The sequence below is a fragment of the Streptomyces sp. NPDC001594 genome, assembly GCF_042893675.1.
GTDB lineage: Bacteria > Actinomycetota > Actinomycetes > Streptomycetales > Streptomycetaceae > Streptomyces.
In genome coordinates, this window is sequence record NZ_JBIAVB010000003.1 from 508089 (window position 1) to 556325 (window position 48237).

At 74.5% G+C, this 48237-nt stretch carries 48 protein-coding genes, 1 other RNA gene and 1 riboswitch (1 of these 50 cut by a window edge); of the genes, 24 read left to right on the forward strand and 25 right to left on the reverse strand.

Translation table 11 applies throughout. From position 1 onward, the window contains the following. On the forward strand, nt 1–868 hold the 3' portion of the coding sequence (locus ACFY0O_RS08615; protein WP_388944379.1) for an RNB domain-containing ribonuclease. 587 nt of this gene lie to the left of the window's left edge; only the last 868 of its 1455 coding nucleotides appear in the window; the start codon falls outside the window, past its left edge; the stop codon is at nt 866–868. On the opposite strand, the gene ACFY0O_RS08620 is transcribed toward ACFY0O_RS08615, so the two are convergent. Together ACFY0O_RS08620 and ACFY0O_RS08625 are read right to left on the reverse strand one after the other, a co-directional pair. Beyond that, on the reverse strand, nt 865–1683 hold the full coding sequence (locus ACFY0O_RS08620) for a hypothetical protein (protein ID WP_388944382.1): 819 nt from the start codon (nt 1681–1683) through the stop codon (nt 865–867). The genes ACFY0O_RS08615 and ACFY0O_RS08620 overlap by 4 nt on opposite strands. Then, nucleotides 1680–2414, reverse strand: coding sequence for a MerR family transcriptional regulator (locus ACFY0O_RS08625; RefSeq protein WP_388944385.1), 735 nt, complete (start codon nt 2412–2414; stop codon nt 1680–1682). The genes ACFY0O_RS08620 and ACFY0O_RS08625 overlap by 4 nt, the downstream gene beginning before the upstream one ends. Nucleotides 2415–2491: 77 nt before the next feature. Between ACFY0O_RS08625 and rnpB the strand changes: the two genes are divergently transcribed. The 3 genes from rnpB to ACFY0O_RS08640 all read left to right on the forward strand — a co-directional run bounded on the left by rnpB (nt 2492) and on the right by ACFY0O_RS08640 (nt 5474). Then, nucleotides 2492–2893, forward strand: an RNA gene (rnpB, locus tag ACFY0O_RS08630) — RNase P RNA component class A. A gap of 81 nt (nt 2894–2974) precedes the next feature. Next, the gene (locus tag ACFY0O_RS08635; protein WP_388944388.1) at nt 2975–3175 is read left to right on the forward strand and encodes a hypothetical protein; all 201 of its coding nucleotides are present in this window, start codon (nt 2975–2977) and stop codon (nt 3173–3175) included. Nucleotides 3176–3530: 355 nt separating this feature from the next. Beyond that, complete coding sequence (locus tag ACFY0O_RS08640; protein ID WP_388944391.1) at nt 3531–5474, forward strand: protein kinase; 1944 nt, start codon at nt 3531–3533, stop codon at nt 5472–5474. Between the two features lie 51 nt (nt 5475–5525). Here the strand turns inward: ACFY0O_RS08640 and ACFY0O_RS08645 are convergent, their stop codons facing one another. Genes ACFY0O_RS08645 through ACFY0O_RS08655 form a run of 3 tightly spaced genes read right to left on the reverse strand, consistent with a single transcriptional unit; the run spans nt 5526 to nt 8817 of the window. Next, nucleotides 5526–7217, reverse strand: coding sequence for a bifunctional RNase H/acid phosphatase (locus tag ACFY0O_RS08645; RefSeq protein WP_388944393.1), 1692 nt, complete (start codon nt 7215–7217; stop codon nt 5526–5528). After that, nucleotides 7217–7960 (reverse strand): zinc ribbon domain-containing protein, encoded by a 744-nt coding sequence (locus ACFY0O_RS08650; RefSeq protein WP_388944559.1) that lies wholly within the window; start codon nt 7958–7960, stop codon nt 7217–7219. The genes ACFY0O_RS08645 and ACFY0O_RS08650 overlap by 1 nt, the downstream gene beginning before the upstream one ends. Then, complete coding sequence (locus ACFY0O_RS08655) at nt 7957–8817, reverse strand: Nif3-like dinuclear metal center hexameric protein (protein ID WP_388944396.1); 861 nt, start codon at nt 8815–8817, stop codon at nt 7957–7959. Before ACFY0O_RS08655 ends, ACFY0O_RS08650 begins: the two co-directional genes overlap by 4 nt. 172 nt (nt 8818–8989) lie before the next feature. Between ACFY0O_RS08655 and ACFY0O_RS08660 the strand changes: the two genes are divergently transcribed. Together ACFY0O_RS08660 and ACFY0O_RS08665 are read left to right on the forward strand one after the other, a co-directional pair. Beyond that, a complete protein-coding gene (locus ACFY0O_RS08660; protein WP_388944399.1) occupies nt 8990–10087 on the forward strand; it encodes a hypothetical protein in 1098 nt (365 codons plus the stop codon). Nucleotides 10088–10128: 41 nt separating this feature from the next. Beyond that, nucleotides 10129–10785 (forward strand): HAD-IA family hydrolase, encoded by a 657-nt coding sequence (locus tag ACFY0O_RS08665; RefSeq protein ID WP_388944401.1) that lies wholly within the window; start codon nt 10129–10131, stop codon nt 10783–10785. 6 nt (nt 10786–10791) lie between these two features. Here the strand turns inward: ACFY0O_RS08665 and ACFY0O_RS08670 are convergent, their stop codons facing one another. Next, nucleotides 10792–11667 (reverse strand): LysR family transcriptional regulator, encoded by an 876-nt coding sequence (locus ACFY0O_RS08670; RefSeq protein WP_388944404.1) that lies wholly within the window; start codon nt 11665–11667, stop codon nt 10792–10794. 70 nt (nt 11668–11737) lie between these two features. Between ACFY0O_RS08670 and ACFY0O_RS08675 the strand changes: the two genes are divergently transcribed. Next, nucleotides 11738–12109 carry a nuclear transport factor 2 family protein gene (locus tag ACFY0O_RS08675; RefSeq protein WP_388944405.1) on the forward strand — a complete coding sequence of 124 codons (372 nt, stop codon included), beginning with the start codon at nt 11738–11740 and terminating at the stop codon, nt 12107–12109. Nucleotides 12110–12160: 51 nt separating this feature from the next. Here the strand turns inward: ACFY0O_RS08675 and ACFY0O_RS08680 are convergent, their stop codons facing one another. The 3 genes from ACFY0O_RS08680 to ACFY0O_RS08690 form a co-directional block, all read right to left on the reverse strand. Continuing rightward, entirely contained in the window at nt 12161–13102 is a 942-nt protein-coding gene (locus ACFY0O_RS08680) for a 3-oxoacyl-ACP reductase (protein WP_388944407.1), read from the reverse strand. 39 nt (nt 13103–13141) lie between these two features. Next, entirely contained in the window at nt 13142–14218 is a 1077-nt protein-coding gene (locus ACFY0O_RS08685; protein ID WP_388944410.1) for a Zn-dependent alcohol dehydrogenase, read from the reverse strand. An 84-nt stretch (nt 14219–14302) separates the two neighbouring features. Beyond that, nucleotides 14303–15157: a MaoC/PaaZ C-terminal domain-containing protein gene (locus ACFY0O_RS08690; RefSeq protein WP_388944413.1), complete on the reverse strand. Its 855-nt coding sequence runs from the start codon at nt 15155–15157 to the stop codon at nt 14303–14305. 254 nt (nt 15158–15411) lie between these two features. On the opposite strand from ACFY0O_RS08690, the gene ACFY0O_RS08695 reads away from it, so the two are divergent. Continuing rightward, nucleotides 15412–15771 (forward strand): DNA-binding response regulator, encoded by a 360-nt coding sequence (locus tag ACFY0O_RS08695; protein ID WP_388944561.1) that lies wholly within the window; start codon nt 15412–15414, stop codon nt 15769–15771. Between the two features lie 84 nt (nt 15772–15855). Here the strand turns inward: ACFY0O_RS08695 and ACFY0O_RS08700 are convergent, their stop codons facing one another. After that, on the reverse strand, nt 15856–17157 hold the full coding sequence (locus tag ACFY0O_RS08700; protein WP_388944416.1) for a cytochrome P450: 1302 nt from the start codon (nt 17155–17157) through the stop codon (nt 15856–15858). Between the two features lie 193 nt (nt 17158–17350). Here ACFY0O_RS08700 and ACFY0O_RS08705 point away from each other — a divergent pair, with 193 nt between their 5' ends. Continuing rightward, nucleotides 17351–18694, forward strand: a complete 1344-nt coding sequence (locus ACFY0O_RS08705; protein ID WP_388944419.1) for an amidohydrolase family protein — start codon at nt 17351–17353, stop codon at nt 18692–18694. Between the two features lie 60 nt (nt 18695–18754). Here the strand turns inward: ACFY0O_RS08705 and ACFY0O_RS08710 are convergent, their stop codons facing one another. The 3 genes from ACFY0O_RS08710 to ACFY0O_RS08720 all read right to left on the reverse strand — a co-directional run bounded on the left by ACFY0O_RS08710 (nt 18755) and on the right by ACFY0O_RS08720 (nt 23443). Next, the gene (locus ACFY0O_RS08710) at nt 18755–19939 is read right to left on the reverse strand and encodes a lipid-transfer protein (protein ID WP_388944422.1); all 1185 of its coding nucleotides are present in this window, start codon (nt 19937–19939) and stop codon (nt 18755–18757) included. 16 nt (nt 19940–19955) lie between these two features. After that, nucleotides 19956–22334, reverse strand: a complete 2379-nt coding sequence (locus tag ACFY0O_RS08715) for an acyl-CoA dehydrogenase family protein (RefSeq protein WP_388944425.1) — start codon at nt 22332–22334, stop codon at nt 19956–19958. 128 nt (nt 22335–22462) lie between these two features. Next, nucleotides 22463–23443 (reverse strand): helix-turn-helix transcriptional regulator, encoded by a 981-nt coding sequence (locus ACFY0O_RS08720; protein WP_388944428.1) that lies wholly within the window; start codon nt 23441–23443, stop codon nt 22463–22465. A 95-nt stretch (nt 23444–23538) separates the two neighbouring features. On the opposite strand from ACFY0O_RS08720, the gene ACFY0O_RS08725 reads away from it, so the two are divergent. The 5 genes from ACFY0O_RS08725 to ACFY0O_RS08745 all read left to right on the forward strand — a co-directional run bounded on the left by ACFY0O_RS08725 (nt 23539) and on the right by ACFY0O_RS08745 (nt 28149). After that, nucleotides 23539–23949, forward strand: a complete 411-nt coding sequence (locus ACFY0O_RS08725; RefSeq protein WP_388944431.1) for a DUF3224 domain-containing protein — start codon at nt 23539–23541, stop codon at nt 23947–23949. Between the two features lie 180 nt (nt 23950–24129). After that, on the forward strand, nt 24130–24774 hold the full coding sequence (locus tag ACFY0O_RS08730; RefSeq protein WP_388944433.1) for a class I SAM-dependent methyltransferase: 645 nt from the start codon (nt 24130–24132) through the stop codon (nt 24772–24774). A 108-nt stretch (nt 24775–24882) separates the two neighbouring features. Continuing rightward, nucleotides 24883–25851, forward strand: a complete 969-nt coding sequence (locus tag ACFY0O_RS08735) for an N-acetylmuramoyl-L-alanine amidase (protein WP_388944435.1) — start codon at nt 24883–24885, stop codon at nt 25849–25851. 145 nt (nt 25852–25996) lie between these two features. Next, complete coding sequence (locus ACFY0O_RS08740) at nt 25997–26788, forward strand: hypothetical protein (protein ID WP_388944438.1); 792 nt, start codon at nt 25997–25999, stop codon at nt 26786–26788. Nucleotides 26789–27138: 350 nt separating this feature from the next. Beyond that, nucleotides 27139–28149 (forward strand): LLM class F420-dependent oxidoreductase, encoded by a 1011-nt coding sequence (locus ACFY0O_RS08745; protein WP_388944441.1) that lies wholly within the window; start codon nt 27139–27141, stop codon nt 28147–28149. Nucleotides 28150–28310: 161 nt separating this feature from the next. Here the strand turns inward: ACFY0O_RS08745 and ACFY0O_RS08750 are convergent, their stop codons facing one another. Both ACFY0O_RS08750 and ACFY0O_RS08755 read right to left on the reverse strand, forming a co-directional pair. Then, nucleotides 28311–28718: a hypothetical protein gene (locus ACFY0O_RS08750; protein WP_388944444.1), complete on the reverse strand. Its 408-nt coding sequence runs from the start codon at nt 28716–28718 to the stop codon at nt 28311–28313. 99 nt (nt 28719–28817) lie between these two features. Then, on the reverse strand, nt 28818–29462 hold the full coding sequence (locus tag ACFY0O_RS08755) for a hypothetical protein (protein ID WP_388944447.1): 645 nt from the start codon (nt 29460–29462) through the stop codon (nt 28818–28820). A 127-nt stretch (nt 29463–29589) separates the two neighbouring features. Between ACFY0O_RS08755 and ACFY0O_RS08760 the strand changes: the two genes are divergently transcribed. Next, nucleotides 29590–29895 (forward strand): hypothetical protein, encoded by a 306-nt coding sequence (locus ACFY0O_RS08760; protein ID WP_388944449.1) that lies wholly within the window; start codon nt 29590–29592, stop codon nt 29893–29895. 26 nt (nt 29896–29921) lie between these two features. Here ACFY0O_RS08760 and ACFY0O_RS08765 read toward each other — a convergent pair whose 3' ends face one another. The 3 genes from ACFY0O_RS08765 to ACFY0O_RS08775 form a co-directional block, all read right to left on the reverse strand. After that, complete coding sequence (locus ACFY0O_RS08765; RefSeq protein WP_388944451.1) at nt 29922–31010, reverse strand: prenyltransferase; 1089 nt, start codon at nt 31008–31010, stop codon at nt 29922–29924. Further along, nucleotides 31007–31741, reverse strand: coding sequence for a class I SAM-dependent methyltransferase (locus tag ACFY0O_RS08770; protein ID WP_388944454.1), 735 nt, complete (start codon nt 31739–31741; stop codon nt 31007–31009). Before ACFY0O_RS08770 ends, ACFY0O_RS08765 begins: the two co-directional genes overlap by 4 nt. A gap of 121 nt (nt 31742–31862) precedes the next feature. Further along, nucleotides 31863–33182, reverse strand: coding sequence for a glycosyltransferase family 4 protein (locus tag ACFY0O_RS08775; protein ID WP_358898356.1), 1320 nt, complete (start codon nt 33180–33182; stop codon nt 31863–31865). A 227-nt stretch (nt 33183–33409) separates the two neighbouring features. On the opposite strand from ACFY0O_RS08775, the gene ACFY0O_RS08780 reads away from it, so the two are divergent. Beyond that, entirely contained in the window at nt 33410–34051 is a 642-nt protein-coding gene (locus ACFY0O_RS08780; RefSeq protein WP_358898355.1) for a TetR family transcriptional regulator, read from the forward strand. A gap of 608 nt (nt 34052–34659) precedes the next feature. On the opposite strand, the gene ACFY0O_RS08785 is transcribed toward ACFY0O_RS08780, so the two are convergent. Further along, nucleotides 34660–35418, reverse strand: coding sequence for a GntR family transcriptional regulator (locus ACFY0O_RS08785; RefSeq protein ID WP_388944457.1), 759 nt, complete (start codon nt 35416–35418; stop codon nt 34660–34662). Nucleotides 35419–35760: 342 nt separating this feature from the next. Between ACFY0O_RS08785 and ACFY0O_RS08790 the strand changes: the two genes are divergently transcribed. Beyond that, a complete protein-coding gene (locus tag ACFY0O_RS08790; protein ID WP_388944459.1) occupies nt 35761–36078 on the forward strand; it encodes a hypothetical protein in 318 nt (105 codons plus the stop codon). Here the strand turns inward: ACFY0O_RS08790 and ACFY0O_RS08795 are convergent. Further along, nucleotides 35984–36721: an SAM-dependent methyltransferase gene (locus ACFY0O_RS08795; protein WP_388944462.1), complete on the reverse strand. Its 738-nt coding sequence runs from the start codon at nt 36719–36721 to the stop codon at nt 35984–35986. The genes ACFY0O_RS08790 and ACFY0O_RS08795 overlap by 95 nt on opposite strands. A gap of 67 nt (nt 36722–36788) precedes the next feature. Between ACFY0O_RS08795 and ACFY0O_RS08800 the strand changes: the two genes are divergently transcribed. Next, on the forward strand, nt 36789–37304 hold the full coding sequence (locus tag ACFY0O_RS08800; RefSeq protein WP_388944465.1) for a hypothetical protein: 516 nt from the start codon (nt 36789–36791) through the stop codon (nt 37302–37304). Here ACFY0O_RS08800 and ACFY0O_RS08805 read toward each other — a convergent pair. From ACFY0O_RS08805 to ACFY0O_RS08825, 5 genes are all read right to left on the reverse strand, one after another. After that, a complete protein-coding gene (locus tag ACFY0O_RS08805) occupies nt 37293–37484 on the reverse strand; it encodes a DUF1059 domain-containing protein (protein ID WP_358898349.1) in 192 nt (63 codons plus the stop codon). The two genes, ACFY0O_RS08800 and ACFY0O_RS08805, sit on opposite strands and share 12 nt — an antisense overlap. A 70-nt stretch (nt 37485–37554) precedes the next feature. Next, nucleotides 37555–38307 (reverse strand): hypothetical protein, encoded by a 753-nt coding sequence (locus ACFY0O_RS08810; RefSeq protein WP_388944468.1) that lies wholly within the window; start codon nt 38305–38307, stop codon nt 37555–37557. 44 nt (nt 38308–38351) lie between these two features. Further along, the gene (locus ACFY0O_RS08815) at nt 38352–38705 is read right to left on the reverse strand and encodes a hypothetical protein (protein WP_388944471.1); all 354 of its coding nucleotides are present in this window, start codon (nt 38703–38705) and stop codon (nt 38352–38354) included. A 128-nt stretch (nt 38706–38833) separates the two neighbouring features. After that, nucleotides 38834–39067 (reverse strand): ferredoxin, encoded by a 234-nt coding sequence (locus ACFY0O_RS08820; protein WP_388944474.1) that lies wholly within the window; start codon nt 39065–39067, stop codon nt 38834–38836. After that, nucleotides 39067–40518, reverse strand: a complete 1452-nt coding sequence (locus ACFY0O_RS08825) for an aldehyde dehydrogenase (RefSeq protein WP_388944476.1) — start codon at nt 40516–40518, stop codon at nt 39067–39069. Before ACFY0O_RS08825 ends, ACFY0O_RS08820 begins: the two co-directional genes overlap by 1 nt. 209 nt (nt 40519–40727) lie before the next feature. Here ACFY0O_RS08825 and ACFY0O_RS08830 point away from each other — a divergent pair, with 209 nt between their 5' ends. The 6 genes from ACFY0O_RS08830 to ACFY0O_RS08855 all read left to right on the forward strand — a co-directional run bounded on the left by ACFY0O_RS08830 (nt 40728) and on the right by ACFY0O_RS08855 (nt 47960). Next, complete coding sequence (locus tag ACFY0O_RS08830; RefSeq protein WP_388944565.1) at nt 40728–41765, forward strand: MBL fold metallo-hydrolase; 1038 nt, start codon at nt 40728–40730, stop codon at nt 41763–41765. A gap of 91 nt (nt 41766–41856) precedes the next feature. After that, a riboswitch (cobalamin riboswitch) is annotated at nt 41857–41936 on the forward strand. Nucleotides 41937–42066: 130 nt separating this feature from the next. Next, complete coding sequence (locus ACFY0O_RS08835) at nt 42067–43311, forward strand: prenyltransferase/squalene oxidase repeat-containing protein (RefSeq protein WP_388944479.1); 1245 nt, start codon at nt 42067–42069, stop codon at nt 43309–43311. Next, on the forward strand, nt 43308–43982 hold the full coding sequence (locus tag ACFY0O_RS08840; RefSeq protein ID WP_388944480.1) for an SCO2322 family protein: 675 nt from the start codon (nt 43308–43310) through the stop codon (nt 43980–43982). The genes ACFY0O_RS08835 and ACFY0O_RS08840 overlap by 4 nt, the downstream gene beginning before the upstream one ends. Beyond that, complete coding sequence (locus ACFY0O_RS08845; RefSeq protein ID WP_388944483.1) at nt 43979–45187, forward strand: energy-coupling factor transporter transmembrane protein EcfT; 1209 nt, start codon at nt 43979–43981, stop codon at nt 45185–45187. The genes ACFY0O_RS08840 and ACFY0O_RS08845 overlap by 4 nt, the downstream gene beginning before the upstream one ends. After that, a complete protein-coding gene (locus ACFY0O_RS08850; protein ID WP_388944486.1) occupies nt 45184–47076 on the forward strand; it encodes an ABC transporter ATP-binding protein in 1893 nt (630 codons plus the stop codon). The genes ACFY0O_RS08845 and ACFY0O_RS08850 overlap by 4 nt, the downstream gene beginning before the upstream one ends. A 26-nt stretch (nt 47077–47102) precedes the next feature. Continuing rightward, on the forward strand, nt 47103–47960 hold the full coding sequence (locus ACFY0O_RS08855; protein ID WP_388944568.1) for an ECF transporter S component: 858 nt from the start codon (nt 47103–47105) through the stop codon (nt 47958–47960). The last annotated feature ends 277 nt before the right edge of the window (nt 47961–48237 follow it).

Below are 48237 nucleotides of genomic sequence, written 5' to 3' on the forward strand. Positions count from 1 at the left end.
CGTCGGGACCCTGCGCGAGGCACTGGAGACCGCCCGCGGCGGGATCTCCCTGAACGTCCCCGAGCAGGAGGTCGTCCCCGCGGCCGACGGCTCGTACGGGCTGGCCTACCGGGCGCCGCTGCCCGCGGACGGCTGGAACGCGCAGATCTCCCTGATGACCGGCATGGCCGCCGCCGACCTGATGCTGGCCGCCGGGACCGGGATCCTGCGCACCCTGCCGGCCGCCCCCGACGGCGCGGTGGGCCGGCTGCGGCGGGCCGCGCAGGCCCTGCGGATCGACTGGCCGCACCACGTCCCGTACGCCGCGCTGGTGCGCTCCCTGGACCCGCGGATCCCCGCGCACGCCGCGTTCCTCCAGGAGTGCACGGCCCTGCTGCGCGGCGCCGGGTACACGGTGTTCACCGGCGGCGAGCGGCCCGAGCACGCGGTGCACGCGGCGGTGGCGGCGCCGTACACGCACTGCACCGCGCCGCTGCGCCGGCTCGTCGACCGCTACGCCGGGGAGCTGTGCGTGGCGGCGGTGGCGGGGACGGCGCCGCCCGGCTGGGCGGTGGAGGCCCTGGCCGGGCTCCCGCACGAGATGCAGGAGGGGACGCGGCTGGCCAACTCCGTGGAGCGGGAGTGCGTGGACCTGGTCGAGGCGGCCCTGCTCAAGGACCGCGTCGGGGAGACCTTCGAGGCCACGGTCATCGACGTCGAGGAGCGCGACCCGCAGGCCGGGACGGTCCACCTGGAGGACCCGGCGGTGGTCGGCCGGGTCAGGTCCCAGGCCGCCCCACTGCCGCTGGGCGACCGCATCCGGGTCCGCCTGACCCAGGCCGACCCGGGCACCGCCAAGATCCTCTTCGCGGCGGTCCAGCCCGCCTAGGCGGCCGGCTGTCGCAGGGCGGTGACCAGGGCGCGGGGGTCGTCGGCGTGGAAGCGGAGCGTCCGGGCCCGGGCGCGGGCGCCGAGGGGGCGGCGGAACTCCAGGGGGCGGTTCAGCTCCAGGGTGACCGTCGTCTGGCTGCCCACGATCAGGTCCAGCACCCCCTCCCCGGCCCCGTCCTCGGAGAGGGTGACCAGCCGGCCCTCCGGATAGCGGCGGTCCACCCGGGCCGAGGCCACCGCGTCCGGCGGGACGGTGAGGTCGAACAGGGCCCCGTAGCGGATCCGCAGCGTCCCGTCGGGCCGTACGACGTGCGGGCGGGTCACGCAGGCGGCGTGCAGGGCGAGCACCAGCAGCACCCCGTACCCGTCGAGCGCGAGCACCACCCGGTGCACGGCCGGCCAGGGGATGAGCAGGGCGAGCCCGACGGTCTCGATCAGCGACACGAACAGCAGCCCGTACATCAGCGCCGTCTGCGGCCCCGTGTAGGCGGCGGCGAGGTCCCCCGGCCGCACCCCGTGCGGGCGCCGGGCCGCCCACCGGCCGAGGGAGGCGAAGGCCCGCAGCTCGTGCAGCAGCAGCCGGCGCACGGGTTCCGGCACCACGGTCCGCACCGCCTCCCGCCAGGAGCCGGTGCGCCGCCGCAGCGAGCCCAGCACCCAGCCCTCCAGCAGCAGCGTCCCGAGCACCGCCGACCCGCCGCCGGCGGTCACCCAGCCGGGCGGCCGCGCCCCGGCCGCCACGCACAGGACGAGGACCAGTTCGCCCGGTATCACGGCGGCGGCCGCGATCCGGGCCGCGCGGACGGCGCTCACGCGGGCCCCCTCCCCGTGAAGGCGGCCATCACCCGGCGGACGACCTCCGCCTGGGCGGGCGCGTACTCGGCGAGCAGGGCCTCCCCGAAGCCGGGGACGACGGGCCCGTCGGCCGGGATCGCGGCGAGGGCGACGGCCGGCACGGCGGCGACCATCGCCTCGGCGAGCGGGCCGATCCGGGGGTCGTCGGCGGGGGCGTCGGCCAGCTCGTCGAGCCGCTCGTACAGCGCGAGCACGGCCGGGTCGGCGGCGAGCTGCCCCAGGACGGCGTACAGCTCCTCCCCGGCGGCGCCGGTGGCGTCGAGCAGGGTCAGGTGCTCGCGGTCCTTCGCGGCGGCCGGGGAGTGCGTCGGCGGCGCCTTCGCCAGCAGCGCGGCGAGCGCGGGCGAGACCGGCTCCCCGTCGCCCGGCCCGGCGGCCAGCAGCACGGCGAGCCGCCTGCGCCGCTCGGCCAGCTCGGCCTCCTGCCGCGCGAGGTCGGCGTCCAGCTCCTCCAGCACCTCGGCGAGCTCGCGCCCGGCGTCGTCCGCGAGGACGTCGCGCACCTCGTCCAGGCCCAGCCCGAGCTCGGTGAGCCGGCGCACCCGGGCCAGGAGCACGGCGTCGCGCACGGTGTAGGCCCGGTAGCCGTTGGGCCGCCGCTCCGGCTCCGGGAGCAGCCCGACATGGTGGTAGTGCCGGACCGCCCGGGTGGTGACCCCGACCAGCGCGGCGATCTCTCCGATTCGCATGCCCCTCAGTAGAAACCCTGCCGCTGCGTCAAGGTCAAGGCGCCGTCGGCAGCCGGTAGCATGGTCAGCACGACAGACGAGTCGGCCGGGCGGCCGCGTCGGGATCCCCGGATCCCGCCGAGGAACGTCCGGGCTCCACAGGGCAGGGTGGTGGCTAACGGCCACCCGGGGTGACCCGCGGGACAGTGCCACAGAAAACAGACCGCCGGGGGCTTCGGCCTCCGGTAAGGGTGAAACGGTGGTGTAAGAGACCACCAGCGCCTGAGGTGACTCAGGCGGCTAGGTAAACCCCACCCGGAGCAAGGTCAAGAGGATCCGTCCCCGGACGGGTCTGCGCGAACGCTCGAGGGCTGCCCGCCCGAGTTCGCGGGTAGACCGCACGAGGCCGGCGGCAACGCCGGTCCTAGATGGATGGCCGTCTCCCCGGCGACCGCGAGGTCTCCGGGCGACAGAACCCGGCGTACAGGCCGGCTCGTCCTGCCGCACGCCCCGGACCGGGGATTCTCCGGTCCGGGGCGTTGTGCGTCCCGGACGGTCCTGGACAGGTGGAGGTGGGGGACATGACCGTCGTCCTGTGCGTACTGCTGGCCCTCGCGGCCGGCGGGGCCGCGTGCGTGGTGTGGGCGGACCGCGGCGGACCGCCCTGGGCCCGCGTGGTCGCCCGGATCACGCTCGCGCTGGGCTCACTGGCCGGAAAGGCCGCCCGCAACCGGCGCCGGGGCCTGAACCGTGGCGGAGGCGGCGCCGACGGCGACGACTGACCACCACCGCCCGCCGCCTGATCACCCGCGCCGTGTACCCGCAGCCGCTGTCACGGGCTGAAGTGCGTCAAGGGTTCGGGGAACCTCGACCTGCCGGGCACCGAGAACTGGTACCTCCCCGACATCGCGATCATCCCGCAGGTGCGTCCGACGACCGGGTCAAGAAGCGCCGGCGGTACGGCCGCTCCCCGACCCGTTCGGCAGCGAGATCGACACCACGACCTCTGACACCACTCGAGAAACGTCTCGAACCAGGGACATGAGCCGCACCGACCTTGACGAACTGTCAGAATGCGCCATCGAAGGCCGCCGGGATGAGATCCCGAGCCGGTCCCGCTGACAGAGAGAGGTCCCCTTGAGAACCACTGTCCCCGGTGGGCGGGTCCAGCCCGCCCACCCCGGTGACCCGAAGAGGATCGGCCCCTATCGGATCATCGGGCGCCTCGGCAGCGGTGGCATGGGCACCGTCCACGCGGCCCTCGACCCCCAGGGCACGAGGGTCGCGGTCAAGGCCGTCCACCAGGCACTGGCGCAGAACCCCGAGTTCCGGGCCAGGTTCCGCCGCGAGGTCGCCCTGTCCTCCCGTGTTCAGGGGCCGTGTCTGGTCCCCCTGCTGACCGCCGACCCCGAGGCCGCCGCCCCTTGGCTGGCGACGCAGTACATACCCGGGCCGACCCTGGACCAGCACCTCGCGGCTCACGGCCCCCTCGTCAGCGGCAGTCTGTACGCCTTCGCCGCCGGGACTGCTCAGGCGCTCGCGGCGATCCACCGTGCAGGCGTCGTCCACCGCGACGTGAAGCCGCAGAACGTCATCCTGAGCCCCGCCGGACCGAGGATGCTGGACTTCGGCATCGCCCGTGCCTCCGACGGGACGTCCGTGACCCGTACCGGGGTCATGACCGGCACTCCCGGCTGGATCAGCCCCGAGCACTACCGCTCCGGCGCGTCCGGCCCGGCCGGCGACGTCTTCGCATGGGGCACCCTCGTGGCCTACGCCGCCACGGGGCGTCTGCCCTTCGGGGCCGGAGCGCCCGACGTGGTCGCCTTCCGCGTCCTGTCGGGCGAGGCAGACCTGGACGGTGTGCCCGAGGCGCTCCGCGAGACCGTGGAGAAAGCCCTCGCCAAGGCCCCTGGCGACCGCCCGACGGCCGAGGACGCCGCCGCCCGGTGTGCGGCCCTGCTCGCCGCCGGAGTCACGCAGGTCGGCCTGCCCGACAGCCCACCGACCCTCACCGACCCGGTCCAGACCCAGTGGACCGTTCCCGCCCTCGAGGACCCTGCCTGGGCCGCCCCGCCGTCCCGCGGCCGGAAGCGGCTGTTGTCCTCCGTCGCCCTGGGCGCGGCCGTCGCCGGCGGGCTCATCGGCGGACTCCTGGCTCTTCCCGCCACTCACGGCCGGCAGCCGGGCGCGGCCCCGTCCGAGACGGGCCCCGGTCATACGGCCGCCGCTGCCGTCGGCGCATCGACGGCCCCCCTCCCGGCCGGCACCGCCAAGCCGTCGGCGCCGACCCCGGGCCCGGCCGACAACGCGCCGACCCTCGCGACATGGCGCCAGGCCAGAGCCGCGCAGACGCCGGCCGAGAACGACGCCCGCCCGGCCATGGGAACCGGTGCATGGCTCGACCCCATCGCCCACCCCGACCAGCAGTTCGCCGTCACCTTCCACCAGCCCCGCGGCGAGGTGTACATCGCCTCCGGCGGCGAGGAACTCGACGGCGGGACGATGCGCGAGGTGGCCAGGATCGCCTGCCTCGGCCTGCGCAGCCTCCGTACCTCGTACCCGGATCTCCCGTACAGCACCTATGTGATCGTCGACAGCGCGCGTCGGGCAGGCCCCGCCGTCGTCTGGTCGGACAACTTCCGCACCAACAGCTCCTGCTCGGCGTCGGTGACGGACCGCTCCACGAGCCCCGGGGCAGGGCAGGCCGGCGACTGGTATCCCGACTCGGCAGGGTTCGACGCCGCGCAGATCCCCTCTCACGACCCCGACGAGATCCGCATCGCCGACCGGATCGCCACCGCGATCATCAGGGACTGGAACGGCATCAGCGACGACCGGCTGAACCACGACACCCTGATGGTCGGGTTCGACCCCACCAGGCGGGTGATGTACGTGTGGGCGGACAAGACAGGGTGGAACGATGCCACCCGGGAGGACTGGGCGCGCAGAGCGGCCCTGCGGTCGTGCCGGGAACTGACCGGCGAAACCACCGCGCACTGGCCCTACTTCAAATACGCGGTCCTCATGAACAGTGGGGAATTCCTGCGTTGGGGTTCCACCGGAAGCTGCGAGGCCTGATCGGCGGGGGTTGGGCCCCACCCTGGAGCGGAGCCCGACCGCCGTCGCGTCCTAGCGCAGGTGGGAGGTGTCGTTGAGGAGCCGGAGCGAGGCGTTGCCGTCGCCGTAGTAGGCCACCGCCGAGAGGGAGGCCGCGGAGAGCTCCATCTTGAACAGGGACTCCGGCGGGGCGCCCAGCGCGAGGCGGACCAGGGTCTTGACCGGGGTCACGTGCGTGACCAGCAGGACCGTGCGGCCCGCGTACACCGACAGCAGCCGGTCCCGGGTGGCCGAGACCCGGCGGGTGACGGCGGCGAAGCTTTCGCCGCCGCCCGTGGGGGCGGCCTTCGGGGAGTCCAGCCAGGCCTGGAGGTCGTCGGGGAAGCGCTCGCGCACCTCGGCGAACGTCAGGCCCTCCCAGGCGCCGAAGTCCGTCTCGCGCAGGCCCTCCTCGACGGCGACCGGCAACCCGAGGCGGTCGGCGACGGCCTGGGCGGTCTCGCGGCAGCGGCGCAGGGGCGAGCTGACGACGTCCTGCACGGTGCCCCGCGCGGCCAGCGCCTCGGCCACGGCGGCGGCCTGCCGGCGCCCGGCCGGGGACAGCTCCGGGTCGGTCCCCCCGCTTCCGGAGAACCGCTTCTGCGGGGTCAGCGCCGTCTCACCGTGGCGCAGCAGCACGAAGGTGGCGGGCGGCCCCATGTCGGGCCCGCCCCAGCCGGTGCCTCCGGCGGTGTTCGCGGGCCGACCCGCCACGGCGGGGGCTCCCCCGTCGGCCGGGCCGGTTCCGGAAGCGGGCCCGCCCGTCGGGGCGGCGGGGTGGGCGCCGACTTCGCCGAAGAGCGTGTCCGCTCCGGCGGCCGCGCTTCGGGCCGCGCGCACGTCGGCGGCGGCGCCCGCCGGGGCGGCCGTACCGGAGGCGGTCTCGGCTTCGCCCGACGGCGGTTCCGTCCTGGGCGCGGCCGCACTTCGGGCGGCGCGCAGGTCGGCGGCGGCACCGGCCGCGGGAGTGCCGGCTTCCGCCGCGCCGTGCGCCGTGCGGTCGGCGGCGCCAGCGGACGCGGCCGCGCCGGGGGCAGGCGCCCTCCCGAACCGGGACGCGGACCCGGACACGGGCGTGGACGGGGCCCCGGAGGCGGTTCCGGACGCGGTGTGCGCCGCGTGGGGGCCCGCCGGCGCGGCGGCTGCGGACGTGGCCGGGCGGGGTTCCGCCGGGCGGGCGGCGGCCGGCGCGGCCGCCCTCGACGCTCCGCCGGAGGCCAGGGCGGCGCGGACTGCCGCCGCGCCCTTCGCCGCGTCGCCGGGGGGGCCGGAGGGGGCGAGGGCGGCCGTGGAGGCGGAGGGTTCCCACTGCCGGCCCTGGCGGCCCGCGTCCATCGCCTCGTTGGCCAGGCGGTCCGCGTGCTTGTTGCGCTCGCGCGGGATCCACTCGTACGTGACCTGCGCGGGCGACAGGACCGTCGCCGCCTCCGCCGCCAGCGGCTTCATGTCGGGGTGCTTGATCTTCCAGCGGCCCGACATCTGTTCCACGACGAGCTTCGAGTCCATCCGGACCCGGACCTCCGCGTCGGGGGCCAGTTCACGCGCGGCCCGCAGGCCCGCGATCAGGCCCCGGTACTCGGCGACGTTGTTCGTCGCGATGCCGATGAACTCGGCGCGTTCGGCCAGGGTCTCCCCCGTGACCGGGTCCAGGACGACCGCGCCGTAGCCGGCGGGCCCCGGGTTGCCCCGGGAGCCGCCGTCGGCCTCCACGACGAAACGCGGCATCAGATGCCCGAGTCCGCCGTACGGACCAGGATGCGGCCGCAGTTCTCGTGGCGTACGACCTGGTCGCGGGCGGCGGCCTTGATCTCGTTGACCTCGGCCATGTCGAGCTCCAGGCGGCAGCCCTCGCAGCGGCGCTGGTACAGGCGCGCCGCGCCCACGCCGCCCTGCTTGACGCGGATCTTCTCGTACAGGGCCATCAGGTCGGCCGGCATGGAGCCGACGACGACCTCGCGGTCCTTGGTGATCTTCGCGGCCTCGGCGTCCAGCTCACCCGTGGCGGCGTCGCGGCGCGCGATGGCGTCGGCGAGCTTGGCCTCCAGCGCGGAGACCCGTCCGGTGATCCCGGTGACGCGCTCCTGCGCGCCCTCCAGGCGCTCCATGACCTCCAGGACCACGTCCTCCAGGTCGGCCTGCCGCTTGGCGAGCGAGGCGACCTCGCTCTGCAGGTTCGCCAGGTCCCTCGCCGAGACGCCGGCGCCCGACTCCAGGCGCTGCTGGTCACGGGCCGCGCGCTGGCGCACCTGGTCGACGTCCTGCTCGGCCTTGGTCTGCTCGCGGGCGGCGTCGCTCGCCTGCGTCTGGGCGGCGACGAGGAGGTCGCGCTGCTGGCTGAGGTCCTTGGTCAGGGAGTCGACCTCGGCGTGCTCGGGCAGCGAGTTGCGCTTGTGGGCGAGCTGCGACAGCCGGATGTCCAGGGCCTGGATGTCGAGGAGTCGGATCTGGTCGGCGGGCTCGGCGTTCAGTTGGGGGCTCCAGAGGAACTAGAAGGGGTGGTTCCGGACGGCGCGTGCGCCGTCCACGGGTCGGTTGCCGTGCGCGAGACGTGGGTCCGCAGACCCCAGCCGTGGCGCTCGGAGATCGCGTCGAGCTGGGCCGCGGCCTGCTCGCACCAGGGCCACTCGGTGGCCCAGTGGGCGGCGTCGACGAGGGCGAGCGGGCTCTGCTCGCGGGCCTCGGACACCGGGTGGTGACGCAGGTCGGCGGTGAGGAACGCGTCCACGCCCGCGGCGCGGACCTGCGCGAAGAGGCTGTCGCCGGAGCCGCCGCTGACGGCGACGGTGCGGATCAGGGCCTCGGGGTCGCCGGCGACGCGGATGCCCTGGGCGGTGCGCGGGAGCCGGGCGGCGGCGCGGGCGGTGAACTCGCGCAGGGTCTCGGGGTGGTCCAGTTCGCAGATCCGGCCGAGGCCCCGGCGGCCCGACGGGTCGGTCGGGTCGGGCACGAGCGGGCCGGTGACGCGCAGGTCGAGGGCGCCGGCGAGGGCGTCGGAGACCCCGGGGTCGGCGGTGTCGGCGTTGGTGTGGGCGACGTGCAGCGCGATGTCGTTCTTGATCAACGTGTGCACGACGCGGCCCTTGAAGGTGCCCGCCTCGACGGTGGTGGTGCCGCGCAGGTAGAGGGGGTGGTGGGTGACGACCAGGTCGGCGCCGAGCTTCACGGCCTCGTCGACGATCTCCTGGACGGGGTCCACCGCGAACAGCACCCGGGTGACCTCGGCGTCGGGGTCGCCGCAGACGGTGCCGACGGCGTCCCACTGCTCGGCCCGCGAGGGGGGCCACAGAGCGTCCAGCGCGGCGATGACTTCAGAGAGAGAGGGCACGGGCCAAGGCTACCGTCCGTGGCGACCGCTCAGCCTGTCACCCGGACGGCACAGCCGGTCCCCCCGTCACCGGAGAACCGCGGTGGCGCCACCCGTACGTGTGAAGCGTGCGCGGTCGTGTTGTCCGGCCGGAAGCCCGAATCCTAGGTTCCTCCCCGGAGGTGACGGCCGGATGACTGTCTGTGCCACCGAGATGACCACGACCGCCCCCCTCACGATCACCACCGACGGGGCGTACGCCGCGCGGCTGGCCGGGGAGGGGGAGGCCCGCTATCCCGAGCGGTGGACGCTGGACGGGCCGGAGCCGTACGCGGTGCCGCTGCCGCTCGCGCAGCCGGAGGAGGCCGACAGCGAGGTGCTGCCGCTGGCCGACGGGCGGGTGCTGATCCACCGCCGGGTCGCCGACCGGCACGCGTTCGCCCTGCTCTACCCCTCGGGCACGTACACCGGCCCGCGCGCCGCGGGCTCCGGCGCCGGGCCGCGGACCGGGGAGCTCGGGCTCGGCGGGATCGGCGCCGAGGAGGGGCTGCGGGTCCGCCTGCTGCCGCCCTGCCCCGACGGGAGCGCGGCCTACGCCCTGGCGGTGGGGGACGGGGAGACCACCGTCTGGCAGGTGGCCGGGCACTCCGGCGACGGGCCGCGGCGGGCCGCCGTGCTGCCGGGCCGCTGCTCCGGCGGGGTCTGGCTGGACCGCGCGGGCCGGCTGCTGTCGCTGGACCGGGAGCAGGACGGGCGGGTCAAGGCGGTGGCCGTGGACCTGACCCGGGGCGGGGTGGTCACCCCGCTGCTGCAGATCGCCGAGGACAGTGACGACCGGCTGCTGATGGCGGCCCCGGACAGCGGGCTGCTGCTGATCCGCTCGGACGCCCCGGGCGAGCCGCGGCTGGGCTGGGGGGTGCTGGGCAGCGCCCGCCCGGTGCGCTTCCCGGAGTGCCTGCGGCTGGAGGACGCCCACCCCTTCGCGGTGCAGCCGGGCCAGGTCCTGATGCCGGAGACCTGCGGGGTGGCCCTGCGCGTCGGCGGGGCCGGCCTGGCCCTGTGGCGTCCGGCGGACCGGTCCGTGTTCCGGCTCGGCGCCCCGGCGGGCTGGCTCGGCACCGGCCTGTGGACCCCGGAGGGCCGGCTGCGCCTGCCGTACTCCACCCCCGAGGTCCCCTGCGGAACCGTCGGCCTGAGCCAGCCGGCCGCCCCGCCGCCGCCCGTGCGCGTGGACCCGCCGCCCAAGCCGGCCGCCCGCCCGGTGCCGCTGCGGGAGGCCCCGCTGGGCTGAGGCGCGGGGGTCCGTACGAAGTGGCGTGATAGGGAGGGGACATGACGACCTCCACCACTTCCTCCGGTACGGCCGGTACGGGCCGCCCCTTCGACGCGGTCCTGTGCGACCTCGACAACGTCATCCGCTACTACGACTCCTCCCTGGTGGCCGAGCTGGAACGCGCGGCCGGCCTCCCGGAGGGGACGACGGCCTCGGTGGCGTTCCACCCGGAGCAGGGCGGGCCGCTGATCCGCGGGGAGGTCACCAAGGACCAGTGGGCGGAGTCCGTCGCCGAACGGCTCGGCAGTGAGGTCCCGCTGCCGGCGCCGCAGGCGCGGGAGCTGGCCGGGGCCCTGGCCCGGTCTCCGTTCTGGGCCGACGAGGACGTGGTCTCCGAGCTGCGCGGGGTCCGCGCGGCCGGGCTGTCGCTGGTCCTGGTGACCAACGCGGCCCTGGACCTGGGCGAGGACCTGGCGGCGATGGGGCTGGAGGACCTCGCGGACCACGTGGTCAACAGCGCCCTGGAGGGGGTGGCCAAGCCAGACCCGGAGATCTACTCGATAGCCGCCGGCCTGGCGGGCGCCGCCCCGGAGCGCTGCCTGTTCGTGGACGACGGGCGGGAGAACGTGGAGGCGGCCGTGGCGCTCGGGATGACGGGCGTCCTCTTCCGGGGGCCCGAGGACCTGCGCGGGGCGCTCGCCTTCCTGGAGGCGTAGGGGGCGTCAGGCGGGGCGCAGGGCGGCCAGGAGCCTGGTGCGCAGCAGGCGGACGGCCGGGGAGTGCTGGTCGGGGCGGGTGACGAGGCCGAGGCGGGCGCGGGTGGCGGCGTCGGCGAACGGGACGGCGCGCAGGCCGGGGGCCTGGGCCGAGGAGGCACTGAGGACGGCGACACCCGCCCCGCGCTCGGCGAGGCGGAGCAGTGCGGCCGGTGAGCTGGCTTCGAGGTCCACGCGCGGGTCGAGGCCGGCGCGGCGGCAGGAGTCCTCGTAGGCGGCGCGGATGCCCGTGCCCGGCGGGAGGCAGAGGACCTTCTCGCCGCGCAGGGCGGTGAGGGGCGGTTGGGGGCGGTCGAGGCGGTGCCCGGCCGGGACGACGGCGGCGATCGGCTCGTCGATCACGACGTCCGCCTCCAGGCCGGTGGCGGCCTCGCCCGCGTAGCCGATGAGGGCGAGGTCGAGGGTGCCGGAGAGGACCTGGGCCTGGAGGTCGTCGGAAGGGCCCTCGTGCAGGCCCAGTTCGATCCCGGGGTGGCTGCGGCCGAGGTCGGCGAGGGTGTCCAGGAAGGGCGGGATGGAGCAGCCCATGACCATGCCGAGCCTGACCCGGCCGCGTACGGCGTCGGCGAACTCGGCCGCGGTGTGGCGGATGGCGTCGAGGGTGGCGAGGGCGCTCTTGGCGAGGGGGAGGACGGCCTCACCCGCCGGGGTGAGGCGGACCTGGCGGCCGGAGCGGTCGAAGAGGGCGTGGCCCAGCTCCCGCTCCAGTTTGGCCACCTGGGTGCTGATGCCGGACTGGCTGACGTGCAGCCGGTGGGCGGCTCCGGTGAAGGTGCCCTCGTCCACGACGGCGGCGAAGTAGCGCAGCTGGTGCATCTCCATATCCGACGATGATAGCTGGCATCGGATCCATCTGTTGGACGGATGGTTGAGGGGGCGTCAGGATGGAGGCATGACGACGACGAAGAGCGCACGAGAGCTTGCCGAGACCTACTTCACCGCCTGGGGGGCGGGCGACTTCGACACCATGCGCGGGCTGCTGGCCGAGGACGTCGACTTCGTCGGGGCCCTGGGGACGGCGCAGGGCACGGACGAGGCGCTGGCCGGGCTCAAGGGGCTCGGGCAGGTGCTGGAGCGGATCGACGTGAAGGTGCGGGTGGCGGAGGGCGACGAGGTGATCACCTGGTTCGACCTGTGCACCACCATCGCCCCGCCCGCCCCGACGGCGAACTGGATGCACGTGGCGGACGGGAAGATCACCCGGATCCGGGTCACCTTCGACCCGCGCGGGCTGCTGGCGGGGTTCGCCGAGCGGCAGGGGTGAAACACCGCGGCCCCGCCCCTCTGGTGCAGAGCGGGGCCGCGGGGGCTCCGGTCAGTCGTGCTTGAGGCCCAGGACCTCGGCCGCCGCGAAGGTCTCGCCCGCCGGACGGGAGGCGTAGTGCGGGCCGAGGAGGGAGTCGAGCTCCTCGAAGGAGAAGACCTCCTTCGCGGTGTCGAACTTCGCCGCCACCCGCGGCCGTTCCATCACCACGACGATCCCTCCGTGCACCACGAACAGCTGGCCGTTCGCCTTCGCCGCGGCCGGTGAGGCCAGGTAGCCGACCAGCGGGGCGACGTGTTCGGGGGCGAGGGCGTCGAGCTTGCCCTCCTCCGGTTCCTGGAAGCCGGCGAAGACGTCCTCGGTCATCCGGGTGCGGGCGCGCGGGCAGATGGCGTTCACGGTCACCCCGTACTTGGCCAGGGCCAGGGCCGTCGAGGTGGTCAGGCCCACGATGCCACCCTTGGCCGCCGCGTAGTTGGGCTGGCCCGCCGAACCGCCGAGGAAGGCCTCCGAGGAGGTGTTGACGATCCGCCCGTACACCGGGCCGCCCGCCGCCTTGGAGCGCTCGCGCCAGTGCGCGGAGGCGAAGTGGGTGGTGTTGAAGTGGCCCTTGAGGTGGACCCGGATCACCGAGTCCCACTCGTCCTCCGACATCGAGAAGACCATCCGGTCGCGCAGGATGCCCGCGTTGTTGACCAGGACGTCCAGCTTCCCGAAGGCGGAGACGGCCAGGCCGACCAGCTCCCGCGCCTGCTCGAAGTCGGCCACGTCCCCCAGGTGCGCCACCGCCTGCCCGCCCGCCGCGCGGATCTCGGCGGCGACCTCCTCCGCCGGTGCGGCCGAGGCCTCCCCGGAGCCGTCGCGGCCGCTCTGGCCGAAGTCGTTGACGACCACGCTCGCGCCGAGCCGGGCCAGTTCGAGCGCCTCGGCCCGGCCGAGCCCCCGGCCCGCGCCGGTGACGATGGCGCTGAGCCCCTCAAGTGGCAGTGACATGTACCGGATTCCTCTCAGAACGGATCGGTCGGCGGGGCGTCAGATCTCGATGCACGTGCGCAGGGCCGTGCCCGTGCGCATCTGGTCGAGGGCGTCGTTGATCTCGGCGAGCTGGACCCGGTGGGTGATCAGGCCCGCCAGGTCGATCCGGCCGGCCCGCCACAGCTCGATGGTGCGCGCGTAGGAGCGCAGCACGTCCCCGCCCCCGTACATGGAGGGGAGGATCTTCTTCTCGTCGAAGAAGAGCGAGAACATGTCGATCTGGAAGTTGTCGTCGAGGGCGCCCGCCCCGACGATCACGACCGAGCCGCCGCGCCGGGTCATCTGGTAGGCGGTGCGGGCGGTGGCGGACTTGCCGACGACCTCGAAGACGTAGTCGAACCCCTCGCCGGAGGTGATCCGGGCCTTGGCGTCCTCGAACGCGTCCGGCGCGACCGCCTCCGTCGCCCCGAAGCGCAGTGCGGCCGCACGGCGCGACTCCACCGGGTCGACGGCGACGATCTGGGCCGCGCCCCGCACCTTGGCACCCTGGATGACGGAGATGCCGACGCCGCCGCAGCCGATGACGGCGACCGAGGAACCCGCCTCCACCTCGGCGGTGTTGATGGCCGCGCCGAGTCCGGTGGTGACGCCGCAGCCGATGAGGGCGGCGATGTCGAAGGGCACGTCGTCGGGGATCGGGACGGCGCAGTTGGCGGCGACGACGATCTCCTCGGCGAAGGTGCCGGTCGCGGCGAAGCCGAAGATCTCCCCGCCGGCCCGGCGGAAGTTGGGGATGCCCGCGTTGACCAGGCTCTCCAGGCACAGGTGCCCCTGGCCGCGCTTGCAGGCGGCGCAGTGCCCGCAGGGCGGCAGCCAGCACACGAGGACCCGGTCGCCCTCCTGGTGGCCGGTGACGCCCTCGCCGACGCCGGTGATCACCCCGGAGCCCTCGTGGCCGGGGATGAAGGGCGCGGGCTGCGGCAGGACGCCGCTCATCGCGGAGAGGTCGGAGTGGCACAGGCCGGTGGCCTTGATGCGGATCCGCACCTTGCCGGGGCCCAGGCCCACGGCTTCCATGTCGTCGACGACCTCGAGCTTGTCCTGGCCTATCTCGCTCAGCAGTGCTGCGCGCACGGTGCGGCTCCTTAGGGGCGTTGCGGGTCTGGTGCGGTGCTCGATGCGCGGTGCGCTTACGCGGTGCGCTTTGCGCGGTGCGCCTTACGCGTGTTCGACGACCGTGTCGGCGAGGACCGGGGCGTCGGCGCGTTCGGCGGCGGTCACCGAGACCTGGACGCGGCCGGGCTCCTGCCACATCCGGATGCGCAGGGTCTCCCCGGGGAAGACGATGCCGGCGAAGCGGGTGCGGTAGGCGCGGACCCGGGAGACGTCCCCGCCGAGGACGGTGTCGACGACGGCCTTGAGGGTCATCCCGTACGAGCACAGGCCGTGCAGGATCGGCTTGTCGAAGCCGGCCAGCTTGGCGAACTCGGGGTCGGCGTGGAGCGGGTTCCAGTCCCCGGAGAGCCGGTAGAGCAGGGCCTGTTCCTCGCGGATCGGCCGCTCCTCGGTGCGGTCGGGGGCGCGTTCGGGCAGCTCGCCGCGGACGGAGGGGCCGCGGTCGCCGCCGAAGCCGCCCTCGCCGCGGACGAAGATCTGGGCGTCGCTGGTCCACAGCGGCCCGTCGGCGTCGGCGACCTCGGAGCGCAGCACGATCACGGCCGCCTTGCCCTTGTCGTAGACGGCGGCGACCTTGGAGGAAGAGGTGGCGCGACCCTTGACGGGGATCGGCCGGTGCAGCTCGATGGAGTGGCCGCCGTGCAGGACGTTCGCCAGGTTGACCTCGATGCCGGGGGCCGCGAGCCCGCCGAGCATGGCCATGCCGGCGCCCGCCACGGTCGCGAAGCTGGGGAGCACGTGGAGCTTGGACTCCAGGGTGTAGCGCAGTTCGTCGGGGTCGGTGGCGGGGCGTCCCGCGCCGAGGCCGAGGTGGTAGAGCTGGATGTCCTTGTGGTCCCAGCCGATCTCCCCCTGGCGGGGGTCGGCGGCGAGGGCCCTGGCGGCATCGATCGGCATTCGGATGCTGCTCCTTCTGCTCTCTGGAAGACCTCGGCGCGACCGTCCGCACCGTCGGCCGCACCGAGGTCGCATGCGGAGCCGGTTCTAGAACGCGTTCTAGGAAGCGGCTGAGGGAATGTATAACGCACGCCCCCGTGGTTGGGAAGAAGGCTGTCGACTTCTACTGACTCGACGTCAGATGATCGTGGTACGGGGCGTGTTGCCGGGGCCGGCGGGGGCCGGCGGGCCGGTACCCTGCGGCGGTGGATGAGATGCCCGCGACCCACCGGCCCGCCCGCTCCCTGCGCGTCCTGCTGGACCCGCCGAACCCGCCGCTCGCGCTCCGGCTCGGGCTCCAGCCGGACATCGAGGTGGTGGCCTCACTGACGGAGCGGCCGGCGGTGGCGCTGGTCGAGGACCCCGACACGGTGACGGCCCTGCTGGCCGAGGACCCGGAGTGCCGGGTGCTGGTGGCCACGGGCTCGGCGCACCCGGGGCTGCGGGAGGCGGTCCTGGCGGCGGGCGCGGCGGGGCTGGTGCTGCGGGACGGGCCGGTCGAGGAGCTGGCGGACTGCCTGCGGCGGGCTTCGACGGGCGAGACGGTGGTGGACCCCGCGCTGGCGGGGCCCTGAGGCAGGGGCGGCGTGTGAAAGCCGGCGTGGGAAAGCCCTCCGCCGGTCAGTGGCGGAGGGCTCCCCTCGGGGCTCGGGCCCCGGTCAGTTCCCCGCGGTCCAGTCGTCTACCGTCCGCGAGGGGTCCAGCGCGACGGGCAGCTTCTGCAGCCCGCGGAAGGCCGGGAACGGCCCCTTGAGCCAGTCCCCCTCCGCCGGCGTCGGCATGGCCAGCACCATGTCGGGGAAGCGGTCGAGCAGGGCCGTCAGACAGATCTCCAGCTCCAGCCGGGCCAGCGGCGCGCCCAGGCAGTAGTGGGCCCCGTAGCCGAAGCCGAGGTGGCTGCTCTGCAGCCCCTCCCGGGTGAAGTCCAGGGTGTCCGGGTCGGGGAATTTCTCCGGGTCGCGGTTGGCGGAGTTCAGCGCGATCTGCACGACCGCGCCCTTCGGAATGACCGTCCCGCCGATTTCCACGTCCTCCAGCGCGTAACGGAAGGTGGAGGTTTCCACCGATCCCTCGAAACGCTGCATTTCCTCGATCGCCTGCGGCAGCAGTTCCCGGTTCTCCTGGACCGCCCGGAGCTGGTCGGGGTGGGTGAGGAGGCTGAAGACGCAATTGCCGATCTGGAGGGTGGTCGTCTTGTGCCCGGCGAAGAGGAGGACCCAGATCATCGAGACGAGTTCGTCGTCGGTGAGCGGCTCCTCCTCGTGCGGGGTCTCCACCAGCATGCTGAGGAAGTCGTCCGTGGGGTGGAGGCGGGTGCGGTGGATGTGCCGGGCGAAGTAGTCCCGCAGCCAGATCTCGGCCTCTTCCAGGTCGCCCTTGAGGTCCTTGCTGAACCGCGAGCGCGTCACGACGGCGAACCATTCGAGGACCTCGGTCCGCTCCTCGCCGACGATGCCGAGCAGCTCGCAGATGACCATGACGGGCAGCGGCAGCGCGAAGGCCTGCATCAGGTCCACGGGCCGGTCCGTGGGGCAGCGGTCGAGCAGCCCCTGGGCCAGCTCCTCGATGTGCGGGCGCAGCGCGTGGATGTGGCGCGGGGTGAAGGCGGTCTTGGCGATGTGGCGCAGCCGGGTGTGCCGGGGCGGGTCGGCGAAGAGGAGGTTGTCGTCGAGCGCCTCGCACAGGTCCCCGAACAGGGCGTGGTAGAGGTCGATGCCCTCGTGCATGTCCTTGCCGATGCGGGGGTCGGAGAGGAGGGCGTGGGCGTCCTCGTAGCGGGTGATCAGGTACGTGTCCACGCCGTGGCCCGGGGTGAGGCGGGCGATGGGGGCCTGTTCGCGCAGGGTCCGGTAGACCGGGTAGGGGCACTGCCGGTATTCCGGCGTGCTCTTCGTCGCGGCCGCCACCGCTTCGTGCAGCGCGAGACCGCCATCCGCCGCGGTAGTCGGTTCACTCGTCACGCGCCCAGACCTTTCGGTTGACCCGGAATTGACAGTCGGCACCTTTCCCGCGCCGGATCGGGGGTGAAACCGGATTGACCCGTTCGGAGCCGAAAGCTCCCCCGGCGGAATGTTCCGGGCGGTGCTTTCCGGGAGGCGCCCTAGGGTGTGCGGAGGTTTTCGGTTCGCGGGCCGACGAGAGGGAAATGCGCACATGCCGGAATACGGTGCGGGCGGCCTGGCCGTCGGCGGAGCGGTACGTCGGGACCCGGTCGGAATCGGGGTCGTGGCCGGGGTCGGGGTCGGGGTCGGGGAGGAGGACGACGGCAGTGGTGCGGTGGTCGACGTCCACCACCACTTCTGCGCCCCCGAGTGGCGCCGCTGGGCGGAGGGGCAGGGGCTGGTGGGCCCGCGGTCGCTGCCGCCGTGGGCGGGCTGGGACGCGGAGGAAGCACTGGCGGTGATGGACCGGGCGGGGATCGCCGTGGCCGTGCTGAAGCCGATGCTGCCCGCGCGGTACGGGAGTTCCGCGCAGCTGCGGGAGGCGGTGGCCGTGACGATGGAGGCGGCGGCCGGGGTGGTGGAGGCGCACCCGGGGCGCTTCGCGTTCCACGCGCCGCTGTTCCTCGACGAGGAGGAGGTCTCCTCCTGGACCCTGCGGCGCGGTCTGGACGAGCTGGGGGCGGTGGGGGTGAACGTGACGGCGAACTACCGCGGGGTGTACCTCGGGGACCCCTCGTACGACCGGATCTTCGCCGAACTCGACGAACGCGCGGCCGTGGTGGACACCCACCCCCACGTCCTCCCGGACGGCCCGTCCGGAGGCCACCCCACGGTGGGAGCCGGGGGGCCCGAAGGGCCGGGCGGGGGACCCGGCGGGACGGCCGGTCCCGGCCGCGGTGGGCCGGGCGGAGGGCCCCAGGGCGGCCCGGGCGGCGGTTCCGGGGGGCCCGGCGGGGCTGGCAGGGCTGGCAGGGCTGACGGGGCTGACGGGGCCGGGCGAGGTCCCGGTGGGGCCGGCGGGGCCAGTGGGCCCGGTGGGGCTGGCGGCTCCGGGGAGCCCGGTGGGGCCGGGCGGGGGCCCGGTGGGGCCGGGGGGCCCGCGTCCGTGCCGGGGGTGCCGAACTTCCTCTGCGACTTCCTGCTCGACACCACCCGCGCCGCCGTGAACATGATCCGCACCCGGACCCTCGACCGCTTCCCGAACCTGTCGGTGGTCCTGCCGCACGGCGGCGGCTTCCTCCCGCAGATCGCGACCCGGATGGAGGCCTTCGCGTACGCCTTCGACCCGCCCGTGGAGCCCGCGGCCGTACGGGACCACATGCACCGCTTCTACTACGACACCGCCGGCCCGCTCTCCCCGGCCGGCACCCTGCTCGCCACCGTCGACCCCGCCCGGATCCTGTTCGGCAGCGACTGGCCGGCCTGCCCGGCCGCCGTGATCACGGACCTGGCCGTCCCCGCCCTGGCCGCCGACCCGGCGTTCACCCCGGCCCTGCGCCGGGCCGTGAACCGGGAGAACGCCCTGCGCCTGATGCCGGACCTGGTCCGCGCCTGACGCCCCGGCCGGCCCCGCCCGCGCAGCCGGGCCGCGCCGCCTGGCCCGGCCCGGGGTTCGTCAGCGGCGCAGCAGGGTCACCACCGCCGCCCCGCCCAGCCCGATGTTGTGGGCCAGCCCCACCCGGGCGGCGGGGACCTGCCGGGCGCCCGCCTGCCCGCGCAGCTGCCACACCAGCTCCGCCGCCTGCGCGAGCCCCGTCGCGCCCAGCGGGTGGCCCTTGGAGATCAGGCCGCCCGAGGGGTTGACCACCCAGCGACCGCCGTAGGTGGTGGCGCCGCTCTCGACGAGCTTGCCGGAGGCCCCGTCCGCGCACATGCCGAGCGCCTCGTACGTCAGCAGCTCGTTCACCGAGAAGCAGTCGTGCAGCTCGACGACGTCGACGTCCTCGATGCCGAGCCCCGAGTCCTCGTACACCTGGCGGGCGGCGCCCGCCGTCATCGGCTTGCCGACCACGTCGATGCAGGAGCCGCCGAAGCTAGCCTCCGTGTCCGTGGTCATGGCCTGCGCGACGATCTCCACGGCCTTGTCGTGCAGCCCGTGCGCCACGACGAACCGCTCCGAGACCACGAGCGCGGCGGCCGCGCCGTCGGAGGTGGGCGAGCACTGGAGCTTGGTCAGCGGATCGTGGATGGTCTTGGCGGCGAGCACCTCCTCCACCGTGTACACGTCCTGGAACTGCGCGTTCGGGTTGTTCGCGGAGTGCCGGTGGTTCTTGGCGCCGACGGCCGCGAGCTGCGCGGGCGTGGTCCCGTACCGCTCCATGTGCTCACGGGCCGCGTTGCCGAAGATCTGCGCGGTGGGCGGGGACATCTCGAAGCCGTGCGCGGCGGCCATGACCCCGTAGTGCCGGGCCACCGGCGAGGTCTTGAAGTCTCCCCCGTCCGCGCCGCCGCCCAGCGCACCGCGCTTCATCTTCTCGAAGCCGACCGCCAGCACGCAGTCGCCGATGCCGCCCCGCACGAACTGGCGGGCCATCATCAGGGCCGTGGAGCCGGTCGCGCAGTTGTTGTTGACGTTGTAGACCGGGACGCCGGTCAGCCCCAGTTCGTACACGGCCCGCTGGCCGGCGGTGGAGGGCTGGAAGCAGTAGCCCACCGGCACCTGTTCGACGAGGCCGTAGTCCACGCCCGCGTCGGCGAGCGCCGCGCCCCCGGCCTCCTTGACCATGTCCCAGTACTGCCAGTCCCGCGACTCCGGCTTCTCGAACTTCGTCATGCCGACGCCCACGATGTACGACTTCATCACTGCTGCCCTTCAGTCAGTCCCTGGGGAGGCCGAGGATCCGCTCGGCGACGACGTTGAGCTGGACCTGGGTGGTGCCCCCGGCGATGGTCAGGCAGCGCGACATCAGCATCCCGTGCACCGCGCGCTCCCCCGCCCCCTCCCGCACCGCGCCGGCCGGGCCCAGCAGTTCGAGCGCGAGCTCGGCGGTCCGCTGCTGGTGGGGGGTCTGCACGAGCTTGCGCACGGAGGCGCCCGCGCCCGGCTCCAGGCCCGACACCTGCTGGAGGGTGGTGCGCAGGCCGATGCAGGCGAGCGCGTGCGCCTCGGCGGCGAGCGCGCCGATCCGCACCCCGTAGGAGGCGTCGAGCCCGGCGGAGGCGGCGATCAACGTCTCGAGTCCGGTGTGGAAGGTCATCTGGTCGGCCATGTGGACGCGTTCGTTGCCGAGGGTGTTGCGGGCGGCCTTCCAGCCGCCGTCGGCGGCGCCGACCAGTGCCCCGGGCGGCAGCAGGACGTCCTCGAACCACACCTCGTTGAATAGGGAGTCGCCGGTGATCTCCTTCAGCGGGCGGATCTCGATCCCGGGGGTGTTCTTCATGTCGACGACGAAGTAGCCGAGGCCCTTGTGCTTGGGTGCCTGCGGGTCGGTGCGGGCGAGCAGGATGCCGAAGTCGGCGGTGTGGGCGGAACTCGTCCACACCTTCTGCCCGTTGACCTTCCAGGAGCCGTCGGCGGTCCGCTCGGCCCGGGTGCGCAGGGAGGCCAGGTCGGAGCCGGCGCCCGGCTCGGAGAACAGCTGGCACCAGGTGGTGTCCCCGCGCAGGGTGGGCAGGACGTAGGCCTCGCGCTGCTCCTCGCTGCCGAAGGCGATCAGCGAGGGCACGATCCAGGTGGCGATCCCGAGATCGGCGACCTTGACGCCGGCCTCCTTGAGCTCCTGCTGGATCACGATCTGCTCGGCGGGCCCCGCGCCCCGCCCGTACGGCGGCGGGAGGTGGGGGTTCGCGTAGCCGGTGGGCGCGAGGACGCGGCGGGCGGCCGCCGGGCCGAGGCCGCGGGCGGCCCCGATGGCGGCGCGGGCGCCCGGGCGGTGCGCCTCGGCCTCCGCCGGGAGGCGCAGGCGCAGCTCGCGCCGGGCCCCGGCGGCGGCGAGGCGCACGGCGCGCAGGCGGTGGGCGTCGCCGGGGCCCAGGAGCTGGCGGGCGACGAGGGCGCGGCGCAGGTGGATGTGGGCGTCGTGCTCCCAGGTGAAGCCGATGCCGCCGAGGATCTGGATGCAGTCCTTGGCACAGGACCAGGCGGCGTCGAGGGCGGTTGCGGCGGCAAGCGCGGCAACGAGCGAGCGGCTCCCGCCGGGGGTGCGGGCGGAGGCATCGGCGGCAGCCTGGGCGGCGCGGTCGCCGCCCCCGCCGGAGGCACCGCCCGGGGCCCTGCCAGCCCCGCCGGGGGCACCGCCGGAGGTGCCGTCCGGGGCCGTGCCTGCACCGTCCGGGGCCGTGCCGGAGGCACCACCGGGGGCGCCGCCCCCGCCGGAGACACCGCCCGAGACACCGGCCGAGGCGCCGGCCGGGCTTTCGTCGGAGTTTTGTCCGGCGCTCGGGTCGGCGCAGTCGGCTGCGTCCCAGGTGAGGGCGCGGGCCTGTTCGAGGCGGACCAGCATCTCGGCGCACAGGTGCTTGACGCCCTGGAACCGGCCGATGGGGTGCCCGAACTGCTCGCGGGTCTTCGCGTGTTCGGCGGCCGTGTGGACCGCCCAGGCGGCGGTGCCACAGGCGTCGGCGGCGAAGAGCACGCAGGCCAGGTCCCGCACGAGGGCCTCGTCCAGCTCCAGGAGCCGGGCGGCCGGGACGGTCACCCCGTGCGCCCGGACCTCGGCGGTCGGCCGGGTCGGGTCGGCGCTCTCGTGCGGCCGGACCTCCAGCGCGTCGGCGTCCACCGCGAACCACCGGATGCCGCCCCCGCCCTCCCCCTCGGCGGCGAGCAGCACCAGCTCCGCCTCGCCGGCCCCGAGCACGGGAGGCGCGAGCCCGTCCAGCCGCCACCCGCCCCCCTCGGCGGCGACGGCGGTGACCCCGCCGGGGCCCAGGGCGACCGCCCCGACCCGCCCGTCGAGCGGCGGCGCCCCCGCCCGGTCCAGGAGTACGGAGGCCAGCGCACTCGGCAGGAACGGCCCGGGCAGCGCCGCCCGGGCGGCCTCCTCCACGACGACGGCCAGATCCAGCAGGGTCCCCCCCTCCAGATGGGGCGTCACCAGCCCCTGCGCGCACATGCCGTCCCAGTAGCCCGGCCGCGCCCCGGCCTGGGGCGGGGCGTCGAGCAGCTTCCGCACCGCCTCGGGCGGCACCGCCCGCGCCACCCAGCCGCGCACGGCGTCGGCCAACTCCCGCTGCTCCTGCGTGATTCCGATGCCCATGCGCGGCAGACTAGAACACGTTTCAATCTGACGGAAGGTGCAAGGGCTTCTCGGGGCGGGTTGCGGGCGCGGGTTGCGCGGGGGACACGGCAGGGCCCGCCCGGCCGGCCGCTCGCGGCAGGGGCGGGTCACCGGGCCGCCGGCGCCCCGTAACGGGCCGCGAGCGCCTCCACCGCCGCGGCCACCGCTGCCCGCAGCTCCGCCGGACCGAGGACTTCCGCCTCCACCCCGAGCCGCAGCAGGTCCCCCACCGCCACGGCCCGCGACTCCACCGGCAGCTCCACCTCCACCCACCCCTCCCCGTCCGGCTCCCCCGCCCCCTCCAGGGCCCGCGCCCCCGCGGCCCCGAACTGCATGGGCAGCAGCCGCCGGCCGCGCGGGGAGATCCGCAGCCGGGCCGTGTCCTGGTGGAGGGCGGCCTCCAGGCGGCGGGAGGACTCCTCCCAGTGGGCGGCCAGGTCGAAGCCGGGCGGCCGCTCGAAGTCCCCGCCCGTCTCCTCCACCTCCAGCAGCCGGGCCACCCGGTACGTGCGCGGGCTCCCGGCCGACTCCGCGACCAGGTACCAGATGCCGCCCTTGAGGACGATGCCGAGCGGGTGCAGCTCCCGCCGCCGCAGCTCGCCCGACCAGCGCCGGTACTCCACCCGCAGCGTGCGCTGCTCCCACACCGCCCGGGCCACCGCCGCCAGGTGCGGCACCGGGTCGGCTTCCCGGAACCAGGCGGGGGCGTCCAGGTGGAACCGGTCCTGGACCAGCCGGGCCCGGTCAGCCAGAGCGGCGGGCAGCGCGGCCTCCAGCTTCAGCCGGGCGGTGGCCACCACCGCCCCCAGGCCCAGGTCCCGGGCGGGCCCGGGCGCCCCGGCCAGGAACAGGGAGCCGGCCTCGGCGTCGGTGAGACCGGTCAGCCGGGTGCGGTAGCCGTCCACCAGCCGGTAGCCGCCCGCGGGCCCACGGTCGGCGCGGACCGGCACTCCGGCGGCGCCGAGCGCCTCGACGTCGCGGTACACCGTGCGGACGGACACCTCCAGTTCCGCGGCGAGTTCGGGGGCGGTCATCCCGCCGCGGTTCTGGAGCAGCAGGAGCAGGGAGAGGAGCCGGTCGGCGCGCATGCGTTCATTGTCGGCGGCGTACCTGACAGGAGGTGTCAGGTATCCCGTCGAGGCTGGTCACCGTACGAGCAACACCGCCTTTCGGAAGGACAGCCATGCCCCCGCACACCGCCACCGGCCGCTTCACCTACGCCCAGTGGGAGGAGCACGCCGCCGGCCCGGACGACGTGGTGCCCCGGCTCGCCCAGGCCTCGGTCGTCAACTCCTTCTCCGGCGGCATCGAGGCCGAGGCGACCGTGTGCCGGTACGCGATCGTCTACGTGACGCCGTCCACCGGCACGTTCACCGGCCTGGAACTGGTCACCGGCAGCCTCGACGGCCGCGACGGGAGCTTCACGGTCGAGGAGCGGGGCTCGTTCCAGGAGGAGGGCACGACCCGCTGCACCTTCGAGGTCGTCCCGGGCTCGGGCACCGGCGCCCTGACGGGCCTGCGCGGGAGCGGCTCTTTCGTCCACCGCCAGGGCGAGACGTCCGTCCCCTACACGTTCACCTACGAACTCGACTGACCCCGCACGCCTCCCACCCCCACCCCCGGCATGGTGCCCTACCGCCCGGTAGGGCACCATGGGCCGCCACACCTGCACCACAGGGCACCACACCGCACCCGCACCGCACTTCCGCCCCGCACCCGCGGCGCGTCCGCGGCGCATCCCGTGCCGGGCCCGCTCACCGCCGGAGGACCACCCATGGCCGCCACCCCCAAGCCGGAGACCCTCGCCGCCTTCGAGGCCGCCAAGGGGTTCATGCCCGTCGACGAGGGCCTCGCCCTCCACGAGGCCGCCTCCGCCGCGGCCGCGCTCGGGCTGCCGCTGCTGGAGGTCGGCACGTACTGCGGCCGCTCCACGATCCTGCTGGCCGACGCCGCCCGCGCGGCGGGGGTCCCCGCGATCACCGTCGACCACCACCGGGGCAGCGAGGAGCAGCAGCCCGGCTGGGAGTACCACGACCCGACCGTGGTGGACCCGGAGGTCGGCCTGATGGACACCCTCCCCACCTTCCGCCGCACCCTCCACAAGGCCGGCCTGGAGGAGCACGTGATCGCGGTCGTGGGCCGCTCCCCGCAGGTCGCCGCGGCCTGGGGCGGCAAGCTCGGCTTCGTCTTCATCGACGGCGGCCACACCGACGAGCACGCCACGAACGACTACGAGGGCTGGGCCCCGCACCTGGCGGTCGGCGGCACCCTGGTCATCCACGACGTCTTCCCCGACCCGGCCGACGGCGGCCAGGCCCCGTACCGCGTCTACCTGCGCGCAATGGCCTCCGGCGCCTTCGAGGAACTCCCGGCGACGAACTCCCTCCGCGTCCTGCGCCGCACGGCCGAGGGGATCTAGGCCGGACCAGTGGACATTCCGCCGGGCCTACAAGACCGACAATCGGACCACGCCCTCGGATGGCGCAGGGTGCGTACGGGGGACGCCCGGGCGTTCTAGCATCGCGTCGTGCGCTACGACGACAGCCCCCCGCCGCCCGAGTCCGCCTCCTCCATCAGTCCCGACCGGCCCTGGTTCGCACGCCGGCCCGCCCTCGCGGTGGCGCTCGCGGCGCTGGCCCCGACCTGCCTGGCGGGCTGGGTGCTCACCCAGGTGCTGGCCGGCCCGGCCTCCAACGCCCCGCAGCCGGCGGGGGCGAAGCTCGCCGCCTCAGCCCCGGCGTCCGCCGCCGCGGCCGGGGACGCCAAGGCCAGCGCCTCGCCGAGCGCCGCGGCCGCCCCGCAGGCGGCGGCCCCCGCCAAGGGCCCGCTGACCGGCCGGACCGTCGTCATCGACCCCGGGCACAACACCGGGAACTTCAAGCACGGCCGGGAGATCGACCAGCAGGTGGACATCGGCACCAACCGCAAGGAGTGCGACACCACCGGCACCACCACCAACTCCGGTTACATGGAGGCGGAGTTCTCCCTCGACGTCTCCCACCGGGTGCGCGCCCTGCTGGAGGCCAAGGGCGCCAAAGTGGTCCTGACCCACGACGGGGACCGCCCGTGGGGCCCCTGCATCGACGAGCGGGCCCGGATCGGCAACCAGGCCGCGGCCGACGCCGTCGTCTCCGTCCACGCCGACGGCGCCTCCGCCGGCAACCGCGGCTTCCACGTCATCCTCCCCGCCCGGGTCAAGGGCGGCGCGGCCGACACCGCGAAGATCGTCGGTCCCTCCCGTGACCTCGGCGAGCGCCTCGCCTCCAACTTCGCCCGCGCCACCGGCTCGTCCCCCGCCAACTACCTCGGCAGCGGCACCGGACTGGTCGTCCGGGACGACCTGGGCGGGCTCAACCTGTCGACCCGGCCCAAGGTGTTCCTGGAGTGCGGAAACATGCGGGACGACAAGGACGCGGCGCAGCTGACGAGTCCGGAGTGGCGGCAGAAGGCGGCGCAGGGCATCGCGGACGGCATCACGGGCTTCCTGGGCGGGTAGCCCTCCGGGGGCAGCGGTCCCGGAGGGCTGCCCACGGGGCCGTCCGGGGCGGCTCGCCGCCCCGGTCCTCTCGGCCGCGGAAACCTCCGTACCATGGGGGCGCCCGATCCGCCCCCCTGCCAAGACCGAGAAGGACACCAGAGACGTGAACATCCGCTCCCTCACTCGAGGCGACGGCGTGGTGATCGGAGCAGCGGTGCTGCTGTTCATCGCCTCGTTCCTCGATTTCTACTCCGCCGCCACCGGCGCCGACCTCCCGAGCGTGTGGGACACCGACGTCTACCGGCTGGCCCTCCCCGCCGTCTTCCTGCTGGGCTTCATCGCGGCGGGCCTGCTGATCGGCGCCCGCTTCCAGCCCGAGGGCCGCAAGGTCGCCGGCCTGACGCTGACGGCGTGGGGCACGGCGCTGGCCGTGGCCGCCGCTTGGAACGGACTCTGGTCGCTGATCGCCACCCCGCCGCTGGCCGACCTGGGCGCCGGGTCCATCCTCGGCTTCCTCGCCACGCTGGCCCTGGCCGCGGTGGCCGTCGCCGGTTCGAAGCTCCCCGCGCTCGCCGGGCCGCTGGTGCCGGAACCCCGGCCGGTCACCGCCCAGCCGTACGGGGGGCAGCAGCCCGGCACCGGGTACGGCTACCCGGGCGGGCAGCAGCCGCAGGGCTACGGGGCCACGCCGCAGCCGGCCCCGGCGTACGGGGGCACCCCGCAGGACTCCGCCGGCGCCGGGTTCCCGGCCGCGGAGTTCACCCCGTTCTGGTTCGCGGTGCCGGTGGCCCGGCCCCTCTTCGCCGAGGACGGCTCCCCCACCCCGATCGCGGAACTCGCCCCGGGCACCTGGTACCTGGCCGTCGACCAGCGCGGGCCGTCCGCGCTGATCGCCCAGACCCAGGACGGCCGCCGCGGCGTCCTGAACGACACCTCGGGCATCCAGCGCGGCTGAGATCCCGCGCGCACGCGCACGTACGGCCCCCCGCCCACCCGGGCGGGGGGCCGTCGCACTTCCCGGCGGGGGCCGCATGCCCTACAGTCGCCGGGGCGAATGGATCTGACGCTACGTCAGATTCCGATCGGGCTCGGGCCCGGCCGGGGGCCGGGTTCGGCCTGGGCTCGGGCCCGGGTTCGGCCTGGGCTCGGCCTCGGCTCGGAGCCGGGTTCGGCCTGGGTTCGGCCCGGGTTTACCCCGGCCTGGGCCAGGGCCGGGCCGGGGCCGGGCCGGGCCGGGGCCCAGGCATGGCAGCGGCATCGGCATCGGCATCGGCAGAGCCATCGGCATCGCGGAGGGGACCGTACATGCGCCTCGGACTCGCACTCGGCTACTGGGGCCGGGGCCCCAGCCCCTCCCACCTCGACCTCGCCACCGAGGCAGAGCGCCTGGGCTACGACTCGGTGTGGACCGCCGAGGCCTGGGGCTCCGACGCCTTCACCCCCCTCACCTGGATCGCCGCGCACACCTCCCGCATCCGCCTGGGCACCGCCATCGCCCAGATGGCCGCCCGCACCCCCACGGCCACCGCCATGCACGCGCTCACCCTGGACCACCTCTCCGGCGGCCGGATGATGCTCGGTCTGGGCCTGTCCGGGCCGCAGGTGGTGGAGGGCTGGTACGGGCGCCCCTTCCCCGCGAGCCCGCTCACCGCCACCCGCGAGTACGTCGACGTCGTCCGGCAGGTACTGCGCCGCGAGGCCCCCGTCGCCCTGGACGGCCGCTTCCACTCCCACCCGTACCGGGGGGAGGACGGCACCGGCCTCGGCAAACCCCTCAAGCCCATCACCCACCCGCTGCGCGCCGGCCTCCCGCTGCTGCTGGGGGCGGAGGGGCCGAAGAACATCGCCCAGACGACCCGGATCGCGGACGGCTGGCTGCCGCTGTACTGGTCCCCCACCCGCACGGACGTGTACCAGGCCTCCCTGACCGGGCTCCCCGAGGGGTTCATGATCGCCCCGATGGTCCGGGCGCACGTCTGCGAGGACGTCGCCGAGGGGCTGCTCCCGGTCAAGGCGATGCTCGGCTTCTACATCGGCGGCATGGGGCACGCGGCCCGCAACTTCCACGCCGACCTGATGGCCCGGATGGGGTACGAGGCGGAGGCCCGGCGGATCCAGGACCTGTTCCTGGCCGGGCGCAGGCAGGAGGCGGTCCTCGCCGTGCCGGACGCCTTCGCCGACGAGATCTCCCTGGTCGGCCCGCGCGAACGGATCGCGGAACGGCTGGAGCTGTGGCGCAAGGGCCCGGTCACCGACCTCCTCGTCACCGCCCCGGACCCGCACACCCTCCGGGTCCTGGCGGAGCTGAACCGCTAGGGCCTGTCCGGCGGATCAGGGTCGGACAGGCCGCGGTGTCCGGCGCGGTGCATCGCAAGGCGCCGGAGCGTCTCGATAGCGGAGCTATTGGGGCGTTTCGGCAACGCCGCGAGGCGCCGTGCCGGGCGCCGCGGCCCCGGCCATGATCCGCCGGACAGGCCCTAGGGGGCGTCCGCCGCGTCACCCGGGAGCGGTGGGACGGCTGCCAGCAGTTCGGGCAGGTCCGCGGGCATCACCGCGATCTCCACGTCCGGGCCGCCGTCCGCCGCCGCGCAGGCGACGATCCGCGAGCCCGGGTTGATGGTGAGCCCCTCCCGTACGGACGGGGCCCGCACGGAGCCCTCCCGGGCGCCGGCCAGCAGCACGGCGGGGCCCCGGCCGGGCTGCCAGCGGGGGGCGCCCCCGTCGCAGGACACCCGGCCCGGGCGCCAGCGGCCCTCGCCGGCCGGGCGCCGGGCCATGCCCGGGATCCCCGCGGACGGACCGGCCGCCACCCGCTGACGGTGCTTGCGGCGCAGCAGCCAGCCGGTACCGGCGGCGACCAGGGCGAAGAAGAGGAACTCGATCACACGCTCCATTCAAACAGCCCGAAACACCCGAAGCACCCGAAGCCGCCCACGGGGTACCAGGGGGCGGCTTCGGGTGCCGGTCCGGCAGCGGTCCAGCGGTCAGCCTCCGAGCTGGGAGAGGCTCGGGACCTTGTCCGTCACCGGGGCGCCCGCGCTCCGGCCGGCCTCCTTCACCCCGCCGATCACGTTCTCGAAGGAGCTGATGTCGGCGTCACCCGCGTCGCCCTTGCGCAGCTTGCCGCTCAGGTTCTTGAGGGAGTCGATGCCCGCCGTGAGCGGCCCCACCGCCTTCGACAGCAGCGGGTCGCCCTTGGCGTTTTCGGCCGCCGCCTTCAGCCGGTTGTACGCGAACGCCCCCGCGAGACCCGCCTTGATCAGCGCGAACGTACGGCCCTTCGCGCCCTTCTTGAACTTGCCCGCCCGGTACGGCTTGATGATCCACTGGTAGGTGGCCCCCGCCGCCAGACCAGCGTTGGCGACGAAGCGCGTCTTCGCGAACTTCTGCCGCTCCTCCGACGTGCTCGGCTCGGGCGTCGCCGCGGCCAGTTCGTCGGCCTCGGCCGCGTCCGGCTCCGCCACCGCGAGGGCGGCCAGCTCGGCCGCCGTCGCCGCCGAGGAGGAGACCTCCTCCCGTTGGCCCCGGTCGCCGCCGGTTCCGCAGGCGGTGGCACCGGCGATCAGCGAGGTGGACAGGACCACGGCCGCCACGGCGCGGCGGAATCGGACGGTGGTGGGTACGCGCACGGTTGCCTCCGGGGACTGAGGTGTCCCCCGCAGCCTCACCCGGCCGCCGTGCCCCCGCCACCCGGGTGACCCGTTCGGACACGGGCCGTACGGGTTTCAACCGAGCGGGAACGGCAAGACGCCCGGCATGTACGGAGACCGCATCGCAGGACGCCATCGGGCCGGCTGGTCCGTCGGCCGGCTCGTGGCGCTGGCCGCCGACGTGGTGGCGTTGATCATCATCGTGTGGATCGTGCTGGACCTGCTGGACGCGAACCGTTCCAACGACGTCGTCCAGTGGTTCCACGACGCGGCGACCTGGCTGGCGGGCTGGTCGCTCGACCTCTTCCACCTCGGCCGTCACTGGGCGCAGGTGGTCGTCGGCTACGGCATCGCCGCCGTGGTCTACCTGGTGGCGGGCCATGCCCTGGCCCGCCTCCTGCACCGCGTCTGAGACCGGCGGCGGGCCACGGCCGCCTGCTAGGAGCAGCAGCCCGCGTCCATGCCCGGCGGGAGGCGGTCGCCGCCGAAGACGACCGCGGTGGCCTCGTCCCCGCCCAGCGCGGCCACCGCGAGCAGCAGCGAGCCCGCCGTCCAGGTCGTCTGTTCCACCGGCCACACGGCCCGGTCCTCGAAGACGTAGCCCGTCCAGTACATGCCGTTGTCGGCGCGCAGGTGCCCGATCGAGCGCAGGATCTCCAGCGCCCGGTCCGACTCCCCCATCGCCCACAGGGTGAGCGCCAGCTCGCAGGACTCCCCTCCCGTCACCCACGGGTTCGGCAGCACGCACCGCACCCCCAGGTCCGGGACGACGAACTCCTCCCAGCGCTCCTCGACGCGCGCCTTCGCCGCCGCACCCGTCAGGGCGCCGCCCAGCACCGGGTAGTACCAGTCCATCGAGTAGCGGGACTTGTCCAGGAACCGCTCCGGGTGCCGGCGTATCGCGTGCGCCAGGGCGCCCGCCGCCAGCTCCCAGTCGGGCTGCGGGTCGCCGCGGTGGTCGGCGATGGCCAGGGCGCAGCGCAGGGCCTGGTGGATGGAGGAGGAGCCGGTCAGCAGGGCGTCGGTGACGGCCGTGCCGTCCGCCTCCCGCTTCCAGCCGATCTCGCCGCCCGGCTGCTGGAGCCCGAGGACGAACTCGACGGCCGCGACGACCGCCGGCCACATCCGGTCCAGGAAGGTGTCGTCGCCGGTGGTGAGGTAGTGGTGCCAGACGCCGACGGCGATGTACGCGACGAAGTTGGACTCCCGTCCCGCGTCCTGCGGTTCGGCGGTGTCCACCCCGTCGGGCCGGTCCGCGTAGGCCGCGTACCAGGAGCCGTCCTGGTTCTGGTGGCGGGCCAGCCAGGTGTAGGCCCGTTCCGCCGCCTCGTGCTCGCCGGCCGCGTCGAGGGCCATCGCGGCCTCGGTGTGGTCCCACGGGTCGAGGTGGTGGCCCCGGAACCACGGTATGGCCCCGTCGGCGCGCTGGACGGCGAGTATCCCCTCGACCGTGCGGGCCGCCTGGTCGGCGGTCAGCACGCCGTCCAGGACGAGGTGTTCGGGGACGGTGCGCTCCGGCGAGCTCACTTGGCCGCGCCGACCGGGAGGTGGGGCTTGGTGGCGTAGGCGACGAAGCTCTTGCCGATGAGCGGGTTGAGGGCCTGCTCGGCGAGGCGGGTGGCCAGGGGCTTCTTCATGATGTCCCAGACCAGGAGCTTGTGGTACGCCTGGACGGGCAGCGCCTTGTCGTTGTCCACGCCGAAGGCGCACTTGAGCCACCAGTACGGGGAGTGCAGGCCGTGCGCGTGGTGGGTGCCGTACGGCTTGAGGCCGGCCGCCTCCATCTTGCCGAGGAGTTCGTCGGCCTTGTAGATGCGGATGTGCCCGCCCTCGACCTCGTGGTAGGCGTCGGAGAGCGCCCAGCAGATCTTCTCCGGGCCGTAGCGCGGGACGGTGACCGCTATGCGGCCGCCCGGCTTGAGCACGCGCACCATCTCGGCGAGGACGCCCTTGTCGTCGGGGATGTGCTCCATCACCTCGGAGATGATGACGACGTCGAAGGACTCGTCGGGGAAGGGCAGGGCCAGGGCGTCGCCCTCCATGGCGGTGGCGGTGGCGCCGGCCGGGGCCTCCCCGGCCTCCTTCATCGCGGCGAACCACTTGGCGACCTCGCGGATCTCCTCGCCGTTGCGGTCGACGGCGACGACCTGGGCGCCGCGCCGGTAGCACTCGAAGGCGTGCCGGCCTGCGCCGCAGCCCAGATCGAGCACACGGTCGCCTGCGGCGAGCGGGAACCGGGAGAAATCGACGGTCAGCACGGGGTCCTGCCTTCGCGGTCACGGGGGTGAAGGGTGGTGCGGGTGGTGAGGGGTGTTGCGGGTCGTGCGTGGTGGGGGGGGTCCTGCGGGTGGGGGTGCTCGCCGTTCGGTGGTGCGCCGGCTAGCGGGTTCGGGCGGCGGTGGCCCGGGCGATGGCGGCTCTGTAGTGCGCGGCGGTGCCTTCGGCGGCCTTGGCCCAGGTGAACCGGGTCAGCACCCGCTCCCGCCCGGCCGCTCCGAGCCGCGCGCGCAGTTCCGCGTCGCCCAGCATCCGGCCCAGGGCCGCGGCCAGCGCTCCCGCGTCGCCGGGCGGCACGGCCAGGCAGGTCTCCCCGTCCGGGCCGGCCACCTCGGGGATGGCCCCGCCGGTGGTGGCCACGAGCGGGGTGCCGGTGGCCATGGCCTCGGCCGCGGGGAGCGAGAAGCCCTCGTAGAGCGAAGGCACGCAGGCCACCTGGGCGCCGCGCACCAGGTCGACCAGCTCGGCGTCGGTGATGCCCTTGACGAAACGGACCGCGTCCTGGAGGTCGTACTTCTCGATCGCGCGGGCCACCGGCCCGCTCTCGGCCCGCTTGCCGACGACGACGAGGTGCGCGTCGGGCTGCTCCGTGCGCAGCTTGGCGAGCGCCTCGACGAGGTGGACGAGCCCCTTGAGCGGGACGTCGGCGCTGGAGGTGGTCACGATCCGCCCCGGGACCTCGGCCACGGACGGGTCGGGCGACCAGAGGTCGGTGTCGGCGCCGATGTGGACGACGTGGATGCGGTCGTCGCGGACGCCGAGGTGTTCGGCGATCTCCTGCCGGGAGGAGCCGGAGACCGTGAGGACGGAGGGCAGGCGGCGGGCGACGCGGCCCTGCATGCGCGTGAACGCGTACCAGCGGCGCACGGAGGCCCGCTTCTTGCGGTCCTTGGCGGCGGCGAGGTCGAGCTTGCGGTCGACGGTGATGGGGTGGTGGATGGTCGTCACCAGCGGGGCGCCGAGGTCGCCGAGGAGGCCGTAGCCGAGGGTCTGGTTGTCGTGGATGACGTCGAACTCGCCCGCCCGGGCCTGGAGGTGGCGCCGGGCGCGGAGGGAGAAGGTGAGCGGCTCGGGGAAGCCGCCGGTCCACATCGTCGCGACTTCGAGGGCGTCGATCCAGTCCCGGTACTCGTCGCGCTTCGGTGTGCGGAACGGGTCGGGGCTGCGGTAGAGGTCCAGGCTCGGCAGTTCGGTGAGCGTGGCGCCGGTGTCGAGCACCGGGTAGGGCTGCGCACCGATCACCTCGACGGAGTGGCCCAGCTTCACGAGCTCACGGGAGAGGTGGCGGACGTAGACGCCCTGGCCGCCGCAGAACGGGTTCCCCTTATAGGTGAGGAGTGCGATGCGGAGCGGGCGGTCGCCGTCGGCGGCGGAAGCGTCGAACGCCTCGAAAGGGCTCTCCACCACGGCCTCTGCGGTCACTCTCGGCCCCCTTCTCCCTGCGCTGTCGCCGGAGCGTAACCGCTCGGATAATGTAGAACAAGTTTCAGACTTGATCCGTCGAAGACCATTGAATCTACCGGCCGGAAACCACACCGTAAGAGGCGGAGCAGGTGATTCGCGCCACGGCTCGGACGCCCGGGATGCCGGCGTCCGGCCCATCCCGGAATCAGCCCCCGCAACGACACGGAACGCCAGGAACGGGACACATGACAGCGGAAGCGAAGGCCGTCACGAAACCGGCGACGACCACCGGGCCGGCGTCCCCTCCCCTGACGGAGCGCCAGGAGGCCCGTCGGCGCCGGATCCTGCACGCGAGCGCGCAACTGGCCAGCCGGGGCGGCTTCGACGCGGTGCAGATGCGCGAGGTCGCGGAGTCCTCGCAGGTCGCCCTCGGGACGCTGTACCGGTACTTCCCGTCGAAGGTGCACCTGCTGGTCGCGACCATGCAGGACCAGCTCCAGCACCTGCACGCGACGCTGCGCAAGCGGCCTCCGGCGGGCGTGGAGCCGGCCGAGCGGGTGGCGGAGACCCTGATGCGGGCGTTCCGGGCGCTCCAGCGGGAACCGCACCTGGCGGACGCCATGGTCCGCGCCCTGACGTTCGCGGACCGCAGCGTCAGCCCGGAGGTGGACACGGTCTCGCGGCTGACGACGGCCATCATCCTCGACGCGATGGGCCTGGAGGCCCCGCCGACGGCGGAGCAGCTGTCGGCGGTCCGCGTCATCGAGCACACCTGGCACTCGGCGCTGATCACGTGGCTGTCGGGGCGGGCGTCGATCGCGCAGGTGAAGATAGACATCGAGACGGTCTGCCGGCTGATCGACCTGACGGCCCCGGAAAAGGCCTGAACGGGTTGTCGGACGGCGGGCTGCGGGGCGGGCCCGCCATCTCCCCCTCGAGGTGTCGGGGGCGGGTCGGTGCTTGCCCACCCGCCTCCCTGTCTGCGGGGCGGTGGGGTGGGGGCCGGGTCCCGGTCGGGCGGCCTCAGAGAGGGTTGGGGGTTTCCCGCCAGTCCCACTGTCCTTCCGGTTCGGGCCGGTCGGTCAAGGGCGCTCCTTCGTCGCGTCGCTTCGCGATGTCGCTGCGCTCCACCCTTGACAGCCCGTCCCGCCCCGGAAAGACAAGGACTGCCGGGAAACCCCCAAAAGGACGGCACGGTCCTACCTTGACCATCCGGCTCCCTCAGCGATGAGCCGGGCCGTCGGGGACCGCCTCGCCGGGCATCCGGGCTGACGTGGGTGCCGTTCGGGGCCGCCCTCCGCATCAGATCGCTACGCGCTTCTCCCGTCTCGGCGTCCGCAGCCCGTCCGGGGCTGATACCCGCGCCTGATGACGAACAGAGCGGCATCCGGGCCGATGGGCGCCCACGGCTGGCGGTGCCAGTCCCACTGCGGATGGCGGTCCAGGAGCTCCGGGAACTCGCTTGCCCGCAGGATCGGTCGGTTCGGGCAGCCGGTCAGGCGTCGAAGTCGTATTCCAGGACGTAGGACGCCGAGTCCAGGGTCATGTCGTTGACTTCGACGGGGCGGCCGCCCTCGGCGAAGGCGGTGCGGACGAGGTGGATGACGGGCGTGCCCGGCGAGAGCGACAGGCGCTCGGCCTCGTCGGCCGAGGGCATCCGGGAGCGGAGTTCTTCCCGGAAATGAACGGGCTCGTGCCCCAGTTCTGCGAGCCTCGCGTACACGCCACCAGGGCCGGTGTCGGCCCGGGTGATGGCCGAGTCGGCGACGATGTTCGACGGGAGGTATGACGTCGCGAAGAGGACCGGCTTTCCTTCGAGTACGAAGCGACGGCTCCGCACCCAGACCCGAGCCCCGGAAGAGAGGCCGAGGGCGCCGGCGATGCGGTTGTCCGCCTTCTGCTCGCTCACGTCGATCTGATCGACGACGAGTTCGCGGTCGTCGAGATCGGCGGACCAGATGGAACGACCCGACCCCCACTGCCCCTGTGCCAGTCGCTGGATTCCGCGCCGCCGCCGGATCCTGAACGAGCGGACGAAGACCCCGGCACCTCTCCGCGCCTCGACGAGTCCTTCATTCTGGAGGACCCCGAGGGCCTGGCGTGCGGTCATGCGGGCGACCTCGTAGGTGGCCATGAGGTCGTTCTCACCCGGCACCCGGTCACCCGGGCCGTACTCGCCCGACCGGATGGCCGCCTTCAAGGCATCGGCGATCCGCTGGTACTTCGGCTGGCGGGTGCCGCCCTGGCTGGCCATCGAACCGATCACTCCTTCTGCTCTGTGGACACCCTAGGCCCAGCCCCACCCATCAGGGTCGGGATCCACCCCGACCCCTTTCGGGCGAGTTCTCTAGAGATTGATTGCCAGGGCGCGGCCGGGCCCACTACCGTGCGGCTATCTCTAGAGAGGCTGCTCGCGAGTGGCCTTCAGGCTGAGGAGTGATCTGTATGCGGCAGATTCCCGTCGAGGGGGCAGCCCTCGAAGTGCACGGTGCCCCGTTGGACAGGGTGAGCACGTTGGCCGGGCCCAGCGTTGAGCTCTTGGAGCGGGCCCTCGATGGGTGGGAGCGGTTCCTCGACGGGCTGGAGGGGGCGTCCGGTGAGTGAGGGGTACGCCTACGTGCCGCATCGGCTGCTGCGCCGGCGCGTGCGGGACATCCCGTCCGGGGTCGAGGGCGTGCTGATGGCCGTGGTCAACGAGGACGTCTCGGACTGCGCCGGGTACGAGCGGTGGGTGGAACTCGCGTACGTTCGCGACGCGTCCGGCCGCGAGTTCACCACCGCCGTCGGGAACGTCGAGGCGATCGAGTGGGTGGACCGAGTCAGTCCGCGGTGCGGCGGAGGACGAGGGTGGCGAAGCCCCAGGTGTTGCGGTAGGTGCGGAGCCATTCGGTGCGGCGGGTGGTGGCCCAGGTGAGGACCTGGGGGCTGTCCGGGTGGGTGGGGTGGTCCAGGGCCCAGTCGGCCAGGGTGCCCCAGTTGGACCACTCGTAGTCGTCCAGCTCCTGGCGGGTGCTGGTGTGGCCCTGGACGGGGGTCCAGCCGGCGGCGGTGATGTGCTCGATGGTGGTCGGGAGGTCGGCGAAGTCGCCCAGTACGTCCACCGCTTCGGGGGTGGGGGTGCGTTCCCAGAAGCCGTCGCCGATCAGGACGCGGCCGCCGGGGGCCAGGTGGGCGCGGGCGGCTTCGAGGGTGGGGAGGAGACCGCCGAGGGCGTGGGTGGAGCCGACGCAGAGGATCAGGTCGAAGGGGTGGGGGGAGGTGAAGTCCTCGGCCTTGCAGCAGTGGAGGTCGAGGCGGGGTTCCACGCCCAGGCGGATGGCCTTCTGGCGGGCCTCCGCCAGGTCGGACTTCGCGATGTCCACGCCCTCGGCGCGCAGGTCCGGGTGGGTGGTCAGGGCGCGCAGGAGCCATTCCGCGCTGCCGCAGCCCAGGTCCAGGACGCGTTCGTCGCCGCGCGGGAGGGCGAGGGCGAGGAGGCGGGTCACGGAGGCGTCGTTCAGGGGGGACTTGATGGGGTGGTGGGTGTGGGCGAGTTTGGAGATCTGTTCGCGGTTCATCCGGCGCAGCTTTGCAGGGCTTGCGGTGTGGCGCAGCTCGTTTTTCGTGCGGCGTTAGGTTGTGTCGGTGATCGATGAAGCTGTGGTCTGGGACCGTTTCGCCGCGCTGCCGCCGGATGCCGAGGGCGACGAGGTGCGGGTGTGCTGGGCGATCGGTGAGCAGGAGGCGGGGCTCGAGTACCTGGTGGACGCGCTCCTGCGGCACCGGGTGCCGATCGGTGCGGACACCCGGGTGGAGATCGCCGTGGTGTCGGAGGGGTGGGGGGTCCGGGAGAGCGTGGCCCGGCGGTTGGCGGACTGCCCCGGGGACGGTCTGCCCGGTGGGCTGGAGCTGGTCGAGGGCGGCGTTCCGCTCGGTGGGGTCGACCCCCGGCTGGACGGCTTCCTCCTGATCCCGTGGATCCGGGCCACGGGATCAGGGAGGCTGCTGGTGCGGGCCCACGTGGAGGAGCCCTGGGGGGACCTTTCGCTCATTCCGGAGTACTACGGGGTCCTGGCCTCCGAGCGGGGGCCGGTGCTGAGGCTCTTCGAGTCCTTCTCCGCCCGTGAGGCGTTCGAGGAGCTCCGGGGATCAGACGCCTGAGGTCGCCTCGGTCTTCAGCATGCCGCGCAGCGCGTCGCGGAATTCCTGGGTGTCCTCCTCGCCGTGGACGGCGACCGCGTGCTGGACGGCCGCGCCCATGACCTCGTCCTCCTCGCCGATGATCGTCAGGGTGCACCCGATCTCGCTGGGGTATTCCCGGCAGTCCATGACCTTGCGCATGACGCACCTCCTACTGGTCACGCCTTCCACGATCCTCCGTTCGCCGCCGGGAGGAAAGCCGGGCCGCCGGTCAGGCGCCGCCCGGCTGGCGGACGCCGTTGACGGTGAGGCGGTAGGGGGTCGCGGTCTTGATCGTTTCGGTGGGTTCGTAGTGGTCGACGATCGCGAAGACGGTGGTGGCCCGGGTGCCCAGGAGGCGGCGCAGGCGGCGCTCGTCGAGGGCAGCGTGGTGGTCGGCGTCGAGGGGGACGTCGGCGGTCCAGGCCCGCTTGTGGTCGTCGGTGTAGGCGACGAGGCGCAGGCTGATGCCGGGGATCTTCTTGATCTGGTAGTCGCTGATCGTCTGCCAGCCGGTGAGGCTCGTGCCGTCCGAGATGAGGGTGGGGCCGGAGGCGATGTTGTCGATCCACAGGCCGGGCTGGATCACGCTGGCGTCGGTCTTGTAGCGGAAGGCCACCAGCACCGTCCGGCCTGCCAGGTCGCCGAGGTCGACGCTCTGGTGGGTCCAGCCGCCGGAATCGCCGCTGAATCCGGGCAGCAGGGCTGCGATGTCGGCTTCCGCGTCGCCGTTCAGGCTGGTGACCATGCCCGCGCTCCGGCGCGAGGTGAAGGTGACCCCTCCGTCGGTGGACACCTGGACCACGCCGAGGTCGTAGCCCTGCTCGATGTCCCAGCGCGCGTCGAAGGAAAGGGTGGGGTCGGCCGGGTCGACGGTCACGGACCGCACGATGCTGCGGTCGACGCTGACCTCGTCGCCGGCGGGTCCCGAGTACAGGGCGGGATCGCCGGGGCCGTGGCCGCTCGCCTCGACGGTCCACTCCACCGGGCGGGTCGGGTAGTCGGCGGGGGCGTCGAAGGTGAGGGACTTCAGCGCACCGGCGGGGAGGTGCGTGCCGGCGCCGTCGCGCAGGCGGACGAAGTCGGCGCCGTTGGAGGGGGCGCCCGGGCGGGCGACCAGTCGACGGTCGGCCAGGTGCGGAGCGTGCCGAGCCTGGCCTCGCCGCCCCCGTAACGGCCCCTCTTCGCCTGCTGGGACAGCCGGGGTGAATGGTGGCGCTTGTGGTGCACCGAGTGGCGGTGCTCGCGGTTCGGCCGGGGCTGGGGCTGCGGGGCGGCCTGGGCCGGGGTGGGGGGCAGGGCCCAGGCCAGGAGGAGTGCGGTCAGGACCAGGGGCCACCACGCGGTGCGTCTGCGCGCGGTGGACGGGGCGGGCAGGCGCATCGGTCTTCTTCCGGAGCAGCGGAAGGGGGCGATGCGACAAGTTAGCGAAAGGGGATATTCCGGTCGGGCGTGTCGGGTGGGGCGTGTCGGGCCGGGGCCGGCCCGACACGTCCGCCGTCAGTCCGCCGTCAGTCCTCCGGCGGGAACACCGGCTCCCCGGTGGCCGCCAGGGTGATCAGGATGGCCTCCACCGGGCAGCCTTCCGCGGCCGTGAGGGTGGGTTCGTTGGCGTCCGCCTGCGGGGTGCGGGGGTGGGACTGGCGGGCGGAGTCGAGGGTGAAGGCGTCCGGGGCGTGGTTCACGCACATGCCCGAGCCGATGCAGACGCCCCGGTCCACCTCGATCTGCCAGCGGTCGCCCATCACGAGCCCGCCGGCAGGTGGATCATCTTGTGCTCCAGGTACTCGCTCAGGCCCTCGGGGCCGAACTCGCGTCCCACGCCGCTGCTCTTGTAGCCGCCGAAGGGGCCGAGCATGTCCAGGCTGAAGGTGTTGACGTTGAACGTGCCGGTGCGCACGCCGCGGGCGAAGTCGACGCCGTGGTCGGTGTCGGCGGTCCAGACGCTGCCGCTGAGGCCGAACTCCGAGTCGTTGGCGATGCGGGAGGCCTCGGCCTCGTCCCCGTAGGGGATCAGGCAGACGACCGGGCCGAAGATCTCCTCGCGGGCGATCCGCATCGAGTTGTCGACGTCGCCGAAGAGGGTGGGTTCGACGTACCAGCCGCGCTCCAGGCCCGCCGGGCGGCCGCCGCCGGTGAGGAGCTTGGCGCCCTCCTCCTGGCCGATGCGGATGTAGTCGAGGGAGCGCTGCTGCTGGCGCTCGGCGACGAGCGGGCCGAGCTGGGTCGCCGGGTCGAGGGGGTCGCCGACGACGAGGGCTCCGGCGGCCGCCGCGAGCGCCTCGGCGATCTCCTCGTAGCGGCTGCGCGGGGCGAGGATGCGGGTCTGGGCCACGCAGGCCTGGCCGTTGTTCATCCAGGCGGCGGGGACGATCCCGGCGACGGCGGACGCCACGTCGGCATCGGGCAGGATCACGGCGGCGGACTTGCCGCCGAGTTCGAGGGTGACCCGGGTCAGGTTGCGGGCGGCGACCTCCATGACCCGCTTGCCGGCCGCGACCGAGCCGGTGAAGGCGACCTTGTCGATGCCGGGGTGGCCGACCAGGTACTCGCTGACCTCGCGGTCGGCGGGCAGGACCGACAGCACGCCCTCGGGCAGCCCGGCCTCCCGGGCGATGTCGGCCAGGATGAAGGAGTCCAGCGGGGCCTCGGGCGAGGGCTTGAGGATGACGGAGGAGCCGGTGAGCAGGGCGGGCGCGAGCTTGGCGGCGGCCACGAACTGCGGCACGTTCCACGGGATGACGGCGGCGACGACCCCGACCGGTTCACGGCGCACGAGGATCGGGCCGAGGGCGCCCTGGCGGCGTTCCTCGTAGGGGTAGTCGCGGGCGACGGTGATGGCGGAGTCGTAGACCATCATCGCGCCGAGGGCCTGGGCGAGGACGCTCCAGGAGTACGGGGAGCCGTTCTGGGAGCTGATGGAGCGGGCTATCTCCTCGTGCCGGACGGTGATGGCGTCCTTGATGCGGGAGACGACGGCGATGCGCTCGTCCAGGGTGAGGCGGGGCCAGGGGCCTTCGTCGAAGGCCTCGCGGGCGGCGGTGACGGCCCGGTCGACGTCGGCCTCGCAGGCGTGCGGGACGCTGCCGATGACCTGCTCGGTGTGGGGGGAGACGACGCGGATGGTGCCGGTGCCCAGCGGATCGGTCCATTCCCCGCCGATGAACAGTTGTCCGTGTTCCACGAGCTCGGTCATGTCCGATGCCTCCAGGGGCTGCGCACGCTCTCACCGATGTCGCAGAACTGATACCAGTTCTAGTTCCAGGAGTCCACGGTCCGGACGGGGGTAGTGGAAGATCCGATGGCCGGTCAGGACTGTTGGTGGATGGTCTACTTGGGCTACTACTGGAACGCGTTCTCGTCAGAGCGGACCGAGCCGGCCAGGGAGCCCCCATGTCAGAGGTCATGTCACAGGTCACCGACCACGGCGGGGGTGTGTGGGGCATCCAGGTCCCCATCCCCGACAACCCCCTCGGACACACCCTCGTCCACGTCCTCGACACGGACGCCGGCCCCGTCCTCGTCGACACCGGCTGGGACGACCCCGGCTCCTGGGACGCCCTCACCGCCGGGCTCGGCGCGCTCGGCATCGCCGTCGCCGACGTGCACGGGGTGGTCATCACCCACCACCACCCCGACCACCACGGCCTGTCCGGGAAGGTCCGCGAGGCCTCCGGGGCGTGGATCGCCATGCACGCCGCCGACACCGAGGTCGTCCTGCGGACCCGCTGCGCCGACCCCGGCCACTGGTTCGACTACATGGGCGAGAAGCTCACCGCCGCCGGAGCCCCCGAGGAGCACGTCGCACCGCTGCGGGCGCTGCGCGAGAGCGGCCGGGCCCGGACCCTGCCCGGGCTGCGGGCCGCCGTCCCCGACCGGGAGATCGTCCCCGGGGAGCTGCTGGCGCTGCCCGGGCGCCGGCTGCGCGCGATCTGGACCCCCGGGCACACCCCCGGCCACGTCTGCCTGCACCTGGAGGAGGCCCACCCCGCGAACCTGCCCGGCAACGGCCGGCTGTTCTCCGGCGACCACCTGCTGCCCGGGATCTCCCCGCACATCGGCCTGTACGAGGCCCCGGAGGACACCCGGGTCACCGACCCGCTCGGCGACTACCTCGACTCCCTCGAACGCGTCGGCCGCCTGCGGCCCGCCGAGGTGCTCCCGGCCCACCAGCACGCCTTCACCGACGCCCCCGCCCGCGTACGGGAGCTCCTCACCCACCACGAGGAGCGGCTGGAGGGGCTGTGGCGGCTGCTGGCCGAGCCGCTGACCCCGTGGGCGCTGGCGGAACGGATGCAGTGGAACCGGCCCTGGGAGCGGATCCCGTACGGCTCCCGGACCATCGCCGTCTCCGAAGCGGAAGCGCACCTGCGGCGGCTGGTGAAGCAGGGCCGGGCCGAGGCGGTCCCGGGCACCGACCCGGTCGCGTACCGGGCGGTCTGAGCGGCGCCGGCCGGGGTGCGGGGCTCCGGCGCCCCGGGGCCGGCGGGGTACGGGCCGGTAGAGTGAGGCCGTCGTCCACACTTCCGTACGGGGGGAAGCCGGTGCGAATCCGGCGCTGACCCGCAACCGTGACCCGGCCCGCAGCGTGCGGGGCGGGGAGCCGGAATGCCCCGTATCCGAAGTGCGCGGCTCGTGCCGCCGGAGCCCCCGGCGGCCGGCACCGTCGAGGTAAACGGAGCCGGAGCCCGGTGCCCGCGCGTGCCCGTCTCCCGCTCCCCGCACGAGAGGCACCCGCCCCGCCATGAACGTCCGCCGCAGCGCAGCCGCGCTCGCCGCCTCCGCCGTGCTCTGCGTGGGCGCCGCCCCCGCCGCCCTCGCCGACACGCCGGCCCCCTCCGCCCCGCCGGTCCTCCCCTCGGGCCTGTTCGGCAAGGCCGACCCCTCCTACGACGGGGTGTGGCGCCAGTCCCTCGCGCTGCTGGCCCAGCAGACCGTCGGCGAGAAGCCCGCCCCGCAGGCCGTCGACTGGCTGACCGGCCAGCAGTGCGCGAACGGCGGCTTCGCCTCGTTCCGCGCGGACGCCGCGAAGGCCTGTGACGCGACGACCGTCCTCGACACGAACGCCACCGCCGTGGCCGTCCAGGCCCTCAAGGCCCTCGGCGGCAAGGACGCGCAGGTCAAGAAGGCCGTGGACTGGCTGAAGTCCGTCCAGAACGAGGACGGCGGCTGGGCCTACGCGCCCGGTTCCCCCAGCGAGGGCAGCTCCACCTCGATCGTGATCAGCGCGCTCGCCGTGGCGGGCGAGAAGCCGGCTGACGTGAAGTCGAAGGCCGGCAAGTCCGCCTACGACGGCCTGCTCTCCTTCCAGCTGGGCTGCTCCGCCGAGCCGGCCGCCGACCGGGGCGCCTTCGGCTACCAGCCGGCCGACGGCAAGCTCGCCGCCAACGCCGACGCCACGGCCGCCGCCGTCCTGGCGGGCCTGGGCAAGGGCACCCTCGTGGAGCCCGCCACCACGGACACCCCCGCCGCCGCGCTGCCCTGCCCGGCGGGCGCCGCCGACCCGGCCGCCGCCGCCCAGGCCGCGGCCGGCTACCTTGCCGAGGCCCTGAAGAAGGACGGCCACCTGACGGCCGTCACCCCCGGCGCCGACCAGCCCACCCCGGACACCGGCAACACCGCCGACGCCGTGATCGCCCTGGCGGCGGCCGGACACCGGCAGGCGGCGGCGGGCGCGCTGGAGTGGCTGAAGAACAACTCCGCCGCCTGGTCCAACCGGAACCCGGCAGCCCTGGCCACCCTGGTCCTGACCGCCCACGCCACGGGCACCGACCCGAAGGCCTTCGGCGGCGTCGACCTGGTGGCGGCGCTGAACGCGACCGGCCCGGCCCCGCAGCAGCCGGACGCGCAGGCGCAGAAGGTGGAGAACAAGAACGACAAGACCGGCTCGGGCGGCCAGAACCTGTGGTGGATCATCGGCGCGGGCGCCGCGGCCGGCATGGGCATCGGCATCCTGCTGAGCGGCCGCCGCAAGAAGAACGAGCTGTGAGCCGCCGCCGTCCGCGGGGCCTGGTGGGCCTGCTGGCCGCCCTGGGCCTGCTGCTGACCCTGTTCGCGGCCTCCCCGGCCCTCGCGGCGAGCTACCGCTACTGGTCGTTCTGGCAGGGCTCGGGCGGGAGCTGGGGGTACGCGACCGAGGGCCCGTCCACGGCCCGGCCCGCGGACGGCACCACGCTCGGCTTCCGCTTCTCGGTGAGCAAGGACGCCGGCGCCGAGGCAGCCAAGCCCCGCGCCGCGGCCGACTTCGAGGCCGTCTGCGGCGGCACCGGCGCGGTGGAGGGCCGCAAGCGGGTCGCGCTGGTCGTCGACTTCGGCGAGCCCGGGGACGCCCCCGCCGGGGAGGCCCCGCCGCAGGAGGCCCCGCGCACGGCCTGCGCCCAGGTGGCCCCGGACGCCACGGCGGCCGAGGCTCTGGCCTCGGTGGCGAAGCCGCTGCGCTACAACGGCGCGGCGCTGCTGTGCGCGATCTCCGGCTACCCGAAGTCGGGCTGCGGCGAGCCCATCGCCGACCCGGAGCCCAAGGCGTCCGCCTCCGCCCCGGCCGCCGCACCCTCCCCGGGCGGGGGCTCCGGCCCCTCGGCGGGCCTGGTCGCGGGCGTGGCGGCCGTGGCCGCCCTGGGCGCGGCCGCCGTCTGGCAGTCCCGCCGCCGCAGGCGATGACCGCCCACGGCGCGGCACGTGCCGACGCGACCCCGCCCGGGCCCGGCTCCGCAGGGGCCAGTCGGGGGCCGCAGGGGCCGACGTACAACCGCCGGAGGCAGTGGCGGGCTCCCGCGGCACGGCGCGGGAACGCCCTGCACGCGGGGGCCTGGTGGCTGTGGGCCCTGGGGCTCGCGACCGCCGCCTCCCGGACCACCAATCCGCTGCTGCTCGGGCTGATCGTCGGCGTCGCCGGCTACGTGGTCGCCGCCCGCCGCACCGAGGCGCCGTGGGCACGCTCCTACGGGGCCTTCGTGCGGCTCGGCCTGTTCGTCATCGGGCTGCGGCTGCTGTTCTCCGCCCTGCTGGGCTCCCCCATCCCCGGCGCGCACACCCTGGTCACCCTGCCCGAGCTCGCGCTGCCGGCGTGGGCGCAGGGCATCCGCTTCGGCGGCCGGGTCACCGCCGAGCAGCTGGTCTTCGCCTTCTACGACGGGGCGAAGCTGGCGACCCTGCTGATCTGCGTCGGCGCGGCCAACGCCCTGGCCAATCCGGCGCGGCTGCTGAAGTCGCTGCCGGCCGCGCTGTACGAGGCGGGCGTGGCCGTGGTCGTGGCGATGACCTTCGCGCCGAACATGGTCGCGGACGTGGCCCGGCTGCGGACCGCCCGCCGGCTGCGCGGCCGTCCCACGGGCGGGGTGCGGGCCGTCCTGCAGATCGGGCTGCCGGTGCTGGAGGGCGCGCTGGAGCGCTCGGTGGCCGTCGCCGCCTCGATGGACGCGCGCGGCTACGGGCGCACGGCGCAGGTCCCGCCCGCGGTGCGGCACACCACCAACGCCCTCGTGCTGGGCGGCCTCCTCGGCCTGTGCGCGGGCACCTACGCCCTCCTCGCCGCCGAGGGCGCCGGCTACGGGCTGCCGCTGCTCGGCGTCGGTGTGGTCCTGGCCCTGGCGGGGCTGCGGCTGGGCGGGCGGCGCAGCATCCGCACCCGGTACCGGCCCGACCGGTGGGGCGCCCGCGCCTGGCTGGTGACCGGGTCGGGGGCGGCGGTCGCGGCCCTCCTCGTCCACGCCGGGTCGGTGGACCCCGAGGGGCTGCGGCCGGGCGTGGTCCCGCTGACGGCTCCGGGGCTGCCGCTGTGGGCCGCGGCGGCGGTCCTGATCGGGCTGCTCCCGGCGTTCGTGGCCCCCGTACCCTCCCTTTCCTCCAAGGAGCCGTCCCGTTGATCCGCTTCGACCAGGTCTCGGTGACGTACGAGGGGGCGGCGCGGCCGTCCCTGTGCGACGCGGACTTCACCCTGCCGGAAGGCGAGCTGACCCTGCTCGTCGGCCCGTCGGGAGTGGGCAAGTCGACCCTGCTGGGGGCCGTGTCCGGGCTGGTCCCGCACTTCACGGGCGGCACGCTGCGGGGGCGGGTGACGGTCGCCGGGCGGGACACGCGCACGCACCTGCCGCGCGAGCTCGCGGACGTGGTCGGCACGGTGGGGCAGGATCCGCGGGCCCATTTCGTGACGGACGTGGTGGAGGACGAGCTGGCCTACGGGATGGAGTCGCTGGGCCTGCCGCCCGCGGTGATGCGCCGCCGGGTGGAGGAGACCCTGGACCTGCTGGGCCTGAACGAACTCCGCGACCGCCCGATCGCGACCCTCTCGGGCGGGCAGCAGCAGCGGGTGGCGATCGGCTCGGTCCTGACGACGCACCCGAAGGTGCTGGTCCTGGACGAGCCGACCTCCGCCCTGGACCCGGCGGCGGCGGAGGAGGTGCTGGCCGTGCTGCAACGCCTGGTCCACGACCTCGGCACGACGGTCCTGATGGCGGAGCACCGCCTGGAGCGGGTCGTCCAGTACGCCGACCGCGTCCTCCTGCTCCCGTCCCCCGGCGCGGCCCCGGTCCTGGGCACCCCGTCCGAGGTCATGGCCGTCTCCCCGGTCCACCCCCCGGTGGTCTCCCTGGGCCGCCTGGCAGGCTGGACCCCCCTCCCCCTGTCGGTCCGCGACGCCCGCCGCGAGTCCGCTCCGCTACGGGCCAGGCTGTCCACCGCCGCCTCCCGGGGGTCAGGGGCAGCCCCCGGAACGGGGTCAGGGGGCGCAGCCCCCGGAACGGGGTCAGGGGGCGCAGCCCCCGGAACGGGGTCAGGGGCAGCGCCTCGGGGAACGGTGGAAGGGCGGGCCGGGGAGCAGCTCCGCGCGGCGGCCCCCACCGCCCCCGCGCCCGCGCCCGTACCGCCACCGGCACCCGCTCCGGCCCGCCGCCTCCTGGCCCGCCTCACCGGCGGCCGCTCCCGGCCCGGCCCGGCCACCGCAACCCCCAGCCCCGGCGCCCCCGGCGCCGCCGGAACCCCCGCGGCCACCGCCACAGCGCTCGGCATCCGCCGCGCCCGCGCAGAGGTCCTCCACGACGTCAACCTCACCGTCGCCCCCGGCGAGACCATCGCCCTCATGGGCCGCAACGGCGCCGGCAAGTCCACCCTCCTCGCCGCGCTCACCGGCACCCTCGCCCCCACCACCGGCCAGGTGGCGGTCGGCGGCCGCGCCCCCCACCGGACCCCGCCGCCGGAGATGGTCCGCCGGGTCGGCCTGGTCCCGCAGGAGCCCCGCGACCTCCTCTACGCCGACACCGTCGCCGCCGAGTGCGCCGCGGCCGACGCCGACGCCGGAGCGGCGCCCGGGACCTGCCGGGCGCTCGTCGCCACCCTGCTGCCCGACGTGCCGGACGCCACCCACCCCCGGGACCTGTCCGAGGGCCAGCGGCTCACGCTCGCCCTCGCCCTGGTCCTCACCGCCCGGCCGGCCCTGCTCCTCCTGGACGAGCCCACCCGCGGCCTGGACTACGCCGCCAAGGCCCGCCTCGTCGAGACCCTGCGGGCCCTGGCCGCCGACGGGCACGCCATCGTCCTCGCCACCCACGACGTGGAGCTCGCCGCGGAGCTGGCGCACCGCGTGGTCATCCTGGCGGGCGGTGAGATCGTCGCCGACGGGCCGACCGCCGAGGTCGTGGTGTCCTCGCCCGCCTTCGCCCCGCAGGTGGCGAAGATCCTGGCCCCGGGACACTGGCTCACGGTCTCCCAGGTGGCCGCGGCCCTGACTGCCACGGAGCGCACGGAGGCCACCCCGTGAGCCCTCGCCCCGCCCGCCCCGTCCGTATGGGTCCCCGGGCCGCCGCGGCCCTGGTGCTCGTGACCCTCGTCGGCATCGCCGCCTTCGGCTGGCCCCTGCTCGCGGACGCCCAGTCCGGTCTGGCGCACTCCCAGGACGCCCCCTGGCTGTTCGCCGCGCTGCTCCCCCTCCTCGTGGCCGTGGTCGTCGCGACCATCGCCGACCAGGGGATGGACGCCAAGGCGGTGGCGATGCTCGGGGTGCTCGCCGCCGTGGGGGCGGCGCTGCGCCCGCTGGGGGCGGGTACGGCCGGCCTGGAGCCCATGTTCTTCCTGATGGTGCTCAGCGGCCGCGTGCTCGGCCCCGGCTTCGGCTTCGTGCTGGGCGGCGTCACCATGTTCGCGTCCGCCCTGCTCACGGGCGGGGTCGGGCCGTGGATGCCGTTCCAGATGCTGGCGCTGGGGTGGTTCTCGCTGGGTGCCGGGCTGCTGCCCGGGCCGCAGAGGCTGCGGGGGCGGGCCGAGCTGGCGATGCTCGCGGCGTACGGGTTCCTGGGCTCGTTCGCGTACGGGACGGTGATGAACCTGCAGGGCTGGGTGCTGCTCCAGGGCATGGGCCAGGGCGTCTCCTTCCATCCGGGTGACCCGGTGCCGGAGAACCTCGCCCGCTTCCTCGCGTACTGCCTGGCCACCTCGCTGGGCTGGGACCTGGGGCGGGCCGCCCTGACCGTCGTCCTGACCCTCACCCTCGGGGGCACGCTGCTGCGGGCGCTGCGGCGGGCGACTCGGAAAGCGGCGTTCGAGGCGGCGGTCTCCTTCGATTCGCCGGGTGGAAGTGGCCCGCGCCACGCACCCGAGGGGGTACGGGCGGACACGTGCGGTGACATCGGGGCCCCCGGGCGGTGAGGCGGCCCACAGGACCCACGTCACATCCGGCCCCGCCTAGTAGCCCCGCCGCACCCCCCGCCCCCGCCGCCCACCAGGGCGGACACCCTCACGCGGTGGCCGGGACCTTGCGCCGGGTCTGCGAGGGGCGGTAGTAGGAGGGGGGCGTTGCCAGGGCGTCGGGGGCCTGGCTAACTGGTGTTGTCGCCGAGGCGGCCGGGGCGCACCGCCCCCCGCCCAGCGAGCCCCCTCTCCCCGTGTGAGCGGCTCCCGTGTGCTCCGGCACGCCGTGCGACCG

What these genes read in the sequence shown, in the direction of transcription:
- ACFY0O_RS08855 (WP_388944568.1), top strand. Translation starts at nt 47,103, where the DNA reads ATGGGTCCCCGGGCCGCCGCGGCCCTGGTGCTCGTGACCCTCGTCGGC.
- ACFY0O_RS08805 (WP_358898349.1), bottom strand. Translation starts at nt 37,484, where the DNA reads ATGCGCAAGGTCATGGACTGCCGGGAATACCCCAGCGAGATCGGGTGC.
- ACFY0O_RS08760 (WP_388944449.1), top strand. Translation starts at nt 29,590, where the DNA reads ATGTACGGAGACCGCATCGCAGGACGCCATCGGGCCGGCTGGTCCGTC.
- ACFY0O_RS08680 (WP_388944407.1), bottom strand. Translation starts at nt 13,102, where the DNA reads ATGTCACTGCCACTTGAGGGGCTCAGCGCCATCGTCACCGGCGCGGGC.
- ACFY0O_RS08815 (WP_388944471.1), bottom strand. Translation starts at nt 38,705, where the DNA reads ATGCGCCTGCCCGCCCCGTCCACCGCGCGCAGACGCACCGCGTGGTGG.
- ACFY0O_RS08625 (WP_388944385.1), bottom strand. Translation starts at nt 2,414, where the DNA reads ATGCGAATCGGAGAGATCGCCGCGCTGGTCGGGGTCACCACCCGGGCG.
- ACFY0O_RS08715 (WP_388944425.1), bottom strand. Translation starts at nt 22,334, where the DNA reads ATGGGCATCGGAATCACGCAGGAGCAGCGGGAGTTGGCCGACGCCGTG.
- ACFY0O_RS08835 (WP_388944479.1), top strand. Translation starts at nt 42,067, where the DNA reads ATGAACGTCCGCCGCAGCGCAGCCGCGCTCGCCGCCTCCGCCGTGCTC.
- ACFY0O_RS08830 (WP_388944565.1), top strand. Translation starts at nt 40,728, where the DNA reads ATGTCACAGGTCACCGACCACGGCGGGGGTGTGTGGGGCATCCAGGTC.
- ACFY0O_RS08825 (WP_388944476.1), bottom strand. Translation starts at nt 40,518, where the DNA reads ATGACCGAGCTCGTGGAACACGGACAACTGTTCATCGGCGGGGAATGG.
- ACFY0O_RS08705 (WP_388944419.1), top strand. Translation starts at nt 17,351, where the DNA reads ATGCCGGAATACGGTGCGGGCGGCCTGGCCGTCGGCGGAGCGGTACGT.
- ACFY0O_RS08695 (WP_388944561.1), top strand. Translation starts at nt 15,412, where the DNA reads ATGCCCGCGACCCACCGGCCCGCCCGCTCCCTGCGCGTCCTGCTGGAC.
- ACFY0O_RS08795 (WP_388944462.1), bottom strand. Translation starts at nt 36,721, where the DNA reads ATGAACCGCGAACAGATCTCCAAACTCGCCCACACCCACCACCCCATC.
- ACFY0O_RS08635 (WP_388944388.1), top strand. Translation starts at nt 2,975, where the DNA reads ATGACCGTCGTCCTGTGCGTACTGCTGGCCCTCGCGGCCGGCGGGGCC.
- ACFY0O_RS08665 (WP_388944401.1), top strand. Translation starts at nt 10,129, where the DNA reads ATGACGACCTCCACCACTTCCTCCGGTACGGCCGGTACGGGCCGCCCC.
- ACFY0O_RS08690 (WP_388944413.1), bottom strand. Translation starts at nt 15,157, where the DNA reads ATGCCGATCGATGCCGCCAGGGCCCTCGCCGCCGACCCCCGCCAGGGG.
- ACFY0O_RS08785 (WP_388944457.1), bottom strand. Translation starts at nt 35,418, where the DNA reads ATGGCCAGCCAGGGCGGCACCCGCCAGCCGAAGTACCAGCGGATCGCC.
- ACFY0O_RS08670 (WP_388944404.1), bottom strand. Translation starts at nt 11,667, where the DNA reads ATGGAGATGCACCAGCTGCGCTACTTCGCCGCCGTCGTGGACGAGGGC.
- ACFY0O_RS08820 (WP_388944474.1), bottom strand. Translation starts at nt 39,067, where the DNA reads ATGGGCGACCGCTGGCAGATCGAGGTGGACCGGGGCGTCTGCATCGGC.
- ACFY0O_RS08675 (WP_388944405.1), top strand. Translation starts at nt 11,738, where the DNA reads ATGACGACGACGAAGAGCGCACGAGAGCTTGCCGAGACCTACTTCACC.
- ACFY0O_RS08720 (WP_388944428.1), bottom strand. Translation starts at nt 23,443, where the DNA reads ATGCGCGCCGACCGGCTCCTCTCCCTGCTCCTGCTGCTCCAGAACCGC.
- ACFY0O_RS08645 (WP_388944393.1), bottom strand. Translation starts at nt 7,217, where the DNA reads ATGCCGCGTTTCGTCGTGGAGGCCGACGGCGGCTCCCGGGGCAACCCG.
- ACFY0O_RS08710 (WP_388944422.1), bottom strand. Translation starts at nt 19,939, where the DNA reads ATGAAGTCGTACATCGTGGGCGTCGGCATGACGAAGTTCGAGAAGCCG.
- ACFY0O_RS08730 (WP_388944433.1), top strand. Translation starts at nt 24,130, where the DNA reads ATGGCCGCCACCCCCAAGCCGGAGACCCTCGCCGCCTTCGAGGCCGCC.
- ACFY0O_RS08660 (WP_388944399.1), top strand. Translation starts at nt 8,990, where the DNA reads ATGACTGTCTGTGCCACCGAGATGACCACGACCGCCCCCCTCACGATC.
- ACFY0O_RS08725 (WP_388944431.1), top strand. Translation starts at nt 23,539, where the DNA reads ATGCCCCCGCACACCGCCACCGGCCGCTTCACCTACGCCCAGTGGGAG.
- ACFY0O_RS08745 (WP_388944441.1), top strand. Translation starts at nt 27,139, where the DNA reads ATGCGCCTCGGACTCGCACTCGGCTACTGGGGCCGGGGCCCCAGCCCC.
- ACFY0O_RS08845 (WP_388944483.1), top strand. Translation starts at nt 43,979, where the DNA reads ATGACCGCCCACGGCGCGGCACGTGCCGACGCGACCCCGCCCGGGCCC.
- ACFY0O_RS08780 (WP_358898355.1), top strand. Translation starts at nt 33,410, where the DNA reads ATGACAGCGGAAGCGAAGGCCGTCACGAAACCGGCGACGACCACCGGG.